This is a genomic window from Gilliamella bombi (genome assembly GCF_900103255.1).
GTDB lineage: Bacteria > Pseudomonadota > Gammaproteobacteria > Enterobacterales > Orbaceae > Gilliamella > Gilliamella bombi.
Genome location: NZ_FMWS01000014.1, coordinates 115,343 through 162,225 on the forward strand (window position 1 = coordinate 115,343; position 46,883 = coordinate 162,225).

Annotated in this window: 37 protein-coding genes, 1 tRNA gene and 2 pseudogenes (1 of these 40 cut by a window edge); 15 read left to right on the plus strand and 25 right to left on the minus strand. The window is 32.9% G+C overall.

Translation table 11 applies throughout. From position 1 onward, the window contains the following. Together pta and B9N71_RS03095 are read right to left on the minus strand one after the other, a co-directional pair. Positions 1–905, minus strand: partial view of a phosphate acetyltransferase gene (gene pta, locus B9N71_RS03090; RefSeq protein WP_065589138.1) — the 5' end (the start) only. It extends 1,246 nt beyond the left edge of the window; only the first 905 of its 2,151 coding nucleotides appear in the window; it begins with the start codon at positions 903–905; the stop codon falls past the left edge of the window. Between the two features lie 66 nt (positions 906–971). Continuing rightward, entirely contained in the window at positions 972–2,177 is a 1,206-nt protein-coding gene (locus B9N71_RS03095) for an acetate kinase (protein ID WP_085164066.1), read from the minus strand. Between the two features lie 195 nt (positions 2,178–2,372). On the opposite strand from B9N71_RS03095, the gene yfbV reads away from it, so the two are divergent. Together yfbV and priC are read left to right on the plus strand one after the other, a co-directional pair. Continuing rightward, positions 2,373–2,837 carry a terminus macrodomain insulation protein YfbV gene (yfbV, locus tag B9N71_RS03100; RefSeq protein WP_167370046.1) on the plus strand — a complete coding sequence of 155 codons (465 nt, stop codon included), beginning with the start codon at positions 2,373–2,375 and terminating at the stop codon, positions 2,835–2,837. Positions 2,838–2,842: 5 nt separating this feature from the next. After that, positions 2,843–3,346 carry a primosomal replication protein PriC gene (priC, locus tag B9N71_RS03105; protein ID WP_065589141.1) on the plus strand — a complete coding sequence of 168 codons (504 nt, stop codon included), beginning with the start codon at positions 2,843–2,845 and terminating at the stop codon, positions 3,344–3,346. A 91-nt stretch (positions 3,347–3,437) separates the two neighbouring features. Here priC and B9N71_RS03110 read toward each other — a convergent pair whose 3' ends face one another. From B9N71_RS03110 to B9N71_RS03130, 5 genes are all read right to left on the minus strand, one after another. Then, entirely contained in the window at positions 3,438–3,770 is a 333-nt protein-coding gene (locus tag B9N71_RS03110; RefSeq protein WP_034910602.1) for a DMT family transporter, read from the minus strand. Positions 3,771–4,118: 348 nt separating this feature from the next. After that, a complete protein-coding gene (locus B9N71_RS03115; RefSeq protein WP_085164068.1) occupies positions 4,119–4,502 on the minus strand; it encodes a hypothetical protein in 384 nt (127 codons plus the stop codon). Between the two features lie 393 nt (positions 4,503–4,895). Further along, positions 4,896–6,356 (minus strand): DASS family sodium-coupled anion symporter, encoded by a 1,461-nt coding sequence (locus tag B9N71_RS03120; RefSeq protein WP_085164069.1) that lies wholly within the window; start codon positions 6,354–6,356, stop codon positions 4,896–4,898. A gap of 180 nt (positions 6,357–6,536) precedes the next feature. Beyond that, the gene (locus B9N71_RS03125) at positions 6,537–7,502 is read right to left on the minus strand and encodes an FAD:protein FMN transferase (protein ID WP_085164070.1); all 966 of its coding nucleotides are present in this window, start codon (positions 7,500–7,502) and stop codon (positions 6,537–6,539) included. Positions 7,503–7,531: 29 nt separating this feature from the next. Beyond that, entirely contained in the window at positions 7,532–10,303 is a 2,772-nt protein-coding gene (locus tag B9N71_RS03130) for a flavocytochrome c (protein WP_085164071.1), read from the minus strand. A gap of 521 nt (positions 10,304–10,824) precedes the next feature. Between B9N71_RS03130 and B9N71_RS03135 the strand changes: the two genes are divergently transcribed. Beyond that, positions 10,825–11,877, plus strand: a complete 1,053-nt coding sequence (locus tag B9N71_RS03135) for a beta/alpha barrel domain-containing protein (RefSeq protein ID WP_085164072.1) — start codon at positions 10,825–10,827, stop codon at positions 11,875–11,877. 177 nt (positions 11,878–12,054) lie between these two features. Here B9N71_RS03135 and B9N71_RS13470 read toward each other — a convergent pair whose 3' ends face one another. The 3 genes from B9N71_RS13470 to dnaQ form a co-directional block, all read right to left on the minus strand. Continuing rightward, positions 12,055–12,249: a DUF454 family protein gene (locus B9N71_RS13470; protein WP_085164073.1), complete on the minus strand. Its 195-nt coding sequence runs from the start codon at positions 12,247–12,249 to the stop codon at positions 12,055–12,057. 86 nt (positions 12,250–12,335) lie between these two features. Continuing rightward, a tRNA-Asp gene (locus B9N71_RS03145) sits at positions 12,336–12,412 on the minus strand. A 116-nt stretch (positions 12,413–12,528) separates the two neighbouring features. After that, positions 12,529–13,263, minus strand: coding sequence for a DNA polymerase III subunit epsilon (gene dnaQ / locus B9N71_RS03150; RefSeq protein WP_244178508.1), 735 nt, complete (start codon positions 13,261–13,263; stop codon positions 12,529–12,531). 179 nt (positions 13,264–13,442) lie between these two features. Here dnaQ and rnhA point away from each other — a divergent pair, with 179 nt between their 5' ends. The 3 genes and pseudogenes from rnhA (at position 13,443) to B9N71_RS03165 (ending at position 16,005) form a co-directional block, all read left to right on the plus strand. Further along, positions 13,443–13,916, plus strand: coding sequence for a ribonuclease HI (gene rnhA, locus B9N71_RS03155; protein ID WP_065589823.1), 474 nt, complete (start codon positions 13,443–13,445; stop codon positions 13,914–13,916). A gap of 85 nt (positions 13,917–14,001) precedes the next feature. Continuing rightward, positions 14,002–14,729, plus strand: a pseudogene (gene gloB, locus B9N71_RS03160) (hydroxyacylglutathione hydrolase). Positions 14,730–14,769: 40 nt separating this feature from the next. Beyond that, positions 14,770–16,005 carry a transglycosylase SLT domain-containing protein gene (locus tag B9N71_RS03165; RefSeq protein ID WP_065639678.1) on the plus strand — a complete coding sequence of 412 codons (1,236 nt, stop codon included), beginning with the start codon at positions 14,770–14,772 and terminating at the stop codon, positions 16,003–16,005. Here the strand turns inward: B9N71_RS03165 and B9N71_RS03170 are convergent. From B9N71_RS03170 to rlmC, 3 genes are all read right to left on the minus strand, one after another. Next, positions 15,986–16,765, minus strand: a complete 780-nt coding sequence (locus B9N71_RS03170; RefSeq protein ID WP_085164075.1) for an endonuclease/exonuclease/phosphatase family protein — start codon at positions 16,763–16,765, stop codon at positions 15,986–15,988. The genes B9N71_RS03165 and B9N71_RS03170 overlap by 20 nt on opposite strands. Then, positions 16,758–18,326, minus strand: a complete 1,569-nt coding sequence (gene gshA, locus B9N71_RS03175; RefSeq protein ID WP_065589819.1) for a glutamate--cysteine ligase — start codon at positions 18,324–18,326, stop codon at positions 16,758–16,760. The genes B9N71_RS03170 and gshA overlap by 8 nt, the downstream gene beginning before the upstream one ends. 252 nt (positions 18,327–18,578) lie before the next feature. After that, the gene (rlmC, locus tag B9N71_RS03180; RefSeq protein WP_085164076.1) at positions 18,579–19,721 is read right to left on the minus strand and encodes a 23S rRNA (uracil(747)-C(5))-methyltransferase RlmC; all 1,143 of its coding nucleotides are present in this window, start codon (positions 19,719–19,721) and stop codon (positions 18,579–18,581) included. A gap of 221 nt (positions 19,722–19,942) precedes the next feature. Between rlmC and map the strand changes: the two genes are divergently transcribed. Further along, complete coding sequence (map, locus tag B9N71_RS03185) at positions 19,943–20,731, plus strand: type I methionyl aminopeptidase (protein ID WP_085164077.1); 789 nt, start codon at positions 19,943–19,945, stop codon at positions 20,729–20,731. 252 nt (positions 20,732–20,983) lie between these two features. On the opposite strand, the gene B9N71_RS03195 is transcribed toward map, so the two are convergent. Together B9N71_RS03195 and B9N71_RS03200 are read right to left on the minus strand one after the other, a co-directional pair. Then, on the minus strand, positions 20,984–21,853 hold the full coding sequence (locus tag B9N71_RS03195; RefSeq protein WP_065589816.1) for a co-chaperone YbbN: 870 nt from the start codon (positions 21,851–21,853) through the stop codon (positions 20,984–20,986). Between the two features lie 27 nt (positions 21,854–21,880). Continuing rightward, the gene (locus B9N71_RS03200; RefSeq protein ID WP_065589815.1) at positions 21,881–22,651 is read right to left on the minus strand and encodes an SDR family oxidoreductase; all 771 of its coding nucleotides are present in this window, start codon (positions 22,649–22,651) and stop codon (positions 21,881–21,883) included. Between the two features lie 98 nt (positions 22,652–22,749). On the opposite strand from B9N71_RS03200, the gene B9N71_RS03205 reads away from it, so the two are divergent. After that, positions 22,750–23,442 carry a 5'-methylthioadenosine/adenosylhomocysteine nucleosidase gene (locus B9N71_RS03205; protein ID WP_065607417.1) on the plus strand — a complete coding sequence of 231 codons (693 nt, stop codon included), beginning with the start codon at positions 22,750–22,752 and terminating at the stop codon, positions 23,440–23,442. Between the two features lie 27 nt (positions 23,443–23,469). Here B9N71_RS03205 and rnd read toward each other — a convergent pair whose 3' ends face one another. Next, positions 23,470–24,552 (minus strand): ribonuclease D, encoded by a 1,083-nt coding sequence (rnd, locus tag B9N71_RS03210; protein WP_065561422.1) that lies wholly within the window; start codon positions 24,550–24,552, stop codon positions 23,470–23,472. A 28-nt stretch (positions 24,553–24,580) separates the two neighbouring features. Continuing rightward, on the minus strand, positions 24,581–25,726 hold the full coding sequence (locus tag B9N71_RS03215; protein WP_143422002.1) for a metallophosphoesterase: 1,146 nt from the start codon (positions 25,724–25,726) through the stop codon (positions 24,581–24,583). A gap of 72 nt (positions 25,727–25,798) precedes the next feature. On the opposite strand from B9N71_RS03215, the gene cmoA reads away from it, so the two are divergent. From cmoA to argE, 4 genes are all read left to right on the plus strand, one after another. Continuing rightward, positions 25,799–26,530 (plus strand): carboxy-S-adenosyl-L-methionine synthase CmoA, encoded by a 732-nt coding sequence (cmoA, locus tag B9N71_RS03220; RefSeq protein ID WP_065561420.1) that lies wholly within the window; start codon positions 25,799–25,801, stop codon positions 26,528–26,530. A 37-nt stretch (positions 26,531–26,567) separates the two neighbouring features. After that, entirely contained in the window at positions 26,568–27,536 is a 969-nt protein-coding gene (gene cmoB / locus B9N71_RS03225; protein ID WP_034910556.1) for a tRNA 5-methoxyuridine(34)/uridine 5-oxyacetic acid(34) synthase CmoB, read from the plus strand. 232 nt (positions 27,537–27,768) lie between these two features. Next, positions 27,769–33,774: an alpha-2-macroglobulin family protein gene (locus B9N71_RS03230; RefSeq protein WP_085164080.1), complete on the plus strand. Its 6,006-nt coding sequence runs from the start codon at positions 27,769–27,771 to the stop codon at positions 33,772–33,774. Between the two features lie 239 nt (positions 33,775–34,013). Next, positions 34,014–35,177 carry an acetylornithine deacetylase gene (argE, locus tag B9N71_RS03235; protein WP_208610420.1) on the plus strand — a complete coding sequence of 388 codons (1,164 nt, stop codon included), beginning with the start codon at positions 34,014–34,016 and terminating at the stop codon, positions 35,175–35,177. A 57-nt stretch (positions 35,178–35,234) separates the two neighbouring features. On the opposite strand, the gene rnz is transcribed toward argE, so the two are convergent. Both rnz and B9N71_RS03245 read right to left on the minus strand, forming a co-directional pair. Next, a complete protein-coding gene (rnz, locus tag B9N71_RS03240; RefSeq protein WP_085164082.1) occupies positions 35,235–36,152 on the minus strand; it encodes a ribonuclease Z in 918 nt (305 codons plus the stop codon). 6 nt (positions 36,153–36,158) lie between these two features. Further along, positions 36,159–36,386, minus strand: coding sequence for a YccJ family protein (locus B9N71_RS03245; RefSeq protein WP_034910542.1), 228 nt, complete (start codon positions 36,384–36,386; stop codon positions 36,159–36,161). A 73-nt stretch (positions 36,387–36,459) separates the two neighbouring features. On the opposite strand from B9N71_RS03245, the gene yaaA reads away from it, so the two are divergent. Together yaaA and B9N71_RS03255 are read left to right on the plus strand one after the other, a co-directional pair. Further along, positions 36,460–37,233: a peroxide stress protein YaaA gene (gene yaaA / locus B9N71_RS03250; RefSeq protein WP_085164083.1), complete on the plus strand. Its 774-nt coding sequence runs from the start codon at positions 36,460–36,462 to the stop codon at positions 37,231–37,233. 7 nt (positions 37,234–37,240) lie between these two features. Further along, complete coding sequence (locus tag B9N71_RS03255; protein ID WP_034910537.1) at positions 37,241–38,197, plus strand: AEC family transporter; 957 nt, start codon at positions 37,241–37,243, stop codon at positions 38,195–38,197. A gap of 13 nt (positions 38,198–38,210) precedes the next feature. Here the strand turns inward: B9N71_RS03255 and B9N71_RS03260 are convergent, their stop codons facing one another. The 5 genes and pseudogenes from B9N71_RS03260 to B9N71_RS03275 form a co-directional block, all read right to left on the minus strand. Next, positions 38,211–39,068 carry a carboxylate/amino acid/amine transporter gene (locus tag B9N71_RS03260; RefSeq protein ID WP_085164099.1) on the minus strand — a complete coding sequence of 286 codons (858 nt, stop codon included), beginning with the start codon at positions 39,066–39,068 and terminating at the stop codon, positions 38,211–38,213. Positions 39,069–39,280: 212 nt separating this feature from the next. Further along, the gene (locus tag B9N71_RS03265) at positions 39,281–40,063 is read right to left on the minus strand and encodes an AraC family transcriptional regulator (protein ID WP_085164084.1); all 783 of its coding nucleotides are present in this window, start codon (positions 40,061–40,063) and stop codon (positions 39,281–39,283) included. 25 nt (positions 40,064–40,088) lie between these two features. Continuing rightward, the gene (locus B9N71_RS03270; protein ID WP_065589802.1) at positions 40,089–40,643 is read right to left on the minus strand and encodes a YbhB/YbcL family Raf kinase inhibitor-like protein; all 555 of its coding nucleotides are present in this window, start codon (positions 40,641–40,643) and stop codon (positions 40,089–40,091) included. Between the two features lie 101 nt (positions 40,644–40,744). Then, positions 40,745–40,831: pseudogene (locus tag B9N71_RS13475) on the minus strand (riboflavin synthase); the annotation flags it as partial. 269 nt (positions 40,832–41,100) lie between these two features. Next, positions 41,101–42,861 carry a hypothetical protein gene (locus B9N71_RS03275; protein WP_085164085.1) on the minus strand — a complete coding sequence of 587 codons (1,761 nt, stop codon included), beginning with the start codon at positions 42,859–42,861 and terminating at the stop codon, positions 41,101–41,103. 745 nt (positions 42,862–43,606) lie between these two features. On the opposite strand from B9N71_RS03275, the gene B9N71_RS03280 reads away from it, so the two are divergent. Then, positions 43,607–45,199: an ABC-F family ATPase gene (locus B9N71_RS03280; protein WP_085164086.1), complete on the plus strand. Its 1,593-nt coding sequence runs from the start codon at positions 43,607–43,609 to the stop codon at positions 45,197–45,199. A 103-nt stretch (positions 45,200–45,302) separates the two neighbouring features. On the opposite strand, the gene B9N71_RS03285 is transcribed toward B9N71_RS03280, so the two are convergent. Beyond that, the gene (locus B9N71_RS03285) at positions 45,303–46,736 is read right to left on the minus strand and encodes a hypothetical protein (RefSeq protein ID WP_143422004.1); all 1,434 of its coding nucleotides are present in this window, start codon (positions 46,734–46,736) and stop codon (positions 45,303–45,305) included. Between the last annotated feature and the right edge of the window lie 147 nt (positions 46,737–46,883).

A 46,883-nucleotide genomic window follows, 5' to 3' on the forward strand; every position in this document is an offset into this window, starting at 1 on the left:
AGTACACCACCAATTGCCACACCATTCATTGCTGCTAAACTGATAGTAACTAACACATCAGCACGATCAGCAGAAGTCACTAAAAGTGCATTTGGTTGTAGGTGGTTAATAATATTTGGTACGCTGCGAGAGCAGAAAGACACATGTTTAATACGACGATTTTTAATACAACCTTCGTTAATGATTTTTGCATCAAAATGCTTAGCAATATCTATAGCACGACAAGCACTTAGATCAATATTCCAAGGAATACAACCAAGAACAGGCAATGGACTGTGTGCATTTAAATCATCGATAGTAATTTTCTTATCATCAAATTTAGGGGTATGATAAATTTCAGCAACATCAGGACGAGCAAGATTTTGCTCTTCAACTGGCGCATTGACTTTATTAACAATCACACCGACGATTTTATCATTTTTAATACCACCAAAGTTAGAACGAGCAATTTCAATACGATCTCTAAGTTGTTCTGGCGTATCTTTGCCCATATTAACTACAAAAATAATTTCGGCGCCAAGAGTTTTAGCAATATTATTATTAAGTTCATTAGCAAAAGGATAATCAGATGTTGGCACAATACCTTCAACTAAAACAACATCAGCTCCTTTAGTATTTTCGGCATAAAGGGCAACGATTTCTTCCATTAACACATCTTGTTGATTTAAACCTAATAGGTTTTCAACATGGCTCATTTTAAGCGGTTTTAGTGTTGGAATTGATGTATTGTTGCTCACTAGGGTTGTGGTATTATCTGGCGCATCGCCACCAGCTCTTGGTTGCGCGACAGGTTTAAACACATTTAAATTAATACCTTGACGCTCCATAGCTCGAATAACGCCCAGACTCACACCTGTTAACCCGACATTAGTGCCAGTTGGGATGAGCATAATTGTACGAGACATAATTATTACCTCTTAAATCTTTATTGTATAAAAACAAACCGCCATTTAGGCGGTTTTGAATATTTATTAAGCAGTTAGACGCGCAGCATCTTGAGCAATGACAAGTTCTTCATTGGTTGGAATAACCATCGCAATAGCTGAACCATCTTTAGTAATTTTGCCACCCTTACCAAAACGAGCTGCAAGGTTACGTTCTTGATCAAGTTCAAAACCAAGAATACCTAATTTTTGTAATGCCATACGACGCACTTCTTCTGAGTTTTCACCGATACCTCCAGTAAACACGATAGCATCTAAACGACCATCTAAAAGCATAGCATAACCACCGATATATTTTACTAAGCGATGAACAAACACATCTAAAGAGTTTTTAGCGTTTTCATCTGTTTCGTAATTATCGGTTACATAACGGCAGTCACTGCTCACCCCCGTTAAACCTAATAAACCAGACTTTTTGTTTAAAAGGTTATTAATATCAGCAACAGACATTTTTAAGTTATCATGTAAGAAGAACATAATCGCTGGATCGATATCACCACTACGTGTACCCATTACCAAGCCTTCAAGCGGAGTTAAACCCATTGAAGTTTCAACACATTTACCATTTTTAACAGCTGTAATTGATGCGCCATTACCTAAATGACAAGTAATAACATTAGTTTGGTCAACTGGTTTATTTAATAATTTAGCAGCTTCGCGACTAACATAATAATGGCTAGTGCCATGCGCACCATAACGACGAACACCGTGTTTAGTATAAAGTTCGTTTGGAAGAGCATATAGATAAGCTTCTTTTGGCATTGTTGTATGGAATGCAGTATCAAACACTGCAACGTTTTTAGTTTTTAGGTGTGGGAACGCAGCAAATGCTTCACGAATACCGATTAAATGTGCAGGATTATGTAACGGCGCAAAAGCAGATGCTTCTTCAATTCCTTTTAATACTGAATCATCAATAACAACTGACTGGGTATATTTTTCGCCACCATGAACAATACGGTGACCAATCGATTTAATGCTATCTAATAATTCTGGCTTTTGTGGAAAGATGCTATTAACAATAAAACGAATTGCTTCACTGTGTGCTGCACCAGCGCCTAAAGAAGCTTCGTTCTTAACACCATCAAGCTTCCACTTAATACGAGCATCAGGAAGATGAAAACATTCAGCTAAACCAGATAAAAACTCATCACCATTTTCAGGGTTTATAATGGCAAATTTTAATGATGAACTTCCGCAATTAAGAACAAGAGCGTTATTACTTGATGACATAGTAATTCCTATAAATTGAATAATAAAGACATATACCAATCAAAATTGGTAACTCAACACATGATTTAAAATCAATGTGACTACGCTAAGGTGACTTCTGATATCTTGTTTTTTGAGATAAAATAGAGAGAGTCCCCAATTTGAATGGCACTATTTTAAGACAATAAGAAGTGAATGTCGAGGAATCACAATAATATGAATTTAATAACCACATTTAAAGCTGGTCAAAGGTATATGAAGCTTTGCCCAGTAGACAAACAATTAACACATTCATTTCCTGAATTAAAAATTATTAACTACATAAAAACCGCAAATAAATACTTGCCTCCTATCATTATTGGCTTACTCTTTTGGCAGTATTTCATGCCGGCACAAATTGCTGTAACAATAATAACCATACTATTCACCTTAAGCATGCCTTTGCAAGGAATATTTTGGCTAGGAAAACGTGCTCTATCGCCCTTACCACTTAATTTAATTGACTGTTATAACCAATTAAAAATAAAATTAATTGCTAAAAAAATTATTGCCGAAAAAAATAGTTTAGATGACAATAAATTAACATTTGAAGCATTTATGAAAATTATCAACCTAGCCAAATTACATTTAGGTGATTATTTCGGTCAAGACAATGATAGCTCAACTTATTATAAAGAATAATCACAATGGCAAATTTACTCACTATACTACAAAAACAAATTGACAAATTAGAACAGCAAATTAATTTAGCAAACGAGCAACTATTTCAAGAACCTTATTTTGACGAGCAACTATTTCAAACTAATAAAGTTGTAACAGATAAAACGTTTTACCTTGAAAAAATCAAACAAACTTATCAAGTATTAGTTGCTAACATAAAATTAGAAAAAGTTGAACAAATAACTTTTTTATCTGACAAGTTAGTTAACCAAATTGCAGCCCTAACGCGTGAACTAGCAACCCAAAACCTACGCAAAAAAGGGTTCCAAAATATTATTGCAGAAACCTTAGCCCAAAAACATATGCGTCACCTAGATTACTTGCGCCGACTACAAAATATGAAATACGAACTAGAGCTATCGCCCGAAATTATCAATCAAAGTAAAATCGCCGCAATTGATAACCGAATTTACCGCTGTGAACAAGCAATTAAAAAGATTGAATTTGAAATTGAGAATGATATCAATTAATAAATTTCATACTTTCCTAACTTTAATCTGATCTCATTCATTTGATTGAACAGTTTTATTTGGATTTATCCTATAGTTAATTTACGATTAATCAATGCCCTGATACTTTTGAAAATAAATTAATAATCACAACACCAAACATAATAAACCCCATACCAACTAAAGCTGCAAAATCTAAAGTTTGTTTTAGAAAAACCCATGCAATTAAGCTTATTAATACAATTCCAATTCCAGACCAGATAGCATAAGCAATACCTACGGGAATAGTTTTTAGTGCTAATGAGAGTAAATAAAACGAAGCGCTATAGCCCACAATGGTAATGATGGAATAGATAAGATTGGTAAATCCATCAGATAGTTTTAATGAAGAAGTTGCAACAACTTCACAAATAATTGCAAAAAAAAGTAATAAATATGAATTCATCTTAATACCTATAGTCGTTAAATAAAAAGCCGATTACCTAAAATTAATGTTGAAATCTTATAACCATCAATATCTAATTAACTGTTAAACATTGATAGATGAAAAATATAGTTTTGCTTTGTTTTAATATCATTAATTGTGATGAAAAGGTAAAGATAGATAGCTATTAACGCTTGGAAAGGAAAAGCTTTATGATAGCTTAGGTTTCCATTTTAAAAAATAAATTATTAATTATTAATAAAAACGCATATCAAACCAACTCCACTATTCTATATAATAGCCATTATTATACCTAAAAATAAGGCGCTTTGTAGTGCCAATAAATTCTGCACAAAAAATTTAGTAATTCTATAAATAATTTTGATATTTTAATTTTCTTATTATAGGTGTTAATGTAAAACAATCTGTTAATGGTGCACTATCTAATGCCCAGTAATTAATTAAATCCTCATAATCCTTATAATTGTTAAAAAGAATATTTAAAACCTTTTGAATAACTTTATCATTAGGGTTTAATCCCGAAGAAATTAAATCGTTACAAACATCAAGAGATAAAATCATTAATTCTTTTTTTTCTATTGAAGAATATCCATTATATAGATATGCAAAAATATATTTATTTAACCAATATTTTGTTCTATATTGATCTGGTAACTCATAAGCCCAATCCTGAGTAAATCGATCGCCATATGGCAAATTAAGGTCATCACATAATTTTTTAATTATTTGCATGTTATCCTCAAATTTTCAATTTAAAAATGATGAATTAAATGGAGTTGATATTCGTACTGATGCACCAAATTTCACAACTGCTCTTGCCATATCAAGGGAAATATTATCTCACTAAGTAAATAGTCTCTTTTTTCTCTACTCATATTTTTACTAGATGACCATGATATTTAGTCAGCTTATCCAAATAGCGGATAATTATTGGTAAGCTGACCGCAATATCAATACCTAACACTTCACAATTAAAGCCATTTTATTACATTGAATGTTCTGAAATGACGTTAATTTCTACTACCATCACTTATAAAATTCATTGATTAACATTCACAGTACCTATAACTTTTTTAATGATTCAAGGTGGAATATGTATTATTTTAGAGGATAGTTACATAACAATTAATCCAGACCTATTATCTTCCACCATAAAATTCCAACAGTAAATACGATAATTAGATTTACAACACTACAAATAAACCCAACTTTCCACCAAGTTTTTACTGGTACAAAACCTTCGGCAAATAATAGTGGATTTCGAGCATTGGCAAACTGTGTAATTGATCCAAAGTAGTTAGTACAAATAACCAACGCAAAAATTGCAGTTAGAGTTGGTACACCTAAGGCAATAGCGATCGATAGGAAAACGGGAAATAATGCAGCAATATGAGCATTTCCACTTGCAAAGAAATAATGTAAATAAACATAGGCAACACACAAAATAACTAATACTAATACCCAACTGCTTTCACCTAAATGACCTTGTACAGCTCCACCTATTGTGTCCCCTAACCATTTTGTTACACCAAGTTTATTAACTTGCCCCGCCATCATAAGTAATGCCGCAAACCAAATTAATGTGTCCCAGGCAGCTTTTTCTCCTTTTATATCATCCCAGCTTAATACACCAGTTAAGATCAAAATAGTTAAGCCAATAAACGCAGTAGTTGTTGAATCAATACCGAAATTTTTACCAAAAATCCAAAGCGCTAACAAAAGTACAACAGTAACGCCCATAATGATTTCTTTAACAGTAATTACCCCCATTTTCTTTAATTCTTCAGCCGCTAATTCTGGCGCTTCTGGTGTTCTTTTTAATTCTGGATTAGTCAGAAAGTAAATCACCAAAGGTATCACAACGAATGAAACTAAACATGGCGCAATTGCTGCAACAAACCATTGGCCCCACCCTAATGTAATACTTAATGATGTTGTAACTAATTTAGCTGCTAATAAATTTCCTGTAAATGCCGTTAGAAACATTGCCGAGGTGATATCATTTACATGGCTAATAGTTAGCATTAAAAAAGTACCTATGCGATTTCTTGATTCATCCTTGGGATTGGATTTAAAATTGATTGCTAGTGCTTCCGCTATTGGATAAATAACGCCGCCAGCACGTGCTGTTGTACTTGGAATAGCTGGTGCCAATGCAATATCAGTAACGGATAAACCATAAGCAAGTCCTAAGGTATTTTTACCCAAAATTTTAACAAGATAATAGGCTATTCGTTTACTTAAACCTGTTTTGATAAAACCACGAGCGATCATAAAGGCAATAACAATTAACCAAATAAGACTACTATTTAATTCGCTTAACGAGATTTTTATTGACTCAGTCGCTGTTGTTGCACCAGATGGTCTCAATACAGCAAAAACAGTAATTGCTAATAGACCAATTGCGCCAATTGGCATTATTTCGGCAACAATACTGGCAATTGTTGCAACAAAAATGATGCTGGTTTGCCAACCCTCTTGACTAATACCTTCAGGTGGAGATACAAACAACCAAAATATCGCTGAAATTACCACAATAACGATAAGTGGCAACCATTTTACTGGTGGTTTCTTTACTACGCTCATAATATTTTCCTTTTTAACTTAAATATTATTTAATTTATAAGATTTAATTCAGTGACAATAATACTATTCTTTGTTTGGCTATTATTTATAATTGCTCATGTTTGTATAATTAAAAAAAATTCATAAAAAATAATAAAATTATATCGTTAACTAAAATCGCATTTATTGCAAATTGAATAATTAATCTATTTTTATAGTGTATTGAGTATCGGTTTTTTGAAAACTAAAGTTATCAGGATTTATTAATGCTATAGTTTTATTTTTTAGCAAAAATATGGCTGATAAATTTTGATTCTTTCGCAAATACGCCTTACTTTTCTCAATCCCCCATCCATAAAAAACAGTCGAATAAATATCGCCTTCTAATGAAGAATCTGAAATTATTGTCACACTTTCAAGTTCGTTGTCCAACGGATAGCCTGTTTTGGGATTAAATATGTGATGATAAAGTTTATTATTTTGCATAAAAAAGCGCTCATAAATTCCCGATGTGACAACTGATTTATTTTTAACTTTAATAACGCCAGACAGCTCATCACTAATTGAAAACGGTTTTCTTAATCCTATATTCCAATAACCACTTTGTTCTGTTAAACACTCACCTAAAGTTAATACATTTCCACCTAAGTTAATAATACCTTGATACACTTGATTTTCGAGTAAAACCAATTTGACAATATCAGCAATATACCCTTTAGCAATTGCACCTAAATCAATTTCCATTCCAGTTTTTTTTAAAAAAACGGAATGTGTGTTTGTATCAAGTTCGACATTTTTAGGATCAATTAACAATAGTTGTTGTTTTATTAATTCAGCAGATGGTACTTGATAACCTTGGAAACCAATCTTCCAAAGCTTAACTAATGGGCCAATAGCAAAATTAAAGCAACTATTGAAATACAGACTGACTTTTTGAGCTTGTTCAATTAGGGAAAAAATAGGTCGACTCACTGTCACTGGGTGTTTACCCGCAGCTAAATTAATTGACATAACTTCTGAAAATAGCCGGTTAACAGTCAATTTATCCTCAAGCATTTTTATAATTTGAAAAACAGTGTGTGCAACGGCTTCATTTGGCTCTAAAAGCGTTAATGACACCGTTGTTCCCATTAAAGTTTGAGAATATTCATATCTCGAACATACCATATTAAACAAGCTCAGCTAGTTGTAATAATTTAATTTTTAATATAATCAGCAGCCTTTTTACCTGCTTGTCTACCAAAAATAATGATATCAGCAACAGCATTGCCACCAATACGGTTAGCACCATGTACACCACCAACAACTTCGCCTGCGGCAAAGACTCCTTGGATGATATTTTTATTAGCATCTAGGACTTGTGTTTGGGTGTTGATTGTCACTCCCCCCATGGTATGGTGAACACCTGGTGCGATCTTTATTGCATAAAAAGGACCTTTTTCTATTGGATGACGTATACCTGTTGTTCGACCAAAATCCTTGTCTTGTTTGGTAATAGCAAACTGATTATAACGCTTTACAGTTTTAGTTAATGTATTAGTATCAATTGATAATTTTTGTGCTAATTCCTCAATGGTATTTGCTTGTGATACAAGTTCATTTGAAACATATTCTTCCACTGCTTTGTTTTCATTACGGACTTGCTGATCAAATAAGATATAAGCATAGTGCTCAGGTAATTTTATAATCTCAGCTGAAACTTTATCTCTTGTATCAAGTTCATTAACGAATCGTTGACCATTTTGTGATACAAGTATTGCGCCTCCACCTCGAATCGATTCAGATATTAAATAAGATGTTGTTTGTTCAACCGTTGGGTGGATTTGAATCTCTCCCATATCAACGGTTCCTGCACCAAGTTTTTCCAATAACATAATGCCTGAACCAGTAGCGCCTTTGTGATTAGTGGTGACAAAACCTTTAAGATCGGGTCGATATTTTTCAACCATTGTGGTATTGGCACTAAACCCACCAGTTGCAATAATAACTACTTTTGTTTTTATTACGTGATTTGAGCCATCTTCTTCTGAAACTTTAACACCAACCACTTTATTATTTTCTGTCATAATTTCAGTAACTACAGTATCAAGCATAACATCAATACCACGCTTATTGATGTTTTTAACTAGGCCACTAATTAAGAAACCACCTACTGCAGCACCACTTTCAGGACGGTGAGTTCGATCAATACTCATTCCACCAGTTGTTGTAATACCACTTAATTCAATACCATTTTCATCTAACCAATCAATGGCATTTGGTGCATTTTCAACAAAATAATGTAATAAATCAGGGTTATTTTTATTTTTTCCGCCTATCATCGTTTCGTTATAAAAGAGTTCTTTACTATCTGTAATACCTTTGAGTTTTTGGAATTTGGTTTCTGCCGCATTCATACCAGCTGAAGCTTTATTGGTATTACCACCAATTACAGACATTTGTTCAACAATAACCACATTTGCACCAAGATCATGAGCTTGGATCGCAGCAGTAAGCCCTGCACCACCACTACCAACAACCACAACATCAAAAGATTGGTCATTAGGATCACCACCTTCCGCAAGAATCGCTTCTCTGTTAGATTTGGCTATTGCTTTGGTCACAGCTTTTTTGAAGGCTTCGCATTGAGTTGTTGCGCCAGAAATGGTATCAACATGAGGGCTATTTGAATCAATAATTCTATTTTTAATGATCGAAAAATTATCTAGAACGTTACTATCAAACTCTTTAGCATTTACCAATTCCATATCTTTTATAAAGTCTTTAGCTAATTCCACATTAATAAGGAATTCGTAAGATTCGTCATTAACTTTTTCTTGATAATTTCCCGGTTTGAATTTTTTAATATTAAGATTCACATCACGAATTAAACTTTCAACGAGAGAAAAATGCCATAGAGGTTCTGGGATATTCAGATCTTCACGTTTATCACTATTGATAAATAGCTCTAGTTTTTCACCTTTCTTTATGCGACTAACCCAATCAGGATAAGCAATGCAAGCTCGACCAACCGCAACTAAATCATAGCCATTGTCGATGGCACTATCCAAATCACTTTGGTTAACAACATTACCAACACCTACAACAGGAATTTTTGATAAAATTGGTGAACGCGTCGCAACAAATTTTTTAATTAATGGAGTTGGATCTTGAGTATCAACAATCGATGATCTAAGCGTTGTTCCCATTGAGAAATGGACATAATCAAGCCCTTTTAGGGCCAATTTTTCAAGTAAATACATTGTGTCATCAAAACGAATGCCTGGGATTTCTAATTCTTCTGGAGAAAAACGATAACCAACGATAAACTCTGGGGATGCATATTGCTTTACCATATTATGAGTGATATCTAAGACGGCTAAAGGAAATTGAGTACGATTATCACGACTTCCCCCCCACTTATCATCTCGTTGATTTGAATTTGGTGAATAGAATTGTTGAATAAGGTAAGTATTTGCACCATGAATTTCAACACCATCAAATCCAGCTTGGATAGCGCGTCGCACTGCTTGGCCAAATTTTTCGATCATTTCATCGACTTCATCAGCGCTTAGTGCTACTGGTGTTGCTGCACCAGGGCGTGGTGCTGCTATTGCACTTGGCCCCACAGGCGATTGTCCACCAATTAATTTTGGCTCAACCATTCGCCCTCCATGGTAAACTTGAATTACCGCTTTGGAGCCTTTTTCTTTGATTGCCTTCGCAATCTTTGCTAATCCTTCAATTTTGTCATCACTATCTAAACCAATTGCACCAGGAAAAGCTAATCCTTTATTATCAACAAATCCACATTCAACAATAATTGTCCCTATTTCACCAGATCGTACACGATAATATTCAATTAGATCTTGAGTAACTGAACCATCATAAAAACCAGAACAAGTTGTCATTGGGGCCATCATTATACGATTTTTTAGTTCAACGCCATTAGGTAAAGTTATCGGACTAAAAATATGTTCATTTTTCATTTTTATATACCTACTCACTAGTATTTAAACTTTTTAATTATGATAACATTAACAATAGTTACTCTCCACATGGATTATCTACATTAATAACAACAAGTATCATTTTTTAGACAGAAATTTTTTTAGTGTTATTAAGCAATTATAAAATTATCACGATAAATAGGATAAGATCATGCTTATTTTGGGTATTTTAGAGAGATTATATTGGCGGATCTATGATTTAAAATCTAGAAAAAAATACTATAACCTTTTCATTTAGTTAAATATTTTTATGATTTTTATATTGAACTTTAATTTTATTCAGATAAAATGTGTACAAATTTACACAATAGAGAATAACTTGATGTTTTTAATTCCAATTGGCAGTTCTGAATCTACCCCATCTTTCTACTCTCTATTGTTCCTATTTCTTAATCCTCCTTATGGAGGATTTTTTTTGGCTCTAAAACCTTATTCATTTAATTTTTATTACAACTTAATACCCAACTTCACTTTAAGAACATGCATGATCAGGAGATAGTATGGAATCTTTAACACCTTTTTATAATCCTTCTATAAGCTACGAAGATAATTATGCTCAAGGACCATTTGGGCTTTTTACACAATTAGATAAAGCTGAGCAAATCCCAACAAAATCTTCAAAATTTTTAAACCATGACGTTAATTTACCATTTGGTATACCGGCAGGTCCTTTACTAAATGCAAACTACATTAAAGCCGCATTTGCCTATGGATTTGATTTATGCGTATATAAAACAGTTCGAACAAAACTACATAAATGCCATCCATTACCGAATGTGTTATCAGTTCATCCTAAAGGTAAATTATCGTGTAATTTAGATACAGTATTAGCTGATACTGCTTACAATCAACCTCTATCAATTACCAACTCTTTTGGGGTTCCTTCTTTTTCTCCAGATATTTGGCAACCAGATATGGCTGATGCAGTAAAATCTGCAGGTCATGGGCAATATGTAATTGGTAGTTTTCAGGGGACGCAAAGCAATGAAGCAATAGAAATCGATTATGCTTTAGCTGCAAAATTAGTTAGAGAAACCAATGCACCTATTCTTGAAGCAAATTTAAGTTGCCCAAACGAAGGAGCAAGTAAACTACTTTGCTTTGATATAGATAAAGTCGAACGAATTGTTAACGCTATTAAAACAGCTGTTCCTGATCGCCCACTTATTTTAAAACTAGCCTATTTCCCTGATGATGAAAGGATCGTTTCTTTATTGACTCGTGTCGGTTCTATTATCGACGGCTTAAGTACAATTAACACACTGTCCGCTAAACCAGTTGATGCTAAAGGTAATCCTGCCTTAGGGGAAAATAGAAAAGAAGGCGGTGTCTGTGGAGATGCAATTCGTTGGGCTGGTTTAGATATGGTAAGTAGATTAGCTAAATATCGAAAAGAAATGGATCTAAAATTTGTTATTGTTGGTGTTGGTGGTGTTAGTTCTAGTGAACATTATCGTCAGTTTATCGATAATGGCGCAGATGCGGTCATGAGTGCTACGGGTGCCATGTGGAACCCAATGCTTGCTATAGAAATTAAGAAAAATCTTAAATAAAATTATTTACAGTTAGGCTCACATTTGTTACAGGGTAACTTACCCTGTAATTTTTTACTGCCTATATACCCCACTGCATTCTTAATTTTTCCTAAAATAATAAAATAAAAGGTATTTACAATACAATTAAGGCCATTGCTAACATTTCAAACAAATTTATTTTTGTTGCTTTCTTTTTTATATATAAGTTTGATATTCATGATTATCAGTAAAATAGCTATAAAGACGATCTGAGATATTGTTCAAAAAATAGGTCGTTAATAAATAAAAAAGCACTGTTGGTAGGAGCGGCACGAAAATACTAACTGTCCTCAATAAAAATAAAGTACTACCTATAATTATAAAAAGCCATTTTTTAAATATTATTAATATGTGACTTAGAAAAGTTTAAGTATTCAATTCAATACAGGTATGGCGATGTTAATAATATTATAAAAGTGTAATTAGAAAATTTGAATTGGCGGAACGGACGGGGCTCGAACCCGCGACCCCCTGCGTGACAGGCAGGTATTCTAACCAACTGAACTACCGCTCCGCTTTATTTGATAGCTTTAACGTCGAAACGTTAAAGTAGGCGTGATATTAAAGATTATTTTTATTCTCGTCAATAAAATTTTTAAAATATACGATCAATTGAATACAAAACAATCATTAATTTATATTCCACAATGCTCCCCCACTTTTTTTGTCAATTTTTTTTAAAATAATCTCATGTTCAGAAAGTTCATGTCCTGTGGCTCTGATTACTTTCAAAGGCACACCATTACGTTCTACTCTTTTAATTGAATTAGATTCTGATAAAGATGAGTTATTATCTTCAGAACTAAAAGACAATGTCGTTTGCCCACCTGTCATAGCTAAATAGACTTCAGCTAAAATCTCAGCATCTAATAATGCACCATGCAATGTTCGGTGGGAATTATCTATCTGATAACGTTCACATAACACATCTAAATTATTACGTTTACCTGGAAACAAACGCCTTGCCATAGCCAAGGTATCAGTAATAATACAATGATCAGCTGTTTTAAAATCCAGACCACAAAGACGAAATTCATAATCCATAAAACCTACGTCAAATGATGCATTATGGATAATTAACTCGGCACCATCTATAAATTTAATAAAATCGTGAGCAACATTTTTAAATATAGGTTTATCTTTAACAAAATCATCACTGATTCCATGCACTTTAAATGCATCTTCATCAATTAAGCGTTCGGGGTTTATGTAAACATGAAAATGGTTACCAGTTAAACGTCGATTAATAATTTCAACAGCGCCAATTTCAATAATCTTATGTCCTTCATAATGATTATTACCTTCTTGGTTCATACCTGTCGTTTCAGTATCTAATACAATTTGTCGTGTAGAATTATGGATCACTTTCTTCTCTTTTATATCAATCGTTGGGAAAAACTTTTATTTAGTGGTATAGTCTAGCACCAAAATCCCTTAAAGTTGATACATTCAAAAATTAATATAGTCCTTAATTTATTTAAGTCACAGAGTTACAGTAAATGAATTAATAAAAAATTTAAATAGTCATAAATGAAATTAAAAAGATGTTAAAAAAAATTGAAATATATACTGATGGCTCTTGCCTAGGTAACCCCGGTCCTGGTGGTTATGCTGCAATTTTAAAATATAAAACAAACGAAAAAATATTATCAGAAGGTTTTTTTAAAACTACGAATAATCGTATGGAATTATTAGCTGCAATTGTTGCTTTAGAGCAATTAAAGCAGCCTTGTCAAATTGAATTATATTCTGATAGTCAATATTTGCGAAATGGAATTATTAATTGGATACATGGTTGGAAAAAAAATGGTTGGAAGACCGCCAACAAAAAACCAGTAAAAAATGTTGATTTATGGAAAAGGCTTGATCAAGTAGTACAAACTCACAAAATTGAGTGGATTTGGGTAAAGGGTCATGCTGGACATATTGAAAACGAGCGTTGTGACATTATAGCTAAAACACAAGCTCAATCCCCTACACTACAAGATACTATATTTGAACAATGCATAAATGGTTAATGTATTAATTAAATATTTTTATTCAATTTTAAAAAGTTTATTTGCTTTTAACGACATAATTTATAATTAATGGTAAAAAATTAAAATGTATAAACTACATAACATTGCATCGTTAAAGGATAATTATATTTGGATTCTAACAAATGCCAGTAACCAAGCCATAATTATCGATCCTGGGGAAGCCGAACCTGTTATTAATTATATTAATAAGCATAAATTAATACCCCTTGGAATTTTACTTACTCATCACCATATTGATCACACTGGAGGAGTAAACGAATTAAAAGCTCAATATCAAGATATTGATGTTTACGGTCCAAGTGAAATCAATTTACCAATTAATTATCTTATCAAACAAGATAAAGTATGTATTGGTGATTTTAGTTTTGAAGTTATAGAAGTACCAGGGCACACTCTTGGTCATTTGGCATATTATTGCAGGCCCTATTTATTTTCCGGAGATACTTTATTTTCAGCCGGTTGTGGAAGGATTTTTGAAGGGACTCATGAACAAATGTTAAATTCTTTAAAACAATTAAAACAACTGCCTAATGATACTTTAATCTGTGCAGGTCATGAATATACTTTATCAAATTTAGCATTTGCGTCCCAAATGCTGCCCGATGACAAAAATATCGAAAGCTATTTAGATTCGATTTCTAATAAATTAATAACATTACCGTCTAATTTATCTGACGAAAAAAAATTAATTTATTTTTACGATGTTATGAAACTAAATTACAAAATAAGTTCAAAATTAATAATGAATTAGAATTGTTTGTTTTTTTTAGAAGCCAAAAAGATATTTTTTAGGTATAATGCTAATCTTAATTTAGGTAAAATTTACGGACTAATGAAAAAGTTATTAATATTTACAGCGTTATGTTTGTTTTTAATCGCATGTCAGCATCATGGACCACGATATAATCCTGTTGTTAGAATAAAGTATTCAAAAAACACAGCTAATAATACAAATAGTTCCAGTAATTATGTATCTATCACTCAAAATCCATGGCAATATATGCTGAATCAGATTGAGGCTAATGTTCCAGAAAATAGTCGCGTTAGCGCGGAAAGAGAACGATTATTACGTAATCCTAAAGGTTTTGAAGCCGTTGCGTTACGTTCAGAGCCTTATGTTTATTACATTATTAATCAGCTTCATAAAAATAACTTACCTGCTGAGCTAGCTTTAATTCCTCTTATTGAAAGCGCTTATGACCCACTTGCTACATCCTCTGCTCAAGCTGCAGGATTATGGCAATTTGTTCCTATTACAGCTAAAGAGTATGGACTACAGCGAAGTAGTTCGTTTGATGCTCGTCGAGATCTAATTGCATCGACTAATTCAGCTATTTCACTTTTACAAAATTTAAATAAGCGTTTTGATGGTGATTGGCTATTAACCTTGGCTGCTTATAATGCAGGTGAAGGTAGAGTAAGAAAAGCCATTGAGAGAAATCAGGCTAAAGGTTTACCAATTAATTATTGGTCGCTAGACTTACCAACAGAAACTATGCACTATGTGCCTAAAATTTTAGCAATTATTGATATTGTTAAGAATAATAAACGATATGGAATTAAATTACCTGATTGTAATTATGAAAATTCACTCGTTAGAATTGATATATCAAAAAATATTTCTCTTGCTAAAATTGCTAAATACTCAGAACTATCACTTGATGAGTTAGCTACTTATAATGCTGGATATGTGCAACAAACAGTAAATGGCCCTTTCCATTTGCTTGTTCCTTATGCTCATGCTAAAAGTTTATTCAAAAAGCTACAAGCAGAAAACCTTGTTGTGAATGAAATTACAGAACTTTTACAAGATACTCCTCGTTCTAATATGGCGTTTGAATTTAGAACAAGTTTTATTCAAAGTAACAGTATAGTAAGTAAGGATAGTTTTTCCAAAAATGTAAAAAAGATTGTTTATCTTGTTAAAGCAGGAGATAGCCTCTACTCTATAGCTCAAAATTATCGTGTGAAAATTACCGATATCTTGCAATGGAATAATCTAAAGAATTCTAGAGTTCAAGAAGGTGATATGTTGACAATTAATCTTGTCAACGCAAATCCAATCTAAAATTTACTAATAAAGGATTATGATCTGATGCGGTTGTGCTAATAATTTCAGCCGCATTAAGTTGTAATCCTCGATAAAAAACAAAATCAAGTGGTCTGCCCATAAATCTCTTTCGAACATCTACTGAAAAATTAACTGGCTTAAGTTCAATTGAACGGACAAAATGATACAACAAATTTAATCGTTGCCGACTCCATGCATTAAAATCACCGGCCAAAATCACTGGACCAGTATGCTCTTTTATATGATTTAATAGCATGTGTATTTGCTGGCGATAAACTTTCACACCAATACTGAAATTTACGGCATGAATATTAGCAACTAATAACTGTTGTTTGGAATTGCTAATAGGATAAATAGTAATTAAAGCAGATTTAGGGACACGGATTAATGGTTCTTTTTCTCTAAAAGAAAAAAGTGAGGTTGGCAAAGTGTCTGAAATTGTCATGACTCCAGCATAAATATCGTTAAAACAATATGCTGGAACATGATCCGCAATTTTATTGTGTTGTGAAATAAAATTTAGTAACGGCGATGTTGTTTGAGCTTCTTGTAACAAAATAAGTTTAATCTTATCAACATAGTTTTTGAGTATATCAATGCAATCAGCCCTTTTTAGTTTAAAAATATTCCAAACTAAAATAGAAAACGATGTTTGATCAATTAATGGCGTATTAACTATTATTGATTGATTAGGTAAAACCAACTCAACTTTGTTATCTGCCTGATAACGTAAAGTATAACAGCGCTTTTTAAACATTTTTGGCGTTCAATTTTTCCAAATATTCATCAAAAGATAAAGTATCTCCTTGCTCTTTCTTTATCTGTTTCTCAATAGATAAATGGCGTTGTTGTACAAAATCACCTTCAGTTAATAATGCTAAAGGTTCTACCATAAGTTGTTTTTTATATTGATTTGCTAAAGCTAAACCAAATTCAGCTGTACCTAAATCACTTATCGCTTGCAATGTTCTTGCTGATAAAGTTAATTCTGGTTGATCAAACATTAAATCTAGACGTTCACAAACATTACGATAACGCTGCATATCATCTTGATGATCTAAAACATCAGCAACACGTAACAAATCTTTAAATAATTCGTGACCAACTTTAGATAATGGCTCTCGATTACTTTCACAACCAATACCAATCTCAAGTCCTGGTTTTCGCCCTTCTATTATGACTTTATTCCAATTCAATTTAGCACATTCAAGTTCTTTACTACTCATCTCTGGTGCTGGTGCTAGTGCACACCAAATTAAAAATAGATCTATAAAACGTATTTGATCTTCAGTAATTCCTATTGGCGAAAATGGATTAACATCTAATGCTCTTACTTCAATATACTCAATACCACCACGCAAAAGTGCATCCGATGGAGATTCCCCTGCCATTGGCACTCGTTTAGGTCGAATAGGTGCGTAAAACTCATTTTCAATCTGTAATACATTATCATTTAATTGGCGATAATGCCCATCCGCTTTAATTCCCAACTTAGCAAAATCTACAGACTTTGTGCGCGTTGCACGTTTTAGTCCCTCAACATATGTATTTAAATGGTTAAAAGTAATACCAAGCTGTTTTTGAGCATTATTGGTGTATCCAATATCACTTAATCTTAAAGAAGTTGCATAAGGCAAATAGCAGTTGCCATTTGTTTGTTCAATAAAGGCTTGTGCTTTAACTGGATCTTGAATAAATGAAGAACACATTGATGGCGATGCACCAAATAAATAAGGAATAACCCAACCAAAACGATAATAATTTCGTATTAAGGTAAAATAACCTTCAGAAATTACAGCTTTGCCTTCTTCGGTATTTTTAACCCCTTCTCTTGCTTGCCAAAATGCAGTTGGTAGTGAAAAATTATAGTGAACACCTGAAATGGTCTGCATCATTGCACCATAGCGGTTTTTCAATCCTTCACGATAAATCGTTTTAAAGCGACCTTCATTAGAAGTACCATATTGAGCAAGAATAATATCTTTTTCGTTTGCAACAAAACAAGGCATACTTAAAGGCCACATCATTTCATCACCAATATTTACGCTAGCATAACGATGCAAATCGCGCAAAAACGTCAACATATAATCAATATTAGTATTAACTGGCGTGATAAATTCTAACATTGATTCGGCAAAATCAGTTGTTATCCAAGGGTGGGTTAACGCAGCACCAATTTTTGAAGGAAATGGCGTTTTTGACAATGATCCATCAGGCAAAATACGTAAAGTTTCTCGTTCAATACCACGTTGAATACCTTGTAAAATGGTGTAGTGTTTTTCTAACCAACTAAGTGCTTTTGAGACATCAGGAATCATATTTTGCGCTTCCTTAAAATGTAGTTATTTAATATTTATATTAACATAATTTAAAATTATGCGATGGGCTAATTTATGACAACACTTGGAATAAATTAGTATTATACGCCGTAACATAGCAATCCTAAAAACTATAATTTACTATTTTTATTACAAAAAATTCGATCTTAAATACATGGCAACTTAAAAAAATAACAGCTATTTCATGGATAGGAAATAGCACATATAATATTTATCATAAATCTATTTTATTTATAATCGTTGCAATAAAACTAATACTTCCATATGTGAAGTATGCGGAAACATGTCAAATAATTTTACTTTTTGGATTTGATAATTTGGCAGTAACATTAAATCATCAACTAATGAAAATAAGTTACAACTTGAATACATAATATAATTAGGTGCCATTTGTTTCAAATACTGCATAAGTACTTTACCTGCCCCTCGTCTTGGGGGATTTAGTAAAACTAAATCCGGTACATTTTTTTGAGCTGTAGCGTATTGTGTTGCGTCAAATGCTTTGAAGTTTAATTGTTTAAAACCTAATTTTTTTGCTGATTTAGTTGCACACTCAATTGCATCTGAATTAATTTCAATACCTGTAAGGCTAATATTTTTCTCAGCAACAAGGTTAGCACAACTTAACCCAAAACCACCTACCCCACAAAACATATCCCAAATAGAATGAATAGGTAAATCTGTGATCCAGTCACTTGCTGTTTTATAAAGGCTGCTGGCAACATATGGATTTGTTTGAAAAAAGCTTTTAGGTTTAATAAAAAGAGGAGTGTTATTTAAAGTTATCGGAAGAAATGAATTATCAGTTAAGACTATTTCTTCTTCACCTTCTAAAATAGCCGCATGATTTGGTTGAATATTTATCGAGATTACGTCTAAGTTTTGAATTTTGTCTTGTAATTGTTTAATAGAATTATTTATTTTAGCAACAAACTTGTGTGATTTTAAAACAAATCGCAACATAAAGTTGCTCGTACTCTCAATTTTACTTTCAGTAATTATAACAAATTTCAACTCCCCTTTACGCTTATTAATATTATAAGGAATAAGCCCTTGTTTACGAATGAAAGTTCGAACAAGTTTTAAGATATTTTGCATACTGTTTGAGTAAAGAGGACAATCGCATAAATCGACGGCCTCATTCCCCGTTTGTATACCTAAAACGGGCTTTTCGACACTACCTAACACTGCCATCTTTGCTTTATTACGAAAAGCGGTTTCATGACTAGCAAAAGGTTCTTCAACCTTGTTTGGTTTAAATTGGATTAATTGTTGTAATAACTTATTTTGTTTTTCTGCCAGTTGTACATGATAAGGATGTTCAATCCATTGACAAGATAAACACTTTTTTTGTTGGTAAAAGCGACATTGCATTGCGATTAAAGCCTTTTTTATAATGGGTATAATTATATACAGAATATCGAACGAATATAACAATAGTTTTGAATTTTATACTAAAACATATATTTTCCTGAAACTTTTTTACAAAAAAATTATAGGAATATAAGAAAAAGGTATAATTAATTCTCTGGTATAATTTGACGAAATAGTGCTGTATGATAGGATATTGTCATTAATATTAAAGGAAAAAATTAATGTCTATAAAGTTAAAAACCCCAGCTGAAATTGAAAAAATGCGTATAGCAGGCAAACTCGCTGCTGAAGTTTTAGAAATGATAGAGCCTTATGTTAAACCTGGTATTACTACAGGTGAACTAGACAAGATCTGTTATGAACATATCGTCAATGTCCAAAAGGCTATTCCGGCTAATATTGGTTATCATGGTTATCAACACACCAGTTGTATTTCAATTAATGATGTGGTTTGTCATGGTATTCCAAGTTTTGACAAAAAGTTAAAAGATGGCGATATTCTAAATATTGATGTGACAGTTATTAAAGATGGCTATCATGGTGATACATCCAGAATGTACATAGCAGGTAAACCGACAATTGTTGGTGAAAAACTGTGTCAAGTAGCGCAAGAAAGTCTATATGAAGCAATTAGAATTATAAAACCAGGTATCCGTCTAAAAGAAATTGGTAAAACCATTCAAAAACATGTTGATAAATTTGGATTTTCATCTGTTAGAGAATACTGTGGTCATGGTATTGGTGAAGTCTATCATGACGAACCTCAAGTTTTACATTATGATGCTGATGACGGCGGTGTAATTTTAAAACCAGGAATGACCTTTACCATTGAACCAATGATAAATACGGGTGATTGGCGTACCCGTACCATGAAAGATGGCTGGACAGTTAAAACCAAAGATCATGGACTTTCCGCTCAATATGAACATACTATTTTAGTTACCGATAATGGAGTTGAAGTCTTAACATTGCGTAGTAACGAAGATTTTCCTCGCATTATTGAACACTAAATAAAGTGGATTCAACAATAGTTTATTGTTGAATCGTTTAACTTTATAAGTCTCTATCAATAATTTTTATATTCGAATTTTTTTGTGCTAATTTTTTATTTAGTTCATCGATTTTACTTCTATGTATATCTTTTTTTAGAGAACGAACATAAGAAGCACATATAATAGCAAACCCACTGTTTATACTTAGCAAAAACAATAAACCTATAAGTAAACGCTTAAAAATTCGTTCCAGTTTAAATTTCATAAATCTTAATATAATAAAGTATACAATTTACGTCGATAACTACTAGCTAACGGATTACTTGTTCCTAATGCCGCCAATAAATCGAGTAATGTTTTCTTCACTTGCCCGTCACCAGCATTAAGATCTTTTGTCAATGGTTTGAACAACAACTCTAATGCTTCCTCATGACGTCCTACATGCATTAATTGGGAAGACAATTGAATCATTAGTTCAACGTTATCAGGATGTTGAGCAAATTCTGCCTGTAATTGTTGTAGTTCTGGTGAATTAGCCGCTTGTTCAAGTAATTCAATTTCGGCTTGTAATCCATGATAGCTTGAATCTTGATCTTGTAGCGGAATAGTTGCCAGCACTTCTTTTGCTTCACTTAGCTGTTTAAGTTCAATTTGTGATTTTATTAGCATTAATGCAATATCGGTTCTTGGTTTACCCAAATGATCGGTTAGTGATTTCCAGGTTTGCCGTAACAGTGGTAATGCTTCTTCATATTTAGCCTCATGAAATAAATTTTGAGCTTCAATTAATTTAAGCTCATCTTCATTTGGTAGCACTTTTTCTAAAAAAGTTTTAATGGTTTCTTCGGATTGAGGACCTTGAAAGCCATCAACAGGTTGACCATTTTGAAATAAATAAACAGTTGGAATGGCCCGCAAACCAAATTGAGCAGCCAGCATTTGCTCTTCATCGCAATTAACACTTGCCAAAATAAATTGACCATGATGTTCATTAGCTAATTTAGTTAAAGTTTGAGTCATTGCTTCATAATTGGGACTTCTTGATGACCAAAAATAAAACAACACAGGGGATTGAGAAGATCTTTTTATAATCTCTTGAATATTTTGTTCATTAACATCAAAAATAAATTGATTTTGCATATTATGTCCTAAGAATACTTTGATTCATTATTTATTTTTTAAAATTCTATCCATTAATCTATCAGGAAGCAAACGTTTAGCAATAGCCGCTATTTTTGTTACTTTTGTTACCCTGTAACGTATTTTGGGAGTTCTATGCTCAAGCGCATGAAATAAGTAAGGTAACAAAGCTTCTGGCGGTAACGTAAATCGTTTGGCAATAGGTGGATTTTTTACAATATTTTCTTTTTCTATTTGATTAACATTATTTGAAAAATACGTTTTTAATGGCCCAGGTTCAATTAAACTAACTTTGATATTGGTATTAGCTAATTCTAATCTTAGTACATCAGACCATGCTTCTAAAGCATATTTACTTGCTGAATAAGCTCCTCTACCAGGAGTGGCAACAATGCCAACAATTGAGCTGGTTTGAATAATACGTCCTTCATTTTCTGCAAGCATTGCAGGAAGTAGTAACTGAGTTAACTGATGTACACCAAAGAAATTGGTTGAGAATTGAGACTCTAACTGCTCTCGGCTAATTGTTGCTAATCGCCCATATACTCCAAAGCCGGCATTATTAAATAATGCATATAATTGTCCGCCTGTCATAGTTAACACTTCTTTAGCGGCTAAATGAACAGAATCAGGATTATCTAAATCAAGTAATACGGTTTCAAATCCTTGTTCAATTAATTTTTGCTGGTCAGACTTTTTGCGACAAGACGCAATAACGCGATAACCACGTTTTTTTAATGCAATGGCTGAAATAAGTCCTATTCCACTTGAACAGCCTGTAATAAAAATTGTTTTCAATTTTTATCTCCGTTTTATTCATATATTGTCAAGCTAATCTTCTGCAATTATGATATCACACTTAAATAGAAGTTACCCAAACTAAGCCAGAGGATCGTATGAAAATCGCTATTATTGCTGCAATGGAAGAAGAAGTTGCCATATTAAAAAGTAAAATTACCCATTATCAAGTTGAACGCCATTTAGGTTGTGATTTTCACCTTGGTCAAATTGCCGGTTGTGAAATAGTTCTACTTCAATCAGGCATTGGTAAAGTAGCCGCAGCTTCAGGCACAACATTATTATTAAATAATTACAAGGTTGATGCCGTTATTAATACGGGTTCAGCTGGAGGACTTTCAACCGAACTCAATATTGGTGACATTATCGTATCAAAAGACGTATTTTATCATGATGTCGATTTAACCGCTTTTGGTTATAAACCAGGGCAAATGTCCGGTTGCCCAGTTGTATTTGAAGCAAGCCAACAATATCAATCATTAGCCAAATCATGTATAAAAAAACAAGGTGTTAATGCAGTTGAAGGCTCAATTGGTAGTGGTGATGCATTTATTAATGGTAAAGATACATTAGAACGAATCAAACAAACCTTTCCAAATGCCATAGCGGTAGAAATGGAAGCCGCAGCAATTGGGCATGTCTGCTGGCTATTTAAGGTACCGTTTGTAGTGGTAAGGGCAATCTCAGATAATGGTGATAATGAATCAGCAATGGATTTTCAGTCATTTTTAAAACTTGCAGCCACACAATCGTCCTTAATTGTTGAATCAATGTTAAGCGAGCTAGCCTAAACTTTTTTAAAAAATAGCATACTGAAATCACAAACAATATTCACTAAACAAGGGTTGACGCCAACCAGTTAATATTTCTGGTACGTCACCTTTTTTATCAATTTTCCATTTAATATATTGATTAATTAATCGGCGCGAAAGTAATAAATCTTGATTAAGCCCTGTTTTTGATGAAATGATTTGAGCCGCTTTTTTTAATTCATCCGAGATCTTCTTGAAATCGGGATAAGTATTAATTCTACGAATAAGTGGTACCTCGGGTATCGGTTCAGATAAAATATCGAGAATTTTTTGCCCATATAAACGAATTTCTTTACCTTTCATCCCTAATTTATCAAGTTCAGCTAATGAAGAGGGTAAATAACGTGCTATTTTCCACAAAACTTCTTCGCGTATAACAAAATTTAAAGCGATATCTTGCTCTTTGGACAATTTATATCGCCAACTGGCTAATTTATACAATTGACCTAGACTTTTCCCTTTCAATTGCCAACTATTTTTAATATTTAGATAAGCATTGTTTGGATCTATCACTGTACATTTACGAGCCACCGCCATTTGGCACTCTTGATAAGCGGCTTGCAAATAATCATTTTCGGTTAATTGTGATTTTAGAATGTTTACCAATGGAAAAAGATAGAACACATCATTAATAGCGTACTCACACTGTTTTTCGGTTAATGGTCGTTTTAACCAGTCTGTTCGAGTTTCACTTTTATCTAGCTCTACTTCTAAATATTTTTTTACTAAACTGGCATAACCAGAACTTAATGGATTATCTAAAAAAGAAGCCAATATTTGGCTATCAATAATAGGAGTTGGTACCATTCCAAAGTAATAAAGGAAAACCTCGATATCTTCACTGCACGAGTGGAAATACTTTTCAATTTTAGGATTTTTTAAGATCGTTAAAAAATCTTGCCAATCACTAATAGTAATTGGATCAATTAATGCAGCATGTTTTCCATCAAAGACCTGCAATAGCCCTAAATGTGGATAAAATGTACACGTACGTACAAATTCTGTATCTAATGCAATCGCTGAGCTTTTTTCGATTTTTGAACAAAACTCAGTTAGCTGATCATTATTAACAATAAGTTGATAAGACAAAGTAAAATTCCTATTTAGATAAATCTATTTATTGTGTACTTTTTTTAAATACAACATCAATCACCACAATTTCAGAGCGAGTCATTAAGCGAATAGGTGGTCCCCAAAAACCATATCCACTACTTACTATGCTAGTAAAGTTATTATCTTCATTTTGATACAAACCATAAGCGTTTTTATACATTAATTTTTCAATAAGGTTAATTGGAAATATTTGCCCAGCATGAGTATGCCCAGAAATCATTAAATCAACACCTAACTTTGCTGGTTCAGTAAGATCTTTGGGTTGGTGATCTAATAAAATAACGGGTGTATTTTTATCTGCAAACATCATCAAATCAGCTAATGTGGATCTTTTCACATCATAAAGCACAGAAGAAAAATCATCTCGCCCAATTAATGTAATTCCTATATCATCAAGATATACAATATCATCTTTTAAAACCTTCATTTTTGCTTGCTTAAAAGCATTAATAATATTCTCTTCACTATTATTTTGATTTCTAATATTTAAATATTCGTGGTTTCCAAAAATAACGTAGGTACCATGTTTCGATTTTAACTGCTGAAATTGCTTATCAAAACCTAGTTCTGTAAAGGGCGCCAAACGTTTATCTAATGTATCACCTGTAATTACAATAAAATCTGCATTTAATTGATTTACTTTATCTATCATTTGCTGAATAAATCCACTCGAAGTTAATTCATTAATATGAATATCACTAAGCTGCACAATACGCAGATTTTCAACATGAGCAGGTTTATCTATTTTTACTTGATAATAAACGGTTTTCGGACTAATTGCCATTTCATGGCTGTAATAAAATAGTGAAAAAACTAAACTTACATAAACAATTCTAAGCAGTAAGTTAGGCTTTAATTTTTTTTTGCAGAGCAAATAGATCGCATCAAAAATCAATAAAATAAAAATACTACACAAAAATCCAGCAAAAATAATATTAAAAATCAGAGATAGCTTATTAAAAATACCATCTAATGCCCTAGAAAGCACCAGTGATAATCCAGCAATTGCAACAATTAACCAATAGATGATTTTAGAATAACCAGTAAAATGAAAATTGAACCAAAATGCCCATCGTTTACCTAAATAAGCAATCATTAAAATACTGATCACTATCATCATAAATAAAATAGAAAAATAAATAAAACTCATAATTATCTGAACAATTGAAGACGAATAATGATATGATAACAAAATTATTTTTTTTCGTACCAATAACTTTTTATGGATATTAAAAAAGACCAATTATTCATCACACCTATTGAAAAATTGGGGGATTGGACTTTTGATGAGAAAGTTGCCGAAGTTTTTCCTGATATGGTGCAGCGATCTGTTCCTGGTTATTCTAATATTATCTCGATGATCGGCATGCTAGCTGGAAGATTTGTACAACCTAATTCAATGATTTATGATTTAGGTTGTTCATTAGGCGCTGCTACATTATCTATTCGACGCAATGTCAATCAAGAAAATTGCCATATTATTGCGGTTGATAATTCTCAGCCAATGGTTGAACGTTGTAAGCGGCATATTGAATCCTACAAATCAAGCACACCTGTAGACGTAATTTGTGATGATATTTGCCATATTAACATGCAAAACGCATCAATGGTTGTACTCAACTTCACCTTACAATTTTTAACTCCTGAAAATCGTCAACGTGTTTTAAATAATATCTATAATGCGTTAAAACCAAATGGCATTTTAGTCCTATCTGAAAAATTTAGTTTTAGTGATACCTGCATTGATGAATTACTATTTAATATGCATCATGATTTTAAACGTGCTAACGGCTATAGTGAGCTTGAAATCAGTCAAAAACGTAACATGCTGGAAAACGTCATGCTAACAGATACTATCGAAACACATAAACAGCGACTATCTAAAGCTGGTTTTAAACACATTGACACTTGGTTCCAATGTTTTAATTTTGGTTCTATTATTGCCATAAAATAACAGATTAATTTAAGCGTAATTGATAAAGGATAACAGAATGATTGATTTTGGTGATTTTTACCAGATTATCGCAAAAAATAGACTTAGTAGTTGGCTTGAAGTATTACCTGCACAACTCGCAAATTGGCAAAAACAAAACATAGATAGTCGCTTTAATCAATGGCTAAACAGTATTAAACATTTACCATCCATCTCACCTTATCAAATTGATTTATTACATAGTGTCACAGCGAAATCAAAAGAGCCTCTTTCTACGGGTGAACAGCAGAGGATAACACAATTATTAAAAAATATGATGCCATGGCGCAAAGGTCCTTTTCACTTGTATGGAATTGATATTGATACAGAATGGCGTTCAGATTGGAAATGGGAACGCTTAATTAATCATATTGATTGTTTAGAAGATAAAATTGTTTTGGATGTGGGTTGTAACAGTGGTTATCATTTATGGCGAATGATTGGCGCTGGAGCAAAACTTGCTGTCGGAATTGATCCTATGGCGCTTTATCTATGCCAATTTGAAGCTATTCGTAAACTACTAGGTAACGATCAGCGAGCACATTTATTACCACTTGGAATTGAACATCTCCCTAAACTTAATGCTTTTGATACCGTATTTTCAATGGGGGTTTTATATCATCGCCGCTCGCCACTTGACCATTTATTCCAATTGAAGGAGCAATTGGTTGAAGGTGGACAACTAGTACTTGAAACTTTGGTTATTGATGGAGAATTACATCAAGCGTTAATGCCAGGTGATCGTTATGCACAAATGCGTAATGTCTATTTTATACCTTCTACTCCTACAATGATTAATTGGCTGGAAAAATGTGGGTATTCAGATGTAAGAATGGTTGATATATCATTAACTAATTTTGATGAACAACGCAAAACTGAATGGATGACATCAGATTCTCTGGCCAACTTTTTAGATCCAGATGATTCAACCAAAACAATTGAAGGCTACCCTGCCCCAATACGAGCTGTTTTTATCGCAAAAAAATAATAATATAATAAAAAAAGCGTTATTAGCTTTATGAATTAAGGTTCCGCTACAGGTTGCCTTGAAATGTAAAAAATCATAGTATCTTAAGTTATATTTGGTTTATTTTTTAATTGACTAACATCTATCACTAAAAGACAAAAAAAGTGTTGTCAAAAACTTTCAGGTAACTATGTGTTTAAATATAATTATTTTATATAAATCATTAATTTTTTTTAGAAATAGGAAATAAACAATGGGGTTATTCAAATTTATTTTGCTGTTACCTTTTAATATACTGCAAAAGGCTTGGGAAATAATTAGTACCTTTCTTATTTTTTTATTTATTTTAATAAAAGGAATTTTTTGGCTATTTAGCCCAATTATTGGCGATATTAAATGGTCAACACCAAGTTGGTTACCTGATGCAAAAAGATTTTACTATGCGACAGGTTCTGTATTAAAAAAAATAAAAACTATAATTAGCGCAAGTATTATTTTAGGATTTATTGCTTATTTTTCGGGAAATTATGCCTATCATTGGTATTTAAACCGCCCAAAACCGATTGAATCTGCTCCTATAACGATTGAACCTGCTCCTATAACGATAAATCGTTATGGAACTTATTTACATTCACCAGATACAAGTAATGATATATTATCGATCAAATTTACCGGCCCTAGCCATTCACCAGCACCATTAGATCTAATCGGTAAAGGCGAAATAACCGAAGGTGTTAACATTTTACCAAAAATTGAAGGCAAATGGACATGGTCGGATGGTTCAACAATAAAGTTCATGCCAAAAGATAAAACATGGCCACTTGGAACTAATTATACTGTAGTATTAGATCCCTCAAAATTATTCGCTGAAAATTGTGAACTAATAAGAACTAATAAAACATTTACCTTTACTACTCCTAGCTTCAAGTATGATTTCAAAAATTATGGAGAAGTTTATATAAATCCTACCGAACCCGATATGAGGAATATTATAAATACAATTCAATTTAGTCATCCTGTTGATAGAAAAAGTTTTGAGGAAAATATTATTTTATCGCTTTATAAAGGTGATGTATTTCTAAAGAAGATAGGTTTTACAGTTACTTATGGTGATAACGACAAAATTGCCTACGTAAAAAGTGAACAAATTCCTTTGCTTGATAAAAAGGGTTTTTTATTAATAGCAATTAATAATAAATTTACTTCAACTTTAGGAGGGAATCCATCAGATTTATATATATCTAACACAGTAGATGTGCCTGATAAATATCATCTAAACATTACTAAATCTGAGCTTACATTGGTTGAAAAAAGTAATGAAAAGATACAACAAGTATTAGTTTTATCATTAAGTCATGCGGTTAAATCTGATGATTTATCGAAATCAGTTAAAGTTTGGAAATTACCTAAAAATCCAGAAAGTCCATATAAAGAACGATATTACAGCAGATATTCTAGTAGTTATGAAACAAAACTCAACATAACATCAGAAATACTTAAAAAAGCAACGCCTCTATCAATAAAACCAATTGATACTGAACTTGCTTATCAAAACCAAATTAGTTTTGAATTTAACACAGAACAAAATTCTGAGTTATATATTGAAGTTAATCAACCTTTATCTTCTCAAGAGGGGTATTTTTTAAAACAAGATTATCAGACAATATTAACAGTTCCTAGTTACCCAACTTATCTTGATTTTGCCGCATCAGGTTCTTTATTATCTTTATCTGGCGAGAAAAAACTACCTATAGTATCGCGCAATATAGAGCAGATGAAGTTAGAAATAGATCGCGTTATCCCTTCACAGCTTCAACATTTAGTAGCTTTTAATCAAAGTTACGAATTTAGCGATATGAATTTTGGCGAATTGGATAATGATCATTTTATTGAAAAATACAGCATAACTAAAGACGTTACAGGTGCTCCTGAAGAAGTTAAATACACAAATGTTGATTTAACTCGTTACTTAACTGCTAACACAAATGGGAATAAGAATCGTGGTGTCTTTTTGTTAAGACTTTATGGAAAAGATAAAAAAGATACTAAATATGAGTTCATGGCTTCACGCTTTATTGTCGTTACTGATTTAGGAATTATCGCCAAGAAGTCACTTGATCAATCCAATGATCTCTTTATTCAATCAATAAGTTCAGGCGAACCCGTTAGCGGTGCTAAAGTTTCAGTTCTAGGCATGAATGGGATTGCTATTACGTCTAAAAATACAGATGATAATGGTCATGTTCGTTTTGCACCATTGTCTGAATATTATCAAGGCATCAAGCCTCTTTTATATGTTGTTGAAAAAGACCGTGACCTATCATTTTTACCAATCAAAAGTTATGAAAGAAATTTAAATCTATCTCGTTTTGATATTGGTGGCATTCGAGAAACCCTTGAAGGTGGGGCGTTACGATCTCACATCTTTTCAGATCGAGGTGTTTATCGCCCTGGCGACACATTCCATATAGGTACCATAGTTAGAGCTCAAAAATGGACTAATTCCTTAGAAGGTATCACCGTAGAAGCAGAAATTTACGATCCAAAATCCAATCTAGCACTCAAAAAATCGATTGTACTAAATAAATCAGGTTTTAATGAACTTAGCTATAAAACTAACTATGAATCCCCTACTGGCGATTGGTATATTAATTTATATTTAAAAAATGATGATGAAGAATCGCGAATCCTATTAGGCTCAAGTTCGGTTGTAGTTCGTGAATTTGAACCAGATAAAACTGCTGTTTCTCTTAAGTTGTTGCCAGAAATAAAAGATGGTTGGTTAAAACCTGAAAATATCCAAGCTGAGATTAAAGCCAAAAACCTAATCGGTACTGATGCAACTAATCGTCGAGTCACAAATACATTAATTCTTGAACCATCAACACCTTATTTCAAAAAATATGAAGATTACTATTTCTACCAAAATATTTCTGGTGAAAGAAATAGTTTTAAAGTTGAATTAGATGAAAAAACAACAGATGAAAACGGTATAGTAAAACTCAATCTCAATGACAATATACAAAGCTTTGAAGGAAACTACACGCTAAGAATGTTAACCGATGTTTTTGAGCCTGATAGTGGACGAAGCGTTGCGACAACTGCAAGCACCTTTATTTCACCAAATGATTATTTAGTCGGAGCTAAAGCGGATGGCAATTTAAGATATATTAACAGGGATTCAGTTCGTCATATTGATTTTATAGCGATAAATCCGACTTTAGAAAAAATAGAGTTATCTGATCTAAAACTTGTTTTAATTGAAGAAAAATATCTATCGGTATTAGTTAGACAATCTTCAGGAGTTTATAAATATGAATCACGCCGTAAAGAATCGGTTCTATCTGAACAACCATTTAAGATTAATCAAGATAAAACTAGGTATCAATTAGATAGTAAAAATCCTGGTAATTATATTATTCAAATCAAAAATAATGATGACAAATTACTTTACCAAGGTAAATACTCTATTGTAGGTAAAGCGAATGTTACTCGTAATTTAGACCGTAATGCGGAGCTTTCATTAAAAATTAAAGACGCACAATATAACCCAGGTGATGAAATAGAAGTCTCAATAACAGCTCCTTATGTAGGTAGTGGTATTATTACTATTGAGCGCGACAAAGTGTATGCTTGGAAGTGGTTCCACACAGATACAACAAGCTCAATACAAAAAATAACCCTACCAAAAGACATTGGTGGTAATGGTTATATTAATGTCCAATTTATTCGTGATCCAAATTCAGATGAAATTTTTATGAGTCCACTTAGTTACGGTGTTATACCTTTCAAAATTTCAAATGATCAATTTAACGATAAAATCGTATTACAAGCACCATCACTGATAAAACCAGGAGATACGCTACCAATTACAATACACACAAATACGCCACAAAAAGCAGTTGTATTTGCCGTAGACGAAGGAATTTTGCAAGTCTCAAATTATAAACTGAAAGATCCATTAAATAGCTTCTTACGCAAAAAAGCACTATCTGTAAGAACGTCGCAAATTTTAGATCTTATATTGCCAGAATTTCGACATTTAATAACAGCTTCAGCACCTGGTGGTGATGGTGATAATGATGATGTCTTATCAAATCATTTAAATCCATTTAAACGGAAAATAGATGAACCAGTAGCTTATTGGTCAGGTATTATCGATGTCGATGGCGATAAAACCATTGAATATAAAGTGCCTGATTATTTTAATGGCAAAATTCGTATCATGGCAGTATCAGTTGGTGACAAAACAATGGGACATACTCAAATGTCAACAACAGTACATAATGATATTGTTTTACAACCTAATGTCCCATATTTTGCTGCACCAAATGATGAGTTTGAAGTTTCACTAAACGTAACTAATCTTATTGAAAATATTGGTGATAAAGTAATTCCTATTAATGTTAAAGTTTCAACCACTCCTAATCTATCAATCACGAGTGATAATAAAAAAACCATCGAATTGGCTAATGGCAAAGATGGGGTTTTAAAATTTAACTTTAAAGCAACAGAGCAGCTTGGTAATGGCGATCTTCACTTTTCCGCCAACTATAATGATATAACAATTACTCGTGATATTAGCCTTTCAATACGGCCATTAACTGAATACAGATTAATCACAAGAATGGGAAGAATGGCAGATCATAAACAAACGTTTACTGATTTTAGAGACATGTATAATAATTTAAGTAAACGTGAAGCTGCTGCAGCTTATTCACCATTCATACTAAGTAAAGGCCTAAGTACCTATTTGCAGGATTACCCTCATTATTGCTCTGAACAGATTGTTAGTCGCGCGATTCCTATTTTGATCGCTAGTAAATATAAGGAATTTGATCTGGCCTCAAAAGAAGGAATAGCTCCATTATCAGAATTATTCCAAGTGCTGCAATCTCGCCAAAATAGTGAAGGTGCAATTGGTTTATGGTACTCAACTTATAATGTTGATCCATTTATTACATTATATGCAGTAAACTTTATGCTTGAAGCAAAAGAAATGGGCTATCAAGTTCCCCAAAAAATGCTTGATAATGCTAATAAATATTTGCAAACAATTGCTGAATCTAGTGATACTAGTACTTATGGTTTAAGAGTACGTGCTTATGCTATCTATTTATTAACAAGGCAAAATCAAGTTACAACAAGCTATTTAGCCTCTACCATTAGCAATCTTAATCGAAAAGATGATTCATGGAAAAAAGATATAACAGCAATGTATTTAGCTTCATCATATAAAATGTTAAAGATGGATAAAGAAGCAAATAAATTAATCAAACCTGTTTGGCAACAATTAGAAGCTGCATATGATCGTGCTTGGTGGCTAAACAACTATTATGATCCACTGGTCGTTAATGCAGGAAAAATCTATTTAATTAGCAAACATTTTCCTGAAAAAGCAAAAGATATTCCTGCACAAGCATTAGAAAATATGGTTATCATGCTAAATAAACAAAAATATACTACTCAATCAGCAGCAATGACAATATTGGCTTTAAGTAGTTATTCGCAGAGCATTGAACAATCAAATTTATCTAAAGATACTCTTGAAATTAATGCAATATCAAAGGATGCAGAAAAACAAAGAATTATTGCAAATTTAAGTGGAATTTTAGCTAAAGGCAAGTTTAATGATCAAGATGCACAATTAAGCATAACTAATAAATCAAGCTTACCTGTTTGGTATATGCTGTCTGAACAAGGTTATGACAAAGATATCCCTAAAGAGCCAATTAAAAGGGGGCTTGAAGTATATCGTGAATTTACTGATCTTGATGGCAAACCTGTTGAACAAGTCAAACTTGGCGATAAAATTAACGTAACAGTTAGAATCCGAGCACTAGCAGATGAAGGTGCAACTAATATTGCCATTGTTGATTTACTACCAGGTGGTTTTGAAGTAGTACAACAACCAATAAATTCTCAGGAAAAAGATTATGACGAATATATTCAAGATAATGAAGAATATGATGACTATGAAGAAGATGATTATGATGAAAATTATGGCTGGATTTCACCAATTAGTATAAAAACAGGAAAATACACTTGGTATCCTGAATATACAGATGTACGTGAAGATCGTGTTATTATTTATGGTTCAACTTATAATAATAAAATACAAGAATTCACCTATCAAATAAAAGCAACTAATGTAGGAATCTATAGCATTCCACCTGCATTTGGTGAAGCAATGTATGATCGTGATATTCAAGCCGTATCAAAAGGTGGGCAAAAGATAAGAATCATCCCACAACAATAGTTGTTTTTACAGTTAATCAATCACTGAAACGGGCTTATAGCCCGTTTTTATCAAAGATAACGATAATAATAAAAAACGTATTCTAAACCTTGCTTTTAATATTCAAACGATTAAATTAATTTTATGCTTAATATAAAACAGAAAATGAAACAATAAGGTTATTGATAGGCAAATGAAAAGGTAAATGCTATGCTTATAGCATTATAAAATAATATATTTTCGTTTAACATTTAAAGGTAATTTTTATGGCCCTACCGTCTTTTTTAACAATATATAACGAACTAATTTCAATACCAACAATTAGTAACGTTACTAACAAGAAATTAGATTATTCTAACAAAGCACTCATCGACAAGTTAGCCTGTTGGTTTGAAGATTTAGGTTTTGCTATTGATATCCAACCTGTTCCTAATACTCGTCATAAATATAATATGTTAGCTACTTATTCAAATACCGAAAATAAAACCCAAGGTGGTTTATTGCTAAGTGGACACAGTGACACTGTTCCGTTTGATGATGGGCAATGGAGTAAAGATCCCTTTAAATTAACGGAAGAAAATAATAAGTTATATGGACTTGGCACCGCTGATATGAAAGGCTTTTTTGCCTTTATTTTAGATGCGCTGCGTGATATTGATCTTAAAAAGTTAACTAAACCCATTTATATCCTTGCCACCGCCGATGAAGAAACTTCAATGGCTGGTGCCGCATTTTTTGCGAAGAATACTAAATTACAACCCGACTGTACTATTATTGGCGAACCAACATCGTTAATCCCCATCAGAGCACATAAAGGATTTATCTCTAATTCCATTAAAGTCATTGGTAAATCAGGGCATTCTAGCGATCCCGATAAAGGTATTAACGCTATCGAAGTGATGAATTTAGTCATTGAACGCTTGTTAGTACTAAAACAAAAATTTAAAGAACAATATCATAATGACGGGTTTAGCGTTCCTTACCCTACTCTAAATTTAGGTGTTATTCACGGGGGGGATGCGGCCAACCGTATTTGCGGTTGTTGTGAGCTAGTGATTGATATTCGTGTATTGCCCGATAACGATGTTGATTCACTTTATCATGCGCTTTGTGAAGCACTGCAACCCGTTATGGATAAATATCCAAATCGAATTGCTATAGAATACGAAGTTGCCCCAATTCCGGGCTATGAGTGTAAAAAAGATCATCCAGCATTACAACACATTGAAAAATTAGTCGGTCATAGTGCGCAGACAGTCAACTACAGCACAGAAGCCCCCTACCTAAACCAAATTTCACCAACGATTGTATTAGGACCTGGTTCAATTGAACAAGCACACCAGCCCGATGAGTTTATTTCAATGGACTTTTTAAAACCAACTAAAATAGCAATAGAACAACTAATTAAGGATTTTTGTCTTTAATCTGTTTTTTATTCGCCGATAAAATAACATCGGCGAAATCTTATAAAATAAATCTAACTAAATGGAAAAAGTTGCAAAATCGGTAGCGATTTCAGTATTTGCAAAAACACTTTTTGCTTCATTAACTAACTTTTTATTGTTATTCAAATTATATCTTGGGCTTATATGAGTCATTATAAGTCTTTTGGCATTAGCTTGTTTGGCAATCGTTGCCGCATGTATAGTGGTGGAATGACCACGTTCAATAGCCTTATCAACTAAAGCATGTTCTTGGGTTGCTTCATGAACAAGCAAATCAACATCATTAGCAAGATCAATTGAGGTTTGGCAAGGAATAGTATCACCTAAAATTGCTAACTTTCGGCCTTTTTTAATTTGACCTAAGTAATCTGTGCCATTAATTATTCGCCCATCATCAAGTGTAATTGTTTTACCATTTTTAAGATCGTTATAAAAAGGACCAGCCTGAATATTATCTTGCTTTAATTTATCGATATTAAGCTGAGCAGGTAGATCTTTTTCGATAATACGATAACCAAAACACGGCACACGATGTTGTAATAATTTTGCTTCTACTTGAAACTGATTATCTTCAAAAACGGTACAATTTTCTTCAAGCTCAATGATGTTAAGAGGATAGGTTAACCAAGAATAACTAATTTCAATAACAGTTTCGATAAGGATTTTAATTCCTTTCGGAGCGATCAATGTTAAAGGAGATTGATTCTGCATCAAGGAACGGGAAGTTAAAACACCTGGTAGTCCAAACAGATGATCGCCATGTAGATGTGTTAAAAAAATGATCTCAAGTTTAGCAAGACTAAACTTGGCTTTTTGCATTTGCATCTGAGTTGCCTCACCACAATCAAAAAGCCAGAACTTACCCCGCTCTTGCCTAAGATCCAATAAAATACTGCTCACATTACGTTGTAATGTTGGGGAACCAGCACTTGTCCCTAAAAAAGTCAAATTCATAAAGATTTAAACATTTTTACGTTCAATAGTCTGTTCACCCCAGAACAACTTATCCGCTTTGGTTTTAGAAAACGCAATTTTCAACACTTCATCACTACCTTCTGACCAAATTTGTTCGGCAAGTTTTTCATCATGGTTAGCTAGCTCAAAAATAGCCTCAGCAATTTCAATCGAGGTTTCACGAACAGAAGCCCAAGATTTAATATCATGTATTTCTTTTTTATCGATGTTCATTTTGCTACTCCTTTGAGTTGAATTAGAGGTAAAATAAACCTATTTACTGCAAAACACAATAGGCTAAATACGTATGATAACAATTATTTCTCCGGCGAAAACTTTGGATTACCAATCTCCATTATTAACCCAAAATTACACACTTCCTCAATTTATTGACTCAACTAAAAAACTTATTCAAGATTGCAAAAAACTAAGTGTTGAGAATTTAGCTAACTTAATGTCTATTAGCAAAAAATTAGCCGAACTTAATTATGAGCGATTTAAAGATTGGCATAGTGATTTTAATCTTGAAAATGCAAGACAAGCTATACTTGCTTTTAAAGGTGATGTTTATGAAGGATTACATGTTGAAGATTTTACTGATAAAAATCTAAAGTTTGCACAATCCCATTTAAGAATATTATCAGGTCTTTACGGTATTTTAAGACCACTTGACCTAATTCAACCTTATCGGTTAGAAATGGGGATCCGCTTAAAAAATGGTAGTAACACTAATCTTTATCAATTTTGGGGCGATAAATTAACTCAACACCTTAATAGTGAACTAGCCAAAACATCACATCGCACATTAATCAATTTAGCCTCAAACGAATATTTCAAAGCGATCAAACCAAAACAATTAAATGCAACTATAATTCAGCCTATTTTTTTAGATCAAAGCAAAGATACCTATAAAGTTATCAGTTTTTATGCAAAAAAAGCACGCGGACTAATGAGCCGATACATTATAAAAAATTGCATTGAAAAGAGTGACGATATTAAAAGTTTTAATCTAGAAGGCTATCAATTTGATTCGAAACGATCAACTGACTTAGAATGGTACTTTATACGCAATCATCAATAAAATAATAATGATGGAATTTCTTACTACATTATGGGCACAGTTTTTATCTACTTTGCCTTTATTTATCTTAATTTTATTAGGATATTTAGCTGTTAAAATTGGTCGTTGGCAAAAAACAGTAACCGATAGCTTAACTAAATTTACTTTTTATATCGCATTCCCCATAATGCTGTTTCAGATTATGAGTCATTTTTCTGAACAGTCGCAAATCGATATAAAAGTGTTATTTGTCTTTTTTGGTGGATCATTTATCGTCTTTGCGTTTGGTTGTTTGGTTGCATCAAAATTATTTAAATTAACAGGTTCAGAAAGTACACTTTTTGCTATGGGTGGTATCTATACTAATACCGTCTTTGTTGGCATTCCCATCATCAAAATGCTACTTGGCGAGAAAGCAATCCCCATTGTAGCCATTATTGTTATATTTAACGCACTGATTTTATGGACACTTGCTACCGTATCAATTGAATTTGTTCAAATGGGTAAATTTTCTGGACGGAGCTTTATCAAAGCATTAAAAAACGTATCAAAAAATCCTATTATTATAGGTATTTTCACTGGGATTGTCGTAAATTATATTGGATTACCTATGCCCAAATTTATCAATCAGTCAACAAAAATGGTCAGCGATATGACTGCACCACTTTCATTAATTGTGCTAGGTATGGGACTGGCTGAATATAAAATTCGCGACAAATTACTTATTACGACCTCTATCTGTATTTTAAAATTAGCTGCATTGCCAATTGTTACTTACATTATGGGTAAACTATTAGGTTTACCAACTTTGGAATTACAGGTAGTGGTATTACTTAGTTCGGTTTCAATTGCAATAAATTGTTATATGATGGCAAGACAGTTTGAAGTGTTACAAGGACCTATTGCTTCAAGCTTACTAATATCAACGACGCTGTCTTCTATTACAACGCCGCTAATTTTATCGATTATGACACATTTACCTTAACTGCTTATTGTGCTTAACTCAATGATCGATTTTTAATTTTGTAGTGTAGCAATAGTGCCAACACAATAACTACACTACCTAATATAAAGCGTAACCAGTCTAATGATTGATGCCAAATAACCACATTCACTAAAATCCCTGTTGGGATAACCACATTATTCATAATAGCTAAAGTACCCGAATCAACTTTTGTCGCGCCAAAATTCCATAAAAAGTAACACACACCAGAAGCCACTATTCCAAGCCAAATAATAATTCCCCATTGCAAATTAGTTGTTGGTAATTTTGATGCATCACCAAACAGCAGCCAGCCAAAGCTGGCAACAATCACAGCTCCAAAATAAACCCAAGCAAAAGCCTGATGTTGAGGCATTGGATAAACCTCCATAATCCTTTTATACCCTACTTGACCTAAGGCAAAAACAATATTAGCCCCTTGAATTAATAAAAAACCAATAATAAAGTTTGCACTAATATGATCATAACGAATAATAGCGGCACCAATAACGGCTATTATTGCCGTAAAAAGGTAACTCAATCGTAATGGATGACGTTGCAGTAAATCATAAATAACCGTGACATAGATTGGTGTAAAAATAGTGAATAATAAAACTTCAGGCACCAAAATATATTGAAAAGAATTATAATAAAAAAAGTACATAATCCCTAATTGACATGCCCCTACTCCCATTAAAAGCAACATCTGCTTAAAACGAATATTTTTAAAACGTAAAAATGGAATAAAAGTTATAAAGGCAAATAGCACTCGCATTACAACAGCAAACCAAGAATCGACTTGTCCACTTAAATAAACCGCAATAAAACTAAATGAGAATGACCAAATAATTGTCACAAAAATAAGATAAAGCATAATTGATGAATATAAAAAATAACTAGATACAGATCGTATCAATTGGCTTAACACTTGTAAACTTTATATCATAAAAATTGATTACTATGAGAAAATAATTGACAACCTGTAAGAACAATTGTCGCTATATACAGTAATTTGAGAAACCACGGTAATGAACACGCATAAAAAAATTTAATAAATAAAATTAAATGTTAGTGATAAAAAATTGACTAACGTAGCCTCTTTGGTGAAAAACCAAAACGTTGTTTAAAGTAAAAAGCAAAACGAGAGCCTGATTCATATCCCACTTCTTGGGCAATTTGTAGGATCGTTTTTTGGGTAGTTTGTAACAGCATTAAACCAAAATTCATTCTTATATCTAAGATAATTTTGGATAAATTATATCCTTCTAAAGCAAGATGTCGTCGTAAAGTTGATTCGCTCATAGCAAATTGTTTAGCAATTTCTGCTGCCTGCCACTTTTTGTCTGGCTGCTGGTTAATAATTTCGCGAATTTTTTGGCTAATTTTTGGGTTATTATTCAGGGGAAAATACACACCAAATGCAGATAATCTAATTAATAATTCAATAAATAAATGTTTAACAAGATTAGAATTGCATTGGTTATGGGTCAATAATTCTGTTTTAATCTGTACCAATCGAGTAATAAAAGTTTCAGGTAATATTGTTTCAACTTTAATTTTTTTAAGAATTTGACTATTCTGATAAAGATGAGATAAAGCAAATTGGTCTATTAACTGTGCATGCCAAGAATAACAGATGGCTTGATAATCCTTATCATCAATATAAAAATTATTTATATTCATTAAATTACCTGCTGGAATCAGGACTAATTGACCTGTTTTTACCTTAAAATATTCGCCCTCACATTCAATCTGTTTTTCGCCATTTATGACATAGACAATCATTGGATCATTGCTTTGAATCTGCTTTAGGGTTTGATTACAACGTTGTGTTATATAAGTCACTCGACCAATTGAAGCAAAATCCATAATCCTAATAGCCTATTAACCAATATCAACGTGAGTAGGAGTAAATCATATCTGCCTTCGCTATTTGATGCGAATTAGCAATAAAACCAATTAGAGCTGGTGTGGTTTGTTCATCAACCTCAATGTGATCAATGTCTAGTGCATAAAGTGTAAATTGATATCGATGAGTCGAATTTAGCGGAGGACATGGACCACCGTAATTTATCACGCCAAAATCATTACGTACTAACCTACTTCCTTTAGGTAATAAATTGGGATTATTTCCTGCTGATTGTTTAATAAACGGCGTTTGTACAGGAATATTAACAATCACCCAATGCCACCAACCAGAACCCGTTGGTGCATCAGGATCATACATAGTTAATACTAAACTTTTTGTCGCTTTGGGTAGATTTTGCCATGAAATTTGCGGAGATATATTTTCGCCTTGACAACCAAATTGATTGGATATAAACCGAGCAGTAAACCCGCTATCGACAAGATCAGTGCTAGTTAATTGTAATTGTGCCGCATTACTGCAACTTGTACTCAATAATAATGTACTATAAATAATGGCTTTCGCTTTGTACAAAATACGCATGTTAACCTCTTTTAACTATTAAATAAAAGCCATCATAAGGAATTTTCAATCTATAATCAGCACAAATTAGCTTAAATATGACACAAATTCGATTAATATTATCATTCTCTTGCGGCTAATACTCGTTCAACCATATCAACAATGGCTTGAGTTTGTGAGTCAATTTCAATTTTGACTTTGTCTCCTACTTACTTGTCAAAAAGGCAAAAGCTTCAATCGGGCTTTCTTTAATACGTTAAATGGTTGGGCGAATGACCATAAAGCTTTTAGCCAAATCAGTGACCGTTTATGATATAAGCGCCATATCTCTTGTCTGTAATAAGGCGTTAGTTTTGTTTTTTATGTATATCCATTACAGCAATTTTTCAAATTACTGTAAACAATGCTAGTAAATCCTAGAGATAAACAGATTTCACCAGCAACTATCCTGTGCAAAGGATTTGCCATTAATGTCTTTTTATGGTGTAACACAGACAGCGCGATAAGTTGAATAGGAAAAATCCCCGAAAACACGAGGTGCACCAACATTCGATATTACCCACATTCCTTTACCTTTATAATCACCACTTAATGACACATCTGCACTCCAATACATATAGCTATCCCAATCGGTTCCAGTATAACCATTGCATTTGGATGCACCACCAGAGCCTGCAGCATTCCAGTCATTGACTATACATCCCCATTCATTCAATATTCCCCCTATCCATCTTCCTCCAGTTTGGTAACTCAATTGACGAAGAGCAGCCCATTTATTCCGTCCAGGTATCCCACCTGACCAACCTCTCCTATTAGTGTTTGTATAATCATTCATATCAGGTATTCGATAACCGCTTCCTAAACTGTGACAATAATTCCTTACAGCTGTTTGAGCATCTGTGCCATTTCCTGTTCCATTATACACAACATTAGGCTGTGCTATATACCAACGCATTAGCCTGAATTCATATAATAATTTGTTCTTACTGCTATCAGCATACAGTTTAAAAGTTACAGGGTTAAAACTTTTATCATTTGAGTTATAACGCGGCCCTTTTAACGTTATCTTCAAACCTGGCTCGCTATACCCATATGGTTTAGGTCCATAATACTCATGCCTCCATCTTGGCGTATTTTCGGTGCTTAATATTAAACTGACATTTCCCCCCTCTTCTGCACTAACTAGATTACCATTGGCTGCTAATACTTCGGCTGGCGTTATACCTTCAAATAACAAATAAAAATACAATCCATGCGATCCTGTACTTGGAAAGTTATTTTCTTTTATGCTTGAGTCATTTTCGTAATTTCCATTATTTGATGCACTCGATACTTTGTACCCCTTCCAAGCAACCCATGTCTCACCATTTGAATTTTCATTATAATAGTCGCCATAAGCAGTGTCATCATGGGCCAAATTGGGTTGTGCATATAATACAGAACAAGGGGTTATATTATTTTTATGTGGTTTAATATAATAAGTGTGCTCTATTGCATTAAAAGTACTTTTTTTAGGTGAACCATACCGTGTTGATAATTCGCCTGAGGTTGCTTTTATCGTTAATTGATAATTTGCAGCACATGAAGTACTTAATAATTCGGTTGGGTTTGCTTTTACGTTTGCTGTTATATCGTTACCCATATTATCTTGCCACTTTACAGTTATACTTCCAGTGGCACTTATATCACCATCGCCATCATCATCGCCCCAATAATTGTATGGAGTACCAATTAAATTATTTAAATCAAAACTTGGATAATAGCTATTCCCTGATGTTGGGAGTGGCACCACTGTTTTTATATCACTAAACTTTTTTATACTTTGTGGTAGCTCTATCGGCTTTATGAAGCTTGATACATCTTCATTTGCTTTTATCTCCATTTCATCTGCTAAAGTTATTGCAAGTAATGCTTCGGTATTTTCTGCCTTAGTTAATCCACCATCAAAGGTTAGATATGGTGCACTACCATTGATTACATTACTGGTTGTCGCACTTAACGCATTTGCTATATTGATATTGGCAGTTAATAATAGACTTATAACAATAAATAATAGTGTGATGGAAAAATGAGATAATAAAAACCTTGAAGATTTTATAAGTAAATTAAAATTCGAATTTAATCCTAAATGAAAAGGCATTAGCGAATTGGTAATGCTTACCATCAATAAATTACGTCTTGTTTTCAATCCAAAAAATAAACTCAAGTGATAGCTAGCTATTAAACAACATGTTAACATGCTTCTAATTCCTTTGTTTCAATATATATTTATTTTAATTTTATATACTCAATATAAAGTATAAATAGGTTAAACGGTTTTTTCAAATTTGAAATTAGGGTATTTGTTAAGGAGTGTAAAAAGATAATTATTGATTCATTAGGGCGCTTTTGTCTGCGATGAAAACCCTGAGAATGTTGTCAAAAAGTTTCAGGTAACTATGTGTTTAAGTATAAAAAGTATTTGAGTATAAAATTTAAATTTTGTTGGGATTGATTTGTCGATAGTTTCCAACGACAAATCAATCACTTCAGATGTTTAAAAGATTAGTGCATGTTACAATAAAAATTTCTCAGATAGCGTATTGATTTAAATGAATTTTTCACTCAAGAGGTTTTAAGGGAAATCAATGAGTTATTATGGTAATATCAAGTGATGATATTTATTCGCAATTAGCCTGAAATCAAAAAGTAAAAATAAATTTTAGGAATGATTTACTTTGTTTAAAGTAATATGATAAGCGGTTAACATCTTGTAGAATTCAGGGAATTATTTTAATCATAAAGAGTAAATATCACTGATTTTTCATATGTTTTACAATATATTAATAATTAAATATCTCCTCCTTAAATGCCGTTATCTAAAACAAAGATCCTCAAAAATGATTAATTATGGCATAATATGCGCCAATTCATATTTCCGCGACTTCACTCAAAGGCTAATTATTACTTATGAGTGAAACGCATGTTAAAGAGAGTAAATTCTAGTGTTAAGTACAAATAACATCACAATGCAATTTGGAAGTAAGCCATTATTTGAAAATATCTCGGTTAAATTCGGTAATGGTAATCGTTATGGTTTAATTGGTGCCAATGGTAGCGGTAAATCAACTTTTATGAAGATTATTGGTGGTGATTTAGTGCCAACATCTGGTAATGTTGCTTTAGATCCGCATGAACGATTAGGTAAATTACGCCAAGACCAATTTGCGTTTGAAGAGTTTACCGTACTTGATACCGTAATTATGGGACATACCGAATTATGGCAGATCAAGCAAGAACGTGATCGCATCTATTCACTTCCCGAAATGAGTGAAGAAGACGGCTTTAAAGTTGCTGATTTGGAAACCCAATACGCCGAAATGGATGGTTATAGCGCTGAAGCTCGTGCGGGTGAATTATTATTAGGTGTTGGTATTCCAATTGAGCAACATTATGGATTAATGAGCGAAATCGCACCAGGCTGGAAATTACGAGTATTATTAGCCCAAGCCTTATTCTCAAATCCCGATATTTTATTGCTTGACGAACCGACCAATAACTTGGATATCGATACTATCCGTTGGCTTGAAGACACCTTAAATCAACGCGAAAGCACCATGATTATTATTTCGCATGACCGTCATTTTTTAAACATGGTCTGCACGCATATGGCAGACATGGATTATGGTGAGCTTCGCATCTACCCTGGTAACTATGATGATTATATGACAGCATCAACGCAAGCGAGAGAGCGTTTATTAGCTGACAATGCCAAAAAGAAAGCACAAATCAGTGAGCTACAATCTTTTGTTAGTCGATTTAGTGCCAATGCGTCTAAATCAAAACAAGCAACTTCGCGCGCAAAACAAATTGAAAAAATTAAACTTGAAGAAGTCAAGGCCTCTAGTCGTCAAAACCCATTTATTCGTTTTGAACAAGATAAAAAACTATTCCGTAATGCGCTTGTTGTTGAAAACCTGACCAAAGGTTTTGATAATGGTCCACTATTTAAAAACTTAAACCTAATGGTCGAAGTGGGCGAAAAAGTCGCTATTTTAGGGACTAACGGTATTGGTAAAACTACATTAATAAATACACTAATGGGCGAGCTTACTCCTGAGCAAGGCGATATAAAATGGTCTGAAAATGCCAATATTGGTTATTATGCACAAGATCACGAATACGAATTTGAAGGCGACTTAACTGTATTTGACTGGATGAGTCAATGGAAGCAGCCAACCGATGACGAGCAAGCCGTACGTAGTATTTTAGGCCGATTGTTATTTTCACAAGATGATATTAAAAAGCAAGTCAAAGTACTATCAGGTGGTGAAAAAGGACGTATGTTATTTGGTAAATTGATGATGCAACGCCCAAATATTATTGTTATGGACGAGCCAACCAACCATTTAGATATGGAATCTATCGAATCACTCAATATGGCATTAGAGCTTTATCAAGGCACGCTATTTTTTGTTTCACACGATCGCGAATTTGTTAGTTCATTGGCAACACGCATTGTTGAAATTACACCTGAAAAAGTCATTGATTACACAGGTAATTATGAAGATTACTTGCGTAGCCAAGGGATTGAATAATTAGCCATTACTAAAAATAGCCACAAATACGAATGTGGCTATTTTCTGTATATTAATAATTTTTATTGTTTTTATACAATGCTAAAGTAGCTTTTTCTCGATACTATTTTCGACAAACAGGAGTGCATCCATCATATTTAAGCAAATTATAACCAACATAACCATTTTGGATATCAATGCCAAATATAAGTTCATTTGTATACGCCTGACTACTCCAAGTGCATCCTTGAGATAAATCAAAACCATTCTTAGGATAACCTTTATATAAATTCCCCCATTCACCATAAAACGTCCCATCTATATCTCGAGATAATCGGGCTTCTCGATTATGATACCATTCAGGAAATGATCCAGTTCCATTCCCGGTTATAGCTGTTGCTGCACTTGGAGCATTGCTGAGTTCCATTGGTGAATAAAAATAACTTGCCGCTTCTTCTGCACTAATCATCCCTAAATCACGTCCAGCACAAGCATTAGCTGCAGGGAAAATACCATTTCCAGTATTTAAATACTCCTCTGTTTTATATTGTGTTGGAGGAAGTGCTCGTATCCATTTTTTAATGGTAAAAGAATAAATAGATGTTTTTGAAGGCCTTATTATATTGGGTTTTGTCCTTGCTGTTAAAATTACATTAAAAGGTAAATTGGGATGAACGGATGAATTAAAGGTAACAACACCTTCACTTCCCGCTACATTACTTATTGAGACTAAATTCGGATTACTTGATGTATAAATATAATCACTTTGTTCATTACTCATTCTTAAAGTAAATTTTGCTTGATCAAAAGCCGTTGTGGGGAATTTAGTAGGAGCCAAAGCCGAAAAACCTTCATTAGGGAAGAAAACTCTAGGATTATAACCACCAATAAATTTGCAATTTGTTGTATTGGTACAAGTGTTTTTATTAACGCCAGAAGCATCATAAATTTGTAAACTAGCAGGCTTTATATAGCAAACTTTGAAATCATCAACTTTTATTGTATACGTTTTACTAAGACTACCATAAGCATGTTCAAATGGTATACCATATTGAGATTGCGCTTTAACACCATTAGCGCTAATCGTCAATTGATATGGGCTTTGGCATGAATCTAATTTATTTTTTAATTCATCAGCAGATAACGTTCTTATCGTACCATCTGACTGTCGATAACGCCAAGTAGCAGTTAATGTACCTGTTATTCCCATAGTTGAATGAGCGAAATCGCCATCATCATCACCATAACTTACTCCCACAATATTTGATAAACGTTCTGGTTGTCCATCAGCAACAACTTTTGTAATAAATTGATTAAATTTATCCCCATTATGCGCATAAATTACTTTATTTATTGATGGATGAATTACTACATAGTTAGAGGAAATATCAGGTTTTTGAAAACTCAATAAATCAGCTAGTCCATTAATAGCAGAGCCATTTAATTTGATATAAGGGGCTGAACCTTCAATTGTTTTTATTGTCTTTGCAGATAAAGCAGCATAACTATTAGTAATGGTCAATAATGTCATAAAGATAAAAAAGATGAAATTTATCATCTGAATTTTTCGTATTTTTATCAATCTAAGATAATAAATAATGTATTTATGGCAATTTTTATAAACAAAGAATGAATTTTTGAGGAATTTACTTGATAATATTTTTTTACACAAAGAATAAATTAATGTTGTGTTGTGTTGTGTTGT

Excerpts from the sequence above, each read along its gene's own strand:
- cmoA (WP_065561420.1), top strand. The coding sequence starts at position 25,799 with ATGGATATTAAAAAAGACCAATTATTCATCACACCTATTGAAAAATTG.
- B9N71_RS03270 (WP_065589802.1), bottom strand. The coding sequence starts at position 40,643 with ATGCGTATTTTGTACAAAGCGAAAGCCATTATTTATAGTACATTATTA.
- B9N71_RS03115 (WP_085164068.1), bottom strand. The coding sequence starts at position 4,502 with ATGCAAATAATTAAAAAATTATGTGATGACCTTAATTTGCCATATGGC.
- B9N71_RS03120 (WP_085164069.1), bottom strand. The coding sequence starts at position 6,356 with ATGAGCGTAGTAAAGAAACCACCAGTAAAATGGTTGCCACTTATCGTT.
- cmoB (WP_034910556.1), top strand. The coding sequence starts at position 26,568 with ATGATTGATTTTGGTGATTTTTACCAGATTATCGCAAAAAATAGACTT.
- B9N71_RS03195 (WP_065589816.1), bottom strand. The coding sequence starts at position 21,853 with ATGCAAAATCAATTTATTTTTGATGTTAATGAACAAAATATTCAAGAG.
- rlmC (WP_085164076.1), bottom strand. The coding sequence starts at position 19,721 with ATGCAATGTCGCTTTTACCAACAAAAAAAGTGTTTATCTTGTCAATGG.
- B9N71_RS03230 (WP_085164080.1), top strand. The coding sequence starts at position 27,769 with ATGGGGTTATTCAAATTTATTTTGCTGTTACCTTTTAATATACTGCAA.
- rnhA (WP_065589823.1), top strand. The coding sequence starts at position 13,443 with ATGTTAAAAAAAATTGAAATATATACTGATGGCTCTTGCCTAGGTAAC.
- B9N71_RS03245 (WP_034910542.1), bottom strand. The coding sequence starts at position 36,386 with ATGAACATCGATAAAAAAGAAATACATGATATTAAATCTTGGGCTTCT.
- B9N71_RS03265 (WP_085164084.1), bottom strand. The coding sequence starts at position 40,063 with ATGGATTTTGCTTCAATTGGTCGAGTGACTTATATAACACAACGTTGT.
- B9N71_RS03255 (WP_034910537.1), top strand. The coding sequence starts at position 37,241 with ATGATGGAATTTCTTACTACATTATGGGCACAGTTTTTATCTACTTTG.
- B9N71_RS03130 (WP_085164071.1), bottom strand. The coding sequence starts at position 10,303 with ATGAAAAATGAACATATTTTTAGTCCGATAACTTTACCTAATGGCGTT.
- rnz (WP_085164082.1), bottom strand. The coding sequence starts at position 36,152 with ATGAATTTGACTTTTTTAGGGACAAGTGCTGGTTCCCCAACATTACAA.
- gshA (WP_065589819.1), bottom strand. The coding sequence starts at position 18,326 with ATGATTCCTGATGTCTCAAAAGCACTTAGTTGGTTAGAAAAACACTAC.
- B9N71_RS03285 (WP_143422004.1), bottom strand. The coding sequence starts at position 46,736 with ATGATAAATTTCATCTTTTTTATCTTTATGACATTATTGACCATTACT.
- B9N71_RS03110 (WP_034910602.1), bottom strand. The coding sequence starts at position 3,770 with ATGAATTCATATTTATTACTTTTTTTTGCAATTATTTGTGAAGTTGTT.
- B9N71_RS03205 (WP_065607417.1), top strand. The coding sequence starts at position 22,750 with ATGAAAATCGCTATTATTGCTGCAATGGAAGAAGAAGTTGCCATATTA.
- B9N71_RS03215 (WP_143422002.1), bottom strand. The coding sequence starts at position 25,726 with ATGAGTTTTATTTATTTTTCTATTTTATTTATGATGATAGTGATCAGT.
- B9N71_RS03135 (WP_085164072.1), top strand. The coding sequence starts at position 10,825 with ATGGAATCTTTAACACCTTTTTATAATCCTTCTATAAGCTACGAAGAT.
- B9N71_RS03170 (WP_085164075.1), bottom strand. The coding sequence starts at position 16,765 with ATGTTTAAAAAGCGCTGTTATACTTTACGTTATCAGGCAGATAACAAA.
- B9N71_RS03260 (WP_085164099.1), bottom strand. The coding sequence starts at position 39,068 with ATGCTTTATCTTATTTTTGTGACAATTATTTGGTCATTCTCATTTAGT.
- B9N71_RS03125 (WP_085164070.1), bottom strand. The coding sequence starts at position 7,502 with ATGGTATGTTCGAGATATGAATATTCTCAAACTTTAATGGGAACAACG.
- B9N71_RS03095 (WP_085164066.1), bottom strand. The coding sequence starts at position 2,177 with ATGTCATCAAGTAATAACGCTCTTGTTCTTAATTGCGGAAGTTCATCA.
- yaaA (WP_085164083.1), top strand. The coding sequence starts at position 36,460 with ATGATAACAATTATTTCTCCGGCGAAAACTTTGGATTACCAATCTCCA.
- yfbV (WP_167370046.1), top strand. The coding sequence starts at position 2,373 with ATGAATTTAATAACCACATTTAAAGCTGGTCAAAGGTATATGAAGCTT.
- priC (WP_065589141.1), top strand. The coding sequence starts at position 2,843 with ATGGCAAATTTACTCACTATACTACAAAAACAAATTGACAAATTAGAA.
- B9N71_RS03275 (WP_085164085.1), bottom strand. The coding sequence starts at position 42,861 with ATGTTAACATGTTGTTTAATAGCTAGCTATCACTTGAGTTTATTTTTT.
- B9N71_RS03165 (WP_065639678.1), top strand. The coding sequence starts at position 14,770 with ATGAAAAAGTTATTAATATTTACAGCGTTATGTTTGTTTTTAATCGCA.
- map (WP_085164077.1), top strand. The coding sequence starts at position 19,943 with ATGTCTATAAAGTTAAAAACCCCAGCTGAAATTGAAAAAATGCGTATA.